This window comes from Phycicoccus endophyticus, assembly GCF_011326735.1.
GTDB lineage: Bacteria > Actinomycetota > Actinomycetes > Actinomycetales > Dermatophilaceae > Phycicoccus > Phycicoccus endophyticus.
In genome coordinates, this window is sequence record NZ_JAANCN010000008.1 from 56,860 (window position 1) to 114,530 (window position 57,671).

The 57,671-nt window shown below is 71.4% G+C and carries 46 protein-coding genes and 1 tRNA gene (2 of these 47 only partly in view); 15 read left to right on the forward strand and 32 right to left on the reverse strand.

Features of this window, described 5'->3' with window-relative positions:
• Nucleotides 1-181, forward strand: the 3' end of a protein-coding gene (locus G8D98_RS10335; protein ID WP_205859759.1) for a PucR family transcriptional regulator. It extends 1,304 nt beyond the left edge of the window; the window shows 181 of its 1,485 coding nt (coding positions 1,305-1,485); its start codon lies beyond the left edge, outside the window; its stop codon occupies nt 179-181.
• 3 nt (nt 182-184) lie between these two features.
• Here the strand turns inward: G8D98_RS10335 and G8D98_RS10340 are convergent, their stop codons facing one another.
• From G8D98_RS10340 to G8D98_RS10365, 6 genes are read right to left on the reverse strand one after another with little or no spacing between them, the layout of a single operon-like run.
• Complete coding sequence (locus G8D98_RS10340) at nt 185-814, reverse strand: FMN-binding negative transcriptional regulator (protein ID WP_166102620.1); 630 nt, start codon at nt 812-814, stop codon at nt 185-187.
• Nucleotides 807-1,673 (reverse strand): alpha/beta fold hydrolase, encoded by an 867-nt coding sequence (locus G8D98_RS10345; protein WP_166102623.1) that lies wholly within the window; start codon nt 1,671-1,673, stop codon nt 807-809. The genes G8D98_RS10340 and G8D98_RS10345 overlap by 8 nt, the downstream gene beginning before the upstream one ends.
• Before the next feature lie 46 nt (nt 1,674-1,719).
• Nucleotides 1,720-2,508 carry an ABC transporter ATP-binding protein gene (locus G8D98_RS10350; RefSeq protein ID WP_166102625.1) on the reverse strand — a complete coding sequence of 263 codons (789 nt, stop codon included), beginning with the start codon at nt 2,506-2,508 and terminating at the stop codon, nt 1,720-1,722.
• Complete coding sequence (locus G8D98_RS10355; protein WP_166102628.1) at nt 2,505-4,220, reverse strand: dipeptide/oligopeptide/nickel ABC transporter permease/ATP-binding protein; 1,716 nt, start codon at nt 4,218-4,220, stop codon at nt 2,505-2,507. Before G8D98_RS10355 ends, G8D98_RS10350 begins: the two co-directional genes overlap by 4 nt.
• Nucleotides 4,221-4,222: 2 nt before the next feature.
• On the reverse strand, nt 4,223-5,263 hold the full coding sequence (locus G8D98_RS10360) for an ABC transporter permease (protein WP_166102631.1): 1,041 nt from the start codon (nt 5,261-5,263) through the stop codon (nt 4,223-4,225).
• Nucleotides 5,264-5,268: 5 nt separating this feature from the next.
• Nucleotides 5,269-6,876: an ABC transporter substrate-binding protein gene (locus tag G8D98_RS10365; protein ID WP_166102633.1), complete on the reverse strand. Its 1,608-nt coding sequence runs from the start codon at nt 6,874-6,876 to the stop codon at nt 5,269-5,271.
• 435 nt (nt 6,877-7,311) lie between these two features.
• Here G8D98_RS10365 and G8D98_RS10370 point away from each other — a divergent pair, with 435 nt between their 5' ends.
• Genes G8D98_RS10370 through solA form a run of 4 tightly spaced genes read left to right on the forward strand, consistent with a single transcriptional unit; the run spans nt 7,312 to nt 11,178 of the window.
• On the forward strand, nt 7,312-8,247 hold the full coding sequence (locus tag G8D98_RS10370) for an ABC transporter substrate-binding protein (protein WP_166102636.1): 936 nt from the start codon (nt 7,312-7,314) through the stop codon (nt 8,245-8,247).
• The gene (locus G8D98_RS10375; RefSeq protein WP_166102638.1) at nt 8,244-9,221 is read left to right on the forward strand and encodes an amino acid ABC transporter permease; all 978 of its coding nucleotides are present in this window, start codon (nt 8,244-8,246) and stop codon (nt 9,219-9,221) included. Before G8D98_RS10370 ends, G8D98_RS10375 begins: the two co-directional genes overlap by 4 nt.
• Complete coding sequence (locus G8D98_RS10380) at nt 9,218-9,997, forward strand: amino acid ABC transporter ATP-binding protein (RefSeq protein WP_275944341.1); 780 nt, start codon at nt 9,218-9,220, stop codon at nt 9,995-9,997. Before G8D98_RS10375 ends, G8D98_RS10380 begins: the two co-directional genes overlap by 4 nt.
• Before the next feature lie 35 nt (nt 9,998-10,032).
• Nucleotides 10,033-11,178 (forward strand): N-methyl-L-tryptophan oxidase, encoded by a 1,146-nt coding sequence (solA, locus tag G8D98_RS10385; RefSeq protein ID WP_166102641.1) that lies wholly within the window; start codon nt 10,033-10,035, stop codon nt 11,176-11,178.
• Nucleotides 11,179-11,230: 52 nt separating this feature from the next.
• Here the strand turns inward: solA and G8D98_RS10390 are convergent, their stop codons facing one another.
• Nucleotides 11,231-13,444 carry a hypothetical protein gene (locus G8D98_RS10390; protein ID WP_166102643.1) on the reverse strand — a complete coding sequence of 738 codons (2,214 nt, stop codon included), beginning with the start codon at nt 13,442-13,444 and terminating at the stop codon, nt 11,231-11,233.
• Between the two features lie 193 nt (nt 13,445-13,637).
• Between G8D98_RS10390 and G8D98_RS15610 the strand changes: the two genes are divergently transcribed.
• The 6 genes from G8D98_RS15610 to G8D98_RS10420 all read left to right on the forward strand — a co-directional run bounded on the left by G8D98_RS15610 (nt 13,638) and on the right by G8D98_RS10420 (nt 20,870).
• Complete coding sequence (locus G8D98_RS15610) at nt 13,638-14,525, forward strand: LysR family transcriptional regulator (protein WP_166102646.1); 888 nt, start codon at nt 13,638-13,640, stop codon at nt 14,523-14,525.
• Nucleotides 14,526-14,741: 216 nt separating this feature from the next.
• Nucleotides 14,742-16,307, forward strand: coding sequence for an ABC transporter substrate-binding protein (locus tag G8D98_RS10400; protein ID WP_166102649.1), 1,566 nt, complete (start codon nt 14,742-14,744; stop codon nt 16,305-16,307).
• 91 nt (nt 16,308-16,398) lie between these two features.
• Nucleotides 16,399-17,370, forward strand: coding sequence for an ABC transporter permease (locus G8D98_RS10405; protein WP_166102652.1), 972 nt, complete (start codon nt 16,399-16,401; stop codon nt 17,368-17,370).
• Nucleotides 17,367-19,070 carry a dipeptide/oligopeptide/nickel ABC transporter permease/ATP-binding protein gene (locus tag G8D98_RS10410; RefSeq protein WP_166102654.1) on the forward strand — a complete coding sequence of 568 codons (1,704 nt, stop codon included), beginning with the start codon at nt 17,367-17,369 and terminating at the stop codon, nt 19,068-19,070. The genes G8D98_RS10405 and G8D98_RS10410 overlap by 4 nt, the downstream gene beginning before the upstream one ends.
• Complete coding sequence (locus G8D98_RS10415; RefSeq protein ID WP_166102657.1) at nt 19,067-19,858, forward strand: ABC transporter ATP-binding protein; 792 nt, start codon at nt 19,067-19,069, stop codon at nt 19,856-19,858. The genes G8D98_RS10410 and G8D98_RS10415 overlap by 4 nt, the downstream gene beginning before the upstream one ends.
• Nucleotides 19,859-19,964: 106 nt before the next feature.
• Entirely contained in the window at nt 19,965-20,870 is a 906-nt protein-coding gene (locus tag G8D98_RS10420; RefSeq protein ID WP_166102658.1) for an MBL fold metallo-hydrolase, read from the forward strand.
• A 12-nt stretch (nt 20,871-20,882) separates the two neighbouring features.
• Here G8D98_RS10420 and G8D98_RS10425 read toward each other — a convergent pair whose 3' ends face one another.
• From G8D98_RS10425 to topA, 15 genes are all read right to left on the reverse strand, one after another.
• Nucleotides 20,883-21,551 carry an LmrA/YxaF family transcription factor gene (locus G8D98_RS10425; RefSeq protein WP_166102661.1) on the reverse strand — a complete coding sequence of 223 codons (669 nt, stop codon included), beginning with the start codon at nt 21,549-21,551 and terminating at the stop codon, nt 20,883-20,885.
• Entirely contained in the window at nt 21,548-22,102 is a 555-nt protein-coding gene (locus G8D98_RS10430) for an acyl-CoA thioesterase (protein WP_229661942.1), read from the reverse strand. The genes G8D98_RS10425 and G8D98_RS10430 overlap by 4 nt, the downstream gene beginning before the upstream one ends.
• Nucleotides 22,103-22,110: 8 nt before the next feature.
• A complete protein-coding gene (locus G8D98_RS10435; RefSeq protein ID WP_166102667.1) occupies nt 22,111-23,232 on the reverse strand; it encodes an alcohol dehydrogenase catalytic domain-containing protein in 1,122 nt (373 codons plus the stop codon).
• Between the two features lie 620 nt (nt 23,233-23,852).
• Nucleotides 23,853-24,677, reverse strand: coding sequence for a PIN domain-containing protein (locus G8D98_RS10440; RefSeq protein ID WP_166102670.1), 825 nt, complete (start codon nt 24,675-24,677; stop codon nt 23,853-23,855).
• A gap of 147 nt (nt 24,678-24,824) precedes the next feature.
• On the reverse strand, nt 24,825-26,477 hold the full coding sequence (locus G8D98_RS10445; RefSeq protein WP_166102672.1) for a UvrD-helicase domain-containing protein: 1,653 nt from the start codon (nt 26,475-26,477) through the stop codon (nt 24,825-24,827).
• Nucleotides 26,474-27,952 carry an OLD family protein gene (locus G8D98_RS10450; RefSeq protein ID WP_166102675.1) on the reverse strand — a complete coding sequence of 493 codons (1,479 nt, stop codon included), beginning with the start codon at nt 27,950-27,952 and terminating at the stop codon, nt 26,474-26,476. The genes G8D98_RS10445 and G8D98_RS10450 overlap by 4 nt, the downstream gene beginning before the upstream one ends.
• A 1,113-nt stretch (nt 27,953-29,065) precedes the next feature.
• Nucleotides 29,066-30,517, reverse strand: a complete 1,452-nt coding sequence (locus G8D98_RS10455; RefSeq protein WP_166102677.1) for an argonaute/piwi family protein — start codon at nt 30,515-30,517, stop codon at nt 29,066-29,068.
• Nucleotides 30,514-31,896, reverse strand: a complete 1,383-nt coding sequence (locus G8D98_RS10460) for a DUF4365 domain-containing protein (protein ID WP_166102679.1) — start codon at nt 31,894-31,896, stop codon at nt 30,514-30,516. Before G8D98_RS10460 ends, G8D98_RS10455 begins: the two co-directional genes overlap by 4 nt.
• A gap of 261 nt (nt 31,897-32,157) precedes the next feature.
• Complete coding sequence (locus G8D98_RS15665; protein WP_308788831.1) at nt 32,158-32,685, reverse strand: type II toxin-antitoxin system Phd/YefM family antitoxin; 528 nt, start codon at nt 32,683-32,685, stop codon at nt 32,158-32,160.
• A gap of 107 nt (nt 32,686-32,792) precedes the next feature.
• A tRNA-Thr gene (locus G8D98_RS10475) sits at nt 32,793-32,869 on the reverse strand.
• Between the two features lie 83 nt (nt 32,870-32,952).
• On the reverse strand, nt 32,953-34,497 hold the full coding sequence (locus tag G8D98_RS10480; protein ID WP_166102682.1) for an alpha/beta hydrolase: 1,545 nt from the start codon (nt 34,495-34,497) through the stop codon (nt 32,953-32,955).
• Between the two features lie 91 nt (nt 34,498-34,588).
• Nucleotides 34,589-35,728: a DNA polymerase III subunit delta' gene (locus G8D98_RS10485; protein WP_166102685.1), complete on the reverse strand. Its 1,140-nt coding sequence runs from the start codon at nt 35,726-35,728 to the stop codon at nt 34,589-34,591.
• Nucleotides 35,725-36,363 (reverse strand): dTMP kinase, encoded by a 639-nt coding sequence (gene tmk, locus G8D98_RS10490; protein ID WP_166102688.1) that lies wholly within the window; start codon nt 36,361-36,363, stop codon nt 35,725-35,727. Before tmk ends, G8D98_RS10485 begins: the two co-directional genes overlap by 4 nt.
• 178 nt (nt 36,364-36,541) lie before the next feature.
• Nucleotides 36,542-36,991: an SCP2 sterol-binding domain-containing protein gene (locus G8D98_RS10495; protein ID WP_166102691.1), complete on the reverse strand. Its 450-nt coding sequence runs from the start codon at nt 36,989-36,991 to the stop codon at nt 36,542-36,544.
• An 89-nt stretch (nt 36,992-37,080) separates the two neighbouring features.
• A complete protein-coding gene (gene topA / locus G8D98_RS10500; protein ID WP_166102693.1) occupies nt 37,081-39,807 on the reverse strand; it encodes a type I DNA topoisomerase in 2,727 nt (908 codons plus the stop codon).
• A 158-nt stretch (nt 39,808-39,965) separates the two neighbouring features.
• Between topA and G8D98_RS10505 the strand changes: the two genes are divergently transcribed.
• Nucleotides 39,966-40,763, forward strand: a complete 798-nt coding sequence (locus G8D98_RS10505) for a dioxygenase family protein (protein WP_166102696.1) — start codon at nt 39,966-39,968, stop codon at nt 40,761-40,763.
• A 9-nt stretch (nt 40,764-40,772) separates the two neighbouring features.
• Here the strand turns inward: G8D98_RS10505 and G8D98_RS10510 are convergent, their stop codons facing one another.
• Genes G8D98_RS10510 through G8D98_RS10520 form a run of 3 tightly spaced genes read right to left on the reverse strand, consistent with a single transcriptional unit; the run spans nt 40,773 to nt 43,971 of the window.
• A complete protein-coding gene (locus G8D98_RS10510; protein ID WP_166102698.1) occupies nt 40,773-41,681 on the reverse strand; it encodes a carbohydrate ABC transporter permease in 909 nt (302 codons plus the stop codon).
• Between the two features lie 5 nt (nt 41,682-41,686).
• Nucleotides 41,687-42,613 (reverse strand): carbohydrate ABC transporter permease, encoded by a 927-nt coding sequence (locus G8D98_RS10515; RefSeq protein WP_205859760.1) that lies wholly within the window; start codon nt 42,611-42,613, stop codon nt 41,687-41,689.
• Nucleotides 42,610-43,971: an ABC transporter substrate-binding protein gene (locus G8D98_RS10520; protein ID WP_262500210.1), complete on the reverse strand. Its 1,362-nt coding sequence runs from the start codon at nt 43,969-43,971 to the stop codon at nt 42,610-42,612. Before G8D98_RS10520 ends, G8D98_RS10515 begins: the two co-directional genes overlap by 4 nt.
• 336 nt (nt 43,972-44,307) lie before the next feature.
• Between G8D98_RS10520 and G8D98_RS10525 the strand changes: the two genes are divergently transcribed.
• The 3 genes from G8D98_RS10525 to G8D98_RS10535 are packed head-to-tail and all read left to right on the forward strand — an operon-like array spanning nt 44,308 to nt 48,607.
• Complete coding sequence (locus G8D98_RS10525; RefSeq protein ID WP_166102703.1) at nt 44,308-46,770, forward strand: glycoside hydrolase family 3 N-terminal domain-containing protein; 2,463 nt, start codon at nt 44,308-44,310, stop codon at nt 46,768-46,770.
• A gap of 9 nt (nt 46,771-46,779) precedes the next feature.
• Nucleotides 46,780-47,805 carry a LacI family DNA-binding transcriptional regulator gene (locus tag G8D98_RS10530; RefSeq protein ID WP_166102706.1) on the forward strand — a complete coding sequence of 342 codons (1,026 nt, stop codon included), beginning with the start codon at nt 46,780-46,782 and terminating at the stop codon, nt 47,803-47,805.
• Nucleotides 47,806-47,833: 28 nt separating this feature from the next.
• Complete coding sequence (locus G8D98_RS10535) at nt 47,834-48,607, forward strand: maleylpyruvate isomerase N-terminal domain-containing protein (RefSeq protein WP_166102709.1); 774 nt, start codon at nt 47,834-47,836, stop codon at nt 48,605-48,607.
• A gap of 24 nt (nt 48,608-48,631) precedes the next feature.
• Here G8D98_RS10535 and G8D98_RS10540 read toward each other — a convergent pair whose 3' ends face one another.
• The 7 genes from G8D98_RS10540 to G8D98_RS10570 form a co-directional block, all read right to left on the reverse strand.
• Entirely contained in the window at nt 48,632-48,922 is a 291-nt protein-coding gene (locus G8D98_RS10540) for a hypothetical protein (RefSeq protein ID WP_166102711.1), read from the reverse strand.
• A 14-nt stretch (nt 48,923-48,936) separates the two neighbouring features.
• Nucleotides 48,937-50,700, reverse strand: a complete 1,764-nt coding sequence (locus G8D98_RS10545; RefSeq protein ID WP_187566837.1) for a sodium:solute symporter family protein — start codon at nt 50,698-50,700, stop codon at nt 48,937-48,939.
• A gap of 142 nt (nt 50,701-50,842) precedes the next feature.
• Nucleotides 50,843-52,882 (reverse strand): ABC transporter ATP-binding protein, encoded by a 2,040-nt coding sequence (locus tag G8D98_RS10550; protein WP_166102714.1) that lies wholly within the window; start codon nt 52,880-52,882, stop codon nt 50,843-50,845.
• Nucleotides 52,879-54,612: an ABC transporter ATP-binding protein gene (locus G8D98_RS10555; RefSeq protein ID WP_166102717.1), complete on the reverse strand. Its 1,734-nt coding sequence runs from the start codon at nt 54,610-54,612 to the stop codon at nt 52,879-52,881. The genes G8D98_RS10550 and G8D98_RS10555 overlap by 4 nt, the downstream gene beginning before the upstream one ends.
• Nucleotides 54,606-55,202: a TetR/AcrR family transcriptional regulator gene (locus G8D98_RS10560; protein WP_166102720.1), complete on the reverse strand. Its 597-nt coding sequence runs from the start codon at nt 55,200-55,202 to the stop codon at nt 54,606-54,608. The genes G8D98_RS10555 and G8D98_RS10560 overlap by 7 nt, the downstream gene beginning before the upstream one ends.
• 53 nt (nt 55,203-55,255) lie before the next feature.
• A complete protein-coding gene (locus tag G8D98_RS10565; protein WP_166102724.1) occupies nt 55,256-56,767 on the reverse strand; it encodes a DUF7059 domain-containing protein in 1,512 nt (503 codons plus the stop codon).
• Nucleotides 56,768-56,848: 81 nt separating this feature from the next.
• Nucleotides 56,849-57,671: the 3' end of a sodium-translocating pyrophosphatase gene (locus G8D98_RS10570; RefSeq protein WP_166102726.1), read on the reverse strand. It continues 1,544 nt past the right edge of the window; the window shows 823 of its 2,367 coding nt (coding positions 1,545-2,367); its start codon lies off the right edge, out of view — the gene reads right to left on this strand; it ends in the stop codon at nt 56,849-56,851.

The following is a 57,671-nucleotide window of genomic DNA, read 5'->3' on the forward strand; positions in this document are numbered from 1 at the left end:
CCTCGCACACCGCAACTCGCTCGCGCAGGCGGGGCGGGAGCTGAACCTGCACCCGAACGCCGTCGGCTACCGGCTCAAGCGGGTCCGCGAGACCCTCCAGCTCGACCTCGACGACCCGGACACCCGGTTCGCCGTGGAGCTGGCCTGCCGGGTGCGGCTGCTCGGCGCCAGCCGGCGCTGAGGGTCAGCGCACCGCCCGCATCCGGGCCGCCAGCGCGCGGTTGGCGTACGGGCCGGACCCCTCGAGGGCCGCGAGGATGCGCCCGCGGACCTCCTCGGGCTTGTCCTGGCTCATCTTCTCCTTGGTGACTACCCGGGTGACCCGCAGCCGGAAGCCGACGGTGCCGTGGACGAGCCGGTCGGCGTAGGCGGCGTTCTCGGCGCTCGCGCGCAGCAGGAACGGGTTGGGCAGGGGCGCCTCGAAGTGCGCGACGAGCCGGTCGAGGACGACCAGGTTCTCCTCGTCGGTGAGGATCTCGGGAACGCCGTAGAGGTGGGCCGTGGCGAAGTTCCACGTCGGCACGCCGGTGGGCAGGTCGTACCAGCTCGGGGAGATGTAGCCGCTGGGTCCGTAGACGACGACGCACAGCTCCTGGGTGCCGAGCCGGTGGGCCACCTCGTCCGGGCGCCCCACGTGGCTGACGAGGACGAGCTGGTCCGGGTCCTCGTCCGGCTCGACGAGGAACGGGTAGTGCGAGACCACGGGCCCGGCGCCGTCGGCCCCGTTGGACACCATGGTCGCCCAGGGGTGCTCACGCACGAGATCGGCCGCCCAGCGCGGGCCTCCGCCGACGTAGTCGGGGTTGTCACGCATCCTCGCTCCGTTCCGCGCGGGTCGCCGTGCGCACGAAGGCGCGCACGAAGTCGGGCCACAGCGGCCGCGGGATGTCGTGGCCCATCTCCTCGTAGATGTGCACCTCGGCCTGGGGCAGGATCTCGGCGAGGGCCACGGCGGCCCGCCAGTGCAGGCTCTGGTCGCCGCGCCCGTGGATGACCAGGGCCGGCACCCGCACCGCGCGCAGCTGCTCGCGGCGCTCCAGCGGGCCGCGCAGGAGCGCGTTCCACTGCCGCACGAGTCCGTCGGGCCGGTAGCGACGCTCGTAGTAGCGCCCGGCGAGGGCCGCCGACTCCTCGGCGTCGAAGGGGAAGCCGGGTGAGGCGTAGCGCCGCTGGCCCCCGACGAACATCTCGACGTAGGCGTCCTTGTCCAGCAGCTCCGGCGCCGTGGTCACCGGCCGGCCGTCGCCGCGCCGGCTGGCGAGGAACTCCGGCTCGCTCGAGGGAGAGGTCGACATCAGCCCCAGGCTGGCGACGCGCTCGGGGTGCTCGATCGCCACGAGCTGGACGATGTAGCCGCCCATCGACATGCCGGCGAGGTGGGCGCGCTGGATCCCCAGGTGGTCCAGCAGGGCCACGACGTCCCCGGCCATGTCGGAGAGGTCGTAGGTCGCCGCCAGGTCGCTCGGGCCGCCGGTCTGCTGGGACAGGCCGACGTCCCGGTTGTCGGGCCGCACGACGAAGAACCCGGCCGCGGTCAGCTGCCCGACGAGGTCGTCGTGCCAGCCGATGAGCTGGGCTCCACCGCCGTGGACGAGCACGAGCGGCCGCCCGCTCGGGTCGCCGTCGGTCTCGTAGTACACCTCGACGCCGTCGGGCGTCCTCAGGCTGGGCATCGGCAGTCCTCCAGGGGGTCGCGGGCCGGTCGGCCGGGCGGGTGGCTCACAGGTCCTCCAGGTCGAGCGGGCGGCCCATGACGGGGATCGAGCGCAGCAGCTCGCGGGTGTAGGGGTCGGCCGGGTCCTCGAGCACCGCGTCCGTCGGGCCGTGCTCGACGATGCGGCCCTGGCGCATGACGCTCACCTCGTCGCTGACGTACCGCACGACGGCCAGGTTGTGGGAGATGAACAGCATCGTCAGCCGCAGCTCGGCCTGCAGCTCGCGCAGGAGGTTGAGCACGACGCCCTGGACGCTCACGTCGAGCGCGGAGGTGATCTCGTCCGCGACGAGGACCGCCGGCTCGGCCGCCAGGGCGCGGGCGATGGTGAGCCGCTGGCGCTGCCCGCCGGAGAACCGGGCGGGCCGGTCCCCGGCCCGGGCGGGGTCGACGTGGACCAGCTCGAGCAGCTCACGGACCCGCGCCTCCCGGTCGGCCCGGTTCGGGGAGCGTCCGCTCGCGAGGAGACCCTCGGCCACCGAGGCCCCGACCGGCATCCGGGGGTCGAGGGCGGCCAGCGGGTCCTGGAAGACCATCTGCACCAGTCGGCGGGCGAGCCGTGCCTCGCGCGAGCGGGCGGTGAGGTCGACGCCGTCGAGGCGCACGGAGCCGGCGTCGGCCCGTTCGAGCCCGACGGCGACGCGGGCGATCGTCGACTTGCCCGACCCGGACTCGCCGACGAGCCCGAGCGTCGTGCCCGAGCGGACCACGAGGGAGGCGTCGTCGACGGCGGTCTGGAGGCTGCGCCCGTGGCCGAAGCGCACCGTGACGTGGTCGAACTCGAGCTCGCTCACGGCAGGACCTCCTCCTGCGCCGCGACGCCGATGACCGGCAGGGCGCGGGAGCGGTCGGTCCTCATGTCGGGCACACACGCGATGAGCCCGCGGGTGTAGGGGTGCTCGGCCTCGCCGAGCCGGTCGGCGGCGAGGCGCTCGACGACGACTCCGTCACGCATGACGACGATCCGGTCGCAGAAGCCGCTGACGAGCGCGATGTCGTGCGAGATGAGCAGGATGGCCGCCCCGGTCTGCTCCCGGGCGTCCCGCAGGGCCCGCATGACCTGCCGCTGGACGGTCACGTCGAGCGCCGTCGTCGGCTCGTCGGCGATGATCAGCCGCGGCGTCCCCATGAGGCCCGTCGCGATCATGGCGCGCTGACGCATGCCACCGGAGAGCTCGTGCGGCAGCTGCCGCAGCCGGCGCGGCGGGTCGGGGATGCGGACGAGCGAGAGCGCCTCGGCGGCCCGTGCGCTCGCGGCCGCGTGGGAGGTGCCGGCGTGGGTCTCGCTGGCCTCGGTCAGCTGCCGCCCGACGGTGAGCGCCGGGTTGAGGGAGGAGAGCGGGTCCTGGAAGATCATCGCCTCCTCGAGGCCGAGGCGGCGGCGCTCGGCCGCGCTCGGACGGCGCGTCATGTCGATCCCCCGGAACACGAGCCGCTCGCTCTCGACGAGCGCCTCCGGCCCGAGGAGCCCGGCGACCGCCATCGCCGTCACGGACTTGCCCGACCCGGACTCGCCGACGATGCCGACGACCTCACCCGGGGCGATGGTCAGGTCGACCCCGCGCACCCGCTGGACGAGGGTCCCGTCGTCACCGCGGAAGGAGACCCGCAGGTCGGTCACCTCGACGACGGCGTCGCCCTCGGCCGGGACCGGCCGCGAGGAGCCGTCCTGCGCGGTCACCGCGTGCACCGTGCGCGGCCGCGACTGGCTGAGCAGCTCGCCGAGGAGGGAGAAGAGCACGCCGGTGAGCACGATCGCGATCCCCGGGCCGATGGCGGCCATCGGGGCCGTGTAGATGCGCTTGGAGCCCTCGTTGAGCAGCCGGCCCCAGTCGTACTCGGGCGGCTGGACACCCAGGCCGAGGAAGGACAGCGCGGCGAAGGACAGCAGGGTGACCGACGCGTGGGCGGCGGTGTTGACGACGAGCGGGGGCAGGATGTTGGGCAGCACGTGCCGCACCGCGGTGCGCCCCGAGGAGCTGCCGAGCAGCCGCGCCGCGTGGACGTAGTCGGTGGTCGCGACGGCGGCGGTGAGCGTCGAGACGAGACGGGCGAAGACGGGGATGCCCGCGAACCCGATCGCGAGCATCGCGCCCCGCGCGGTGGCGCCCCAGATCACCGAGAAGAACAGGGCGAGCAGCAGCCACGGGAAGGACAGCATGATGTCGATGAAGGCGGTGACGAGCCGGCGCGCCGCCCGCGGCAGCACCGCGGCGACCACCCCGAGCACGACGCCCCCGGCGACCGAGATGCCCGCCGCGCCCAGGGTGAGCAGCACCGAGAGCCGGGTGGCGACGACGGTGCGGGCGAGCAGGTCGCGGCCCAGCTCGTCAGTGCCGAACGGGTGCGCCCAGCTCGCCGGCAGCTGCCGGTCGGCGATGTTGCGCGTCGTGGCCGCGTGCTCGAGCAGCACCGGGCCGAGGGCCGCCGCGAGCGCGACGAGCACGAGGCCGGCGAGCACGGCGACGCCCTGGGGAGTGAGCAGTGTGCGGCGCAGTCCGGTCATCGTCAGGCCTCCGCGATCGCCGAGCGCGGGTCCAGGATCGCCAGGGCGAGGTCGATGAGGAGGTTCGCGCCGAGGACGAGCAGGGCGTACACCAGCACGACCCCCTGGATGAGCGGGTAGTCCTTGGCGGTGATCGAGGAGACGATCGTCGAGCCGATGCCGGGCACGGTGAAGACGGTCTCCACGAGCACCGTCCCGGCCACGAGGCCGACGAGGACGACGCCCCCGGCGGTCAGCGTGGCCGCGACGATGTTCGGGAGGGCGTGGCGCAGGTAGAGCAGCCGGCCGGGCAGCCGCTTGCTGCGGGCCGTCGTGAGGTAGGGCGTGTCGAGGACCCGCAGCATCTCGATGTGGACGATCCGGGCCAGGTAGGCCAGCGGGCCGAGGGCGAGCGCCAGCACCGGCAGCACGGCCTGGCTCGGCGTACCCCAGCCGGCCGGTGGGAAGGCACCCAGCCCGATGCTCAGGGTCGCGATGAGCAGTACGGCCAGGAGGAAGTTCGGGACCGCGATGAGGATACCGAGCAGCCCCGAGACCCCCAGGTCGAGGACCCGGTGGCGCCCGCTGCGGGCCGAGACCGCGGTGGCCACCCCGATCGGGAAGGCGCCGATCGCCGCGACGAGGAAGGAGACGACGGCCAGCACGAGGGTGGTCGGCAGCCGCTCTCCGAGGATCTGCGAGACCTGGCGCTGGGAGGTGATCGACATCCCCAGGTCACCGTGCAGCAGCCCGGAGACGTAGTGCCCGAACTGGGACCACACCGACTGGTCGAGGCCGAGCTGTGCTCGCAGCGCGTCGACCGTCGCGACCGGTGCGGTCGGCCCCAGCGCCGCCCGGACCGGGTCCCCCGGGACGAGCTGGACCATGAAGAAGGCGGCGACGAGGACGATGGCGAAGGAGACCGCCGCCCGGCCGAGCCGCTGGAGGACGAAGGCGGCCCGCGGGGAACCGACGAGCACCCGCAGACGCTCCCCCCGAGACGCGGCCGGCTCGGCCGCCTCGGGCGACGGGGCGGTGGTGACCGCGCTCGGGGGGATCGTCATACGCCTCAGCCCAGCATCCGGATGGTCGTCGGCGCGATGCCCCACGGGACGTCGGCGGTGGCGCCGGTGAAGAAGGTCGGCGACGTCGTCTGGGCCAGCGGGTAGACGTCGACCCGGTCGACCAGCTCCTTCTCCGCGCTCTGCCACAGGTCGCACGCCGCGTCGGCGTCCGGCGCGCTCATCGCCTGGGTGGCCAGGTCGTTGTACGCGGTGTTCTGCACATCCATGAAGTTGTACCCGCCCTGCTCACTGGTGTCGCCCAGGAAGAAGAGACTGAGCACCACGGGGGTCCCGGGGGCCAGCTGGATGAAGCCCGTGTCCCAGTCGTAGGACTGGTAGAGGTCGGTCGACCAGCCGGTCGGGTCCTCCGCGACGAGCTCGGTGTCCACGCCGATCTCCTTCCACTCCGCCTGGACCTCCTCGGCGGCGGCCGCGTGGCTGGGCGTGCCGGCGTCGTAGAGGAAGCGGATGGTGAGCGGCGTGCCGTCCTTGGCGCGCATGCCGTCGGAGCCGACGGTGTACCCCGCCTCGTCGAGCAGCTCTCCGGCGCGCTCGGCGTCGGGGTCGGGCAGGGTCCACTTCGGGCCCCCCGCGACGCACAGGAAGGGCGACTGCACGACGAGCGAGGTCATCTCCTCGACGTGGCCGTTGGTCACGAGGTCACCCACCGAGGCGCGGTCGAGCGCCACGGTGAGCGCCTGGCGCACCCGTTCGTCGGCCGTCGGGCGGTCCGAGCGCTCGTTGAAGAGCATCTCGCCGATCGGGTTCGGCACGCCCTGCGACTCCAGCCCGGCGGACTCGAGCCGGTCGCGGTCGGTCCCGGCGACGCCGGCTGCGTTGAGCCCGCCCGACAGCAGGAGGTTGGCTGCGGTGGACTCGTCGGTGACCACCTTGCCGACGATGGTGTCCGGCAGGCCCTCGGTCTCGCTCGTGACGTCCTGGGGGCCCCAGGTGTAGTCGGTGCGCTTGGTGTAGGTGTACTCGTTGCCCGCCTTGAGCGAGGTCAGGTGGAACAGTGCCGTGCCGTCGGTGGAGTCCTTGAGGGAGCCGGGGTCGTCCAGGCCCTTCTGGCAGACCATCTCGACCTCGCCGGTCATCGTGAGCAGGAACGGGTTCTTCGTCGTGCTCGTGATGGTGAGCGTGTTGCCGTCGGCGCTCGCCGTCATGTCCTCGGTGATGTTCGAGTTGTGCCAGAAGGTGCCGTTGTCCCCGTCGGCCTGGTAGGCGATGTTGTGGGCGGCGGTCTCGGCCGTGAACTCGCTGCCGTCCGAGCACGTCACGCCGTCCTTGAGCGTGTACGTCACCGAGGTGGGCGTCTGGGTCCAGCTCTCGGCGAGCCAGGGCAGGGCCTCGCCGTCGCTCGTCGTGTAGACGAGGGACTCGTAGGCGTAGGGCACGAGCGCGCGCTGCACGAGCGAGACGCCGGTGAGCGGCGAGAGGTTGCCGGGGTCGTCGTTGAGCGCGACGGTGAACGTGCCGCCGGAGACGTAGCTCGGGTCCGCGCTGCTGCCGTCGCCGCCGCCGTCGGCGCCGGTCCCGCACGCCGCGAGGGTCACCGCCGTGACGGCGCAGGCGGCGGCCGCCGTGGACGCCTTGAGGAGCTTCCTGGTCATTGCTGTAGTCCTTTGGGTCGATGCGCTGCCGCGGAGGGGTGGGTGTCGGGGTGAGATGGGGCGGAGCCTGCGCAGGCCGGGGTCGTAGGTCCGAGGCTAGGAAGCGCCGAACCGTCCCACAATGTGCCGACAGCGCAGAGAATCACGCCGCACTGTGCCCTCGGCACAGTGGCCGTCCCGGCCCTCCGCGGGCCCTGGCGGAGGCGTCGGCGTGCCGGCACCGCACCGGGGCTCGCGCGGGGCGGATGCCGCAGAACCGGCAATCCCGGGACCCCGCATTTGCGCCCACTGCGGTCCGCGACGCCGTCGAAACGGCCCGTTCCTATAGTGAGCGCACTCTTCGGGGTGCCCCGCAGGCCCCCGCTCCCGCTGTGGCCGTCCTCCCGGTATCCGGTGTGCCGCAACGGTTCTCCCGTCAGTGCTCGAAGGAGTCCCATGAACCTGTCCCGCATGCGCCCGACCCCTGGGGCCGCGCTCGCCGTCCTGGCGCTCGCCGGAGCCACCGCCCTCACCGCCGGCTGCGGCTCCGAGGCCTCCTCGAGCGAGCCGAGCGGTTCGAGCAGCGCCGGCTCCCTCTTCGACCAGAGCGCCGCCGACCTGCTGCCGGCCGAGGTCAAGGAGGCGGGGGAGATCCACATCGCGAGCGGGCCCGGCTACCCGCCGTTCCTCGACGTCGCCGACGACGGCACGACCCTCACCGGTGCCGAGATCGAGGAGATGCGGCTCGTCGGCGAGACCCTCGGCGTCGACATCGTCTTCGACGACATCAAGTTCGACGCGGTCTTCCCCGCGCTGCAGGCGCACAAGACCGACGCCGCCGCGATGGCCCTGGGCGTGACGGCCGAGCGGCTCGCCTCGGTCGACTTCGTGAGCAACTACGAGGGCGGCACCTCCCTGCTCGTGGCCGCCGGGAACCCGCAGGACATCACCCTGGACACGATGTGCGGCCACACCGTGGCGGTCCTGCAGGGCTCGGTCTACACCACCGTGTACCTGCCGAAGTTCACCGCGGCCTGCACCGACTCCGGCGAGCCCGCGATCGAGGTGTCGACGTTCAAGACCTCGGCCGACGCGATGCTGGCGCTCGGCTCGGGCCGGGTCGAGGCGACGATGACCGACCTCGGCCCCGCGGTCTACCAGGCCGAGCAGTCCGACGGGAAGCTCGAGGCCCTCGACGTCAACTACGACCCGAGTACCTGGGGGATCGCGGTGCCCAAGGGCTCCGAGCTCGAGAAGGCGCTGCAGGCCGCGCTCAACAGCCTCATCGACAACGGCGCCTACCTGGACAACCTCGAGGAGTTCGGCATGGAGGCGGGGGCGATCGACCACTCGGAGATCTACACCAGCCCCGACCAGCTCGACGCCCAGTGACGACGGCGACGCCCCCGGCCGCGCCCGCCGCCGGGACCGTCACCGGCGAGTCCCCGCAGGTGGTTCCGGTCCGTCGCTACGGGCACTGGGTCGCCACGGCGGTCATCGTCGTCGCCGGGGTCCTCCTGCTGTGGTCGGTCCTCACCAACCCGAACTTCGAGTGGGACGTCGCGCTCGGCTACCTCGGCAACGGCCAGGTCCTGCACGGCCTGCTCGTCACCTTGATGCTCACCCTCGTCGCGATGGTCGTCGGCTGCGCCATCGGCGTCGTCATGGCCCTCGGACGCGAGTCGCGCAACCCCGTCGTGGCCGGCGCCGCCTTCGGGTACGTCGCCTTCTTCCGCGGCACACCGCTGCTCGTCCAGCTGATCTTCTGGTTCAACCTCGCGGCGCTTTACCCCGTCCTGACCCTGGGGATCCCCTCCGGGCCGCACCTGTTCGAGCTCGACGCCAACACGGTGATCACGCCGATGGTCGCGGCGATCCTCGGCCTGGGCCTCAACGAGGGCGCCTACATGTCCGAGATCGTGCGCGCGGGCCTGCAGTCGGTCGACCCCGGGCAGATCGACGCCGCCGAGGCGCTCGGGATGCGCAAGAGCCAGGTCTTCCGCCGCATCGTGCTGCCCCAGGCCATGCGGGTCATCATCCCGCCGACCGGCAACCAGACGATCTCGATGCTCAAGACGACCTCGCTCGTCAGCGTCATCGCCATCCCCGACGTCCTCTTCGCCGTGCAGACGATCTACTCACGCAACTTCCAGGTCGTCCCGCTGCTGATCACGGTGAGCATCTGGTACCTCGCCGTCACCACGGTCCTCAGCATCGGGCAGCACTTCGTCGAGCGCCGCTTCCGCCGGGGTGACAACCGGCTCCAGGAGCCCTCGCTGCTGGCGACGGTGCGGTCCGGGCTGGTGCCGTGGCGCCGGTCACGGCCGCCGGGCCCCGGCGAGCCCACCGAGGGGAGCCGGCGATGAGCGACGCCGCGCCCACCCCCATGGTCGAGGCCCGCGGGGTGCACAAGTACTACGGCAGCAACCTCGTGGTCAAGGGCATCGACCTCACCGTGGCCCCCGGAGAGGTGACCTGCCTGCTCGGTCCCTCCGGCTCCGGCAAGAGCACCTTCCTGCGGTGCATCAACCACCTGGAGAAGATCAACGCCGGCACCATCCGCGTCGCCGGCGAGCTCGTCGGCTACCGGGAGCACAACGGACGCCTCCACGAGCTGCGCGACGCGGAGATCGCCCAGCGCCGCAGCGAGATCGGCATGGTCTTCCAGCAGTTCAACCTCTTCCCCCACATGACCGTGCTCGAGAACCTCGTCGAGGCCCCGGTCCAGGTCCGGCGGGAGGACACCGCCACGGCCCGGGAGCGTGGGCTGCGGCTGCTCGAGCGGGTCGGCCTGGCCGACAAGGCCGACGCCTACCCGCGCTCGCTCTCCGGAGGCCAGCAGCAGCGCGTGGCCGTCGCGCGGGCCCTCAACATGCGCCCGAAGCTCATGCTCTTCGACGAGCCGACCTCGGCGCTGGACCCCGAGCTCGTCGGCGAGGTCCTCGACGTGATGCGCGACCTCGCCGCCGACGGCATGAGCATGATCGTCGTCACCCACGAGATCGCCTTCGCCCGGGAGGTCGCCGACACCGTGACCTTCATGGACGACGGCGTCGTCGTCGAGAGCGGGTCACCCGCGCAGGTGCTGGGCGACCCACAGCACCAGCGCACCCGCTCGTTCCTCGCGAAAGTCCTCTCCTGACCCACCGCATCACCGACCCCGGAAGGAACCCCAGAGTGAACCACCCCATGGAGACCGTCGATGTCGCCGTCGTCGGTCTCGGCGCCCTCGGAAGTGCTGCCGCCTACCACCTGGCCCGTCGGGGCGCACGGGTCGTGGCGTTCGAGCAGTTCGACCTCGGCCACGTCCGCGGCGCCTCGCACGACACCTCCCGGATCATCCGGACCTCCTACGGGGTCGAGCGCTACGTGCGCCTTGCCACCGCCGCGTACCGGGACTGGGCGGACTTCGAGCAGGCCGCCGGGGAGCACCTCGTCGACGTCACCGGCGGCGTGGTCTTCATCCCGGTCGACGGCCCCTACTCGGCGGGCAACTTCGCCAGGAGCCTCGAGGCCGTCGGCCTGCCCCACGAGCTGCTGAGCCCTGCCCAGGTGCACGACCGCTGGCCGCAGTTCCGCATCCCGGAGAACGTCGAGACCGTGTACACCCCGGACTCCGGCATCGTCAACGCCTCCCGCACCGTGGCCGCCCTGCAGATGCAGGCCCGCGCCCACGGCGCCACCCTGCGGCCGAGGACGCCGGTCGAGGCGCTCGAGCCCGACGGGTCGGGCGTCGTGCTGCGCACACCGGCGGGCCCGGTGCGCGCCGGGAAGGTCGTGCTCGCCTGCGACGCCTGGACCAACACGCTGCTGGCCCCGCTCGGCTCCGAGATCCCGCTCGAGACGATGCAGGAGCAGGTGACCTACTTCAAGCCGGCCGACCCCGAGACCTTCGACCGCAGCCGCTTCCCGGTGTGGATCTGGGAGGACACCCACTGCTACTACGGGTTCCCGACCTACGGCGAGCCGACGGTCAAGGCGGCGCGCGACGTGTCGAACAACCTGATGACTCCGCAGGAGCGGACCTTCGAGCCGTCCGCCGCCCTCGTCGAGGAGCTGTCGGACTTCATGCGGGCGACCATCCCCGACAGCGGGCAGGTCCTGCGCACCGTGACCTGCCAGTACGCCCTGACCCCGAACCGGGAGTTCGTCCTCGGCCCGCTGGCCGAGCACCCGGACATCCTCGTGTCACTCGGCGCGGGGCACGCCTTCAAGTTCGCCCCGACCATCGGGCGCGTCCTCGCCGAGCTCTCGCTCGACGGCGAGACCGCCGAGGACATCTCCTCGTTCGTCGTGCCGCCAGCCACCCCCGTCCCCCACTGACCCCCTCGTGCCCCCGCTCCCGCCGGGCGCTCGAGCGCCCGGCGGGACGGGCTCACCCGTCGACGAACAGCGGGCTGGCCCAGGCCAGGTGCCCGTCGCTCTGGTGGACCTTGACCAGGTAGGCGTTGCGACCCGGGCCGAACGGAAGGTCCTCGAAGACGACGTCCACCTCGCGCGACGGCTCCTCCTCGGGAAGCCAGCGCAGCGTCACCGCACGGTCCACGCCGCCCTCGACCGGGATCTCCAGCCCGTCCTCCCCGACCCGGGCGAGGTCCACCGACAGGTCGACCCCGCCGGCGGCGAGGTGCAGCGTCGAGGGCGTCGTGCCGAGCTCGAGCACCACCCCGTCGCTGTCACCGTTGGTGCTGCTCGTCCACGACACCGACCTCGGCCCCTCGAGCACCACCGCGTGGTCGGGATGGTCGAAGGCCCAGGAACGGGCCGCGCGGATCTCGCCGTCGTCGACGTGCAGCCCGCCGCTCCAGTCCTGGACGCGGCGTCGGTCGCGGGCGCGCGCGCCACGCCAGCCGACCCGCAGCCGGCCCCGCCCGGCCGGCGGGGGCGGGGTCCAGCGGCGCACGACACCCGTGGCGTCCAGCACCTCGACCGCCTCGACGCCGGCCGTCCCGGCGGCGCGCACCCGCACCGTCGGCGCCTGCACCGCGGACCAGTGGTCACCCATGCGGTGCCCGTCCGCGCGCACGTCGAGCAGGATGCGCTCGCCGGTCGTGGCGTAGGTGTGCCGGGCCCGCATGGCCCGCTGGATGCCCCGCCGGCTGAGGTCGTCGGTGCAGACGGCGGCCAGACCGTTGCGGACGCCGAAGACCGGCAGGGTGGGGTAGCTGCTGCCCGGCCGGCCCGAGTGGTCGTCGGAGGCACCGACGACACCGACGACGTGCCCGAGCCGGAGGGCGTCGAGCACGAGCCACTCGAACCACCCGTGGACCGAGACGATCTCGAGGACCGGCGCGTGCGCGGGCTCGAGCAGCCCGAGGTTGACCCGCCGGCCGCCGACGTGGGGCACGCAGACCGCCTCGAGCCCCCGCTCCTCGATCGCCCGGTAGAGGTCGGTGGCGGTCCGGGCGTCGGTGTCCAGGTCGCCGAGGTCCTCGACGAGGGCATGGCTCGACCGCAGCAGGGGCGCCTGGGCGCTGTCGGCGTAGAGCACGTTGTGGTCGCCCCCGACGGCGGTGTTGCCCGACCACTCGAAACCCCCGAACGCCACGAACCGCCCGTCCTCGGTGAACGCGTCGCACATGGCCAGCGAGCGCTCGTACGCGGCGTTGTCCACCTGGAAGTCGTTGGCGGAGTGGGTGACGAAGTCGAGCAGGGCGACGTCGCGCCCGTACCGGAAGAAGCTCTCCAGCGTCCCGGCACCGACGGTCTCCCCCGTCTGCCCCTGGGTGTCGCCCCACAGCGGGTCGCCGACGTCCGGGTCGAGCGGGTTGGACACGGCGCTGCGGCCGCCGTCGTCGGCGACGTGCACCCGCAGTGGGCCCGCTCCGGCCGCGGGACCTCGGTGGTCCGGCACCTCCAGGGTGAGCAGGCCCTCGTCGGCCGCGGTCATCGGGCGCTCGGTGCTCGTGCCGTCGGTCCAGGTGAGCGTCACCGTTCCGCGGTAGCCGGTCGCGAGGTTGCCGTAGCGGTCCACCGCCCGCACCGAGACCACCGCGGGGCGGGGCCCGCGAGCCGGTCGCAGGGTGGCGACCAGGGCATGGGCCTCCCCCGCGGTCACGTCGAGGCCGGTGCTGCCGGGGACGTCGTAGAAGACCCCGGTCGCGAAGGGGTCGACCTGGACCCGGACGCGACAGTCGGGCTCGACATAGCTCTGCAGCCGGGCACCGGGCCCGCCGCCGTCGCGGTCCCCGAGGACGAGCTCGACGGTGTCCCCGGGCGCCAACGAGCCGTCGGTGACGTCGATGACGAGGCCCTTGGACCACGGCCGGACGGAGGCTCGCTGCTGCCAGCGGGCGACGAGCACCGCCTCGCCGTCCGTGCGGACCGACGCGTAGTTCGCGCCGGCCGGGTCGCTGAGCTGCGGGACGCCGTGGTCGGACACGACCGGCCAGAGCACCTTGAGGGCGCCGGCGTCGTCGACCCCGTACGGGCCCACGACGTACCGCAGGGTCCACGAGCCCCACGACCCGGCCGGCGCCGGGTCGCTCGGGCTGAGGCTCACCTGCCCGACGAGTCCGGCGGGCCACCGCTGCGGCCCCTCCGGCTCCGGGTCACCGGTGGCGGTCGTCTCCTCGCCCTCTCGCGCCATGAGCAGCAGGGTCCTTTCCAGGTGTCGCGGAGCGCGCACCACGGGGGACCCCTGATGCGCGGTCTGCATGTGTCGGCATCCCGGTCGCAACGAACGGGACCCTCATCCAACGCGTGTGCGAGAGTGGCTGTCGAGCACCATTTCTTCATTCCCGGCATGCGTCCGGCGCATGCCAGTCGCCCGAGGAGGCTCCGTGGAGAGGCGCCAGCTCGAGTACTTCGTCGCCGTGGTGGAGCACCGCGGGTTCAGCCGGGCCGCGACCTCGCTGCACGTCTCGCAGTCGACGCTCTCGCGGGCCATCCAGACCCTCGAGCGCGAGCTCGGCACCCTGCTGTTCCGGCGCACCCGCGACGGGGTCGCCGTCACCCCCGCCGCCGAGCGGCTGGTGCGTCAGGCCCGGGCCGTGCTGCGCGAGATCGACACCCTCGCCGCGGTCGCCCGCTCCTCGGAGGCCGACATCGCCGGTGCCGTCACCGTGGCCGTCACCCCCGGGCCCTCGGGCGAGCCGATGGCGCGCATCGTCGCCGCGCTGCAGGCCCGCCACCCGGCCATCACGACCGTGGCCCGGCTCGTGCACAACCCGCGGGAGGCCTTCGCCTCGCTGGACTCCGGGACCGCCGAGGTGGCCGTCATGGGTGCGCCCCAGCGGCCGTCGCACAGCGGGACCTCCGCGCGGCAGGTGGAGCGCGACGAGCTCGTGGTCGCCCTGCCGCCGGGCTCCTCGCTCGCCGGGCTCGACGCCATCCGGCCCGAGCACCTCGTCGGCATGCCGTTCGTCGTGGCGCCCTACGGCAGCACCCTCCAGCAGCTCATCGACGACCTCGACGCCCAGACCGGGGGCCTGCGCGTCGTCGCCCGGGCGAGCCACCGGCACGCCGTGCTGCCCCTCGTCGCACGGGGCGTCGGCGCCGCGATCCTCTCGCTCTCGGCCCGGACCTCGGCCTCGTCGGCCGGGGTCACCCTGCGCAGCCTCGACCCGCCGGTGCTCGTGCCGACGTGGGTCTGCCACCAGGGCGGGCTCTCGCCCGCGGCCCAGGCGTTCGTCGAGGTCGCCGTCAACCGCCGGAACGAGGCCGACTGACCGGTCCCGCCCGCATCTGCTCGGATCATGCATGTGTTGCATGAGAGGGATGAGGAAAAGGTGCTCGACAGCCCGGGCCGGCGACGCCTTGGATGGGCGCAGTGCGGCAGGCGACCCCTCTGCATATTACATGCATATTACGCATTGCCGTTCCGGACCGGTACCGGACGCCGGGCACGCCGGCCACGGGCCGGGACCGACAGAGAGGATCTCAACGTGAAGGACAGCACACGACGCCGGGGGCCGCTCGCCGCGGCCGTCGGTGTCTGCCTCCTCCTCGGAGCGCTCGCCGGCTGCGCCGGTGAGACGAGCACGGACAGCGAGTCCGGCGGGACCATCCGCGGGGCGCTGATCACCGACCCGACCACCTTCGACCCCGCGCTGGTCAAGGCGATGGACGACTACCGCGCCGCCCGGCTGGGCTTCGACACCGTCCTGCGCCGCGACGACGGGTCGACCCTCGTCGGCGACCTGGCCGAGTCCTACACCCAGAACGACTCCGGGGTGACTCTGCAGATCCGCGACGGTCTCACCTGCGGCGACGGCAGCGAGCTCACCCCGAGCGACATCGCCGCCTCACTGCAGCGGCTCGCCGACCCCGACACCGCCTCCAAGGCGGCGCAGCTGATCTTCGGCGGCTCCGCGGTGACGGTGACGGCCGACGACGACGCCCGCACGGTGACCGTCACGACGGCCAAGCCGTACTCCGAGCTCGCCGTCGGGCTGACCCACCCGGCCGCCGGCATCGTCTGCCCGGCCGGGCTCGAGGACCTCGACGGTCTCGCGGCCGGCACGGTCAAGGGCGCCTTCAGCGGGCCCTACGTGCTCAGCTCGTCGACGACGGGGGTCGGCTACGAGTTCGACCTGCGCAGCGACTACTCCTCGTGGCCCGAGTACGCGGAGCCCCTCGAGGGCACGCCTGCGCAGACCCTGAAGTTCACCGTCGGTGCCACGGACTCCGCGGCCAACCAGCTGCTCACCGGCTCCCTGGACGAGAGCGCCGTCGCCTACCAGGACCTCTCCCGCTTCCCGGAGGACTCCTTCACCAAGACCGAGGCGGTCATCGGGGACATGTTCGTCATCTTCAACGAGACCGCCGGCCGGCCCTTCGCCGACGCCGCGGCCCGCAAGGCCGCAGCGCAGGCGATCGACCGCTCGGCGCTCATCGACGCCATCAACCCCGGCGCCACCCCCGACCTCGGCCCGGGCGACCCCGGCCTGGAGTGCGTCAACACCGACGCCTCGCTGCTGACCGAACCGGACGCGGACGCCGCGGCGAAGGTCCTCTCGGGCCTGAAGATCCAGGTCGTCGGCTCGACGGCTCCGGCCTTCGGGACCAACGGGGCCGCGACGACGTACATCGCCGAGGAGCTGCGAGCCGCCGGCGCGACGGTCAAGCTGACCAACAGCGACAACGCGACGTGGATCGGCACGCTCATCACCGACGACGGCTGGGACATCTCGGTCCTCGCGACGATCAACACCGGCGGCACGCTCGTCACCGGTCTGAGCGACGTGGTCGGCGCCGGTCTCGAGGACGGCGGGCGCAACTTCACCCGCTCCGACAACCCCACGGCGACGGCCGCCTTCGAGCGCGGCATCGCGGCGACCACCACGAGCGAGAAGTGTGCGGGGTTCCAGGAGGCACAGGCGGCCGCTCTCGAGGCGGTCGACTTCATCCCGCTCGCGACCAACCCCCAGACGATCGTGACGACCAAGGGTGTCACCGTCCGGGCACCGGGTGGCCGCGAGGACCTCTCGACGCTGCGCACGGTGGGCTGACCCCCGTCCCGGTGCGGCCGCTCGAGCACCCCCTCGCGCGGCCGCACCGGGACGTGGTCGGCCCAGGCACGCCCTACCCGGAACGGTTGGTATGAAGCTGCAGATCTCCTCGCCCTGGCCGCGCTTCCTCCTCGTCAAGGCGCTCGAATGGACGAGCGCCGTCGTGGCGCTCGTCGTCCTGACCTTCGCGGTCGTCCAGCTCGTGCCCGGCGACCCCGCCCGGGTCATCGCCGGCCAGGACGCCTCCCCCGCGGTCGTCGAGGCGACCCGGGCCCAGCTCGGCCTCGACCGGCCGATGCTCGAGCAGTTCCGGGACTACGTCCTCGGCGTCCTGCGCGGCGACCTCGGTGAGTCCTTCCGGACCGGCGACGCCGTCTCGCACGTCATCGCCGTCCGGCTGCCCTACACCGCCACGATCGCCCTCGCCGCGATGGCCCTGACCCTCGTCATCTCCCTCACCCTGGGGTTCACCGTGGCCGGGCTGACCCGGGGCAACCGCAACCGCTGGCTGGACTCGGCGTTCAGCTGGGCGACGGCGGGCCTGCAGGCCCTGCCCCACTACGTCGTCGGCACGCTGCTCGTCGTGCTGTTCGCCGTGACGCTCGGCCTCCTGCCGGCCGCGGGAACCACCGGCCCGCGGTCCTACATCCTGCCGTCGGTGGCGCTCTCGCTCGGACCGATCTGCGCAGTCAGCCGCGTCGTGCGCCGCGAGGCCTCCGCGGTGCTCGAGCAGGACTACATGCGCACCGCGCGCGGCTGGCGGATCGGTGTGGTCAAGCAGTACGCGAAGTACGCGATGCCGAACCTGCTGGCCTCCACCCTCACCCTCTCGGGGCTCATCCTCGCGGGCATGCTCGGGGGCGCCATCATCGTCGAGCGGGTCTTCGCCTGGCCGGGGCTCGGCAACGCCGTCATCGAGGCGATCCTCAACCGCGACTACGCCGTCACCCGGGGGGTCATCCTCACCATCGGGGTCATGGCCGTGAGCGTCCACACCCTCATCGACATCGGGCTGGCGCTCATCGACTCGCGCACCCTCGACGCGGAGGGAGCCTCGGCATGAGCTCACTCGCCCTCCCGGTGGAGGCCTCCGACGGTCCGCGTCGTCGCCGGCTCCACCCCATCCTCGTCACCGGCATCCTCCTCATGGCGCTGCTCACCGCGCTGGCGGTGCTCGCGCCCCCGCTGTTCGGGCACGCGGCGACGACCCTGACCTCCGACAGCCGCCTCGCGCCCTCGGCGCAGCACCTCCTCGGCACCGACGAGTTCGGGCGCGACCTGTTCGCCCGCGCGCTCGTCGCGACCCGGCTGACCCTCGTGCTCACCGCCACGGCCACGGCGCTCTCGGTCGTCATCGGCGTCTCGGTCGGCACGACGATCTGGATGGCTCCCGAGCGGGTGCGCCGTGCGGTGCTCGGGGTGAACGCCGTCGCCGTCGCCTTCCCGTCCCTGGTGCTCGCCCTGGTCATCGCCGCGGTGCTGGGCGCCGGGGCGTGGCCGGCGACCCTCGCCATCGGCATCGCGGGCTGCCCGGCCTTCGTCCGGCTCAGCGCGAACATGGCGGCGCCCATCGTCACGCGCGACTACGTCAGCACGGCGCGGCGCCTCGGCGTCCCCGGCCCCCTCGTCATCCTCCGGCACGTGCTGCCGAACATGGCCGAGCCGATGCTCGTCCTCGTCGCGAGCTGCTTCGCCGTGACGATGATGGAGCTCTCCGGGCTGTCGTTCGTCGGCCTCGGTGTCCAGGAGCCGGACTTCGACTTCGGCAAGCTGCTCAGCGACGGCCTGGTCTCCATCTACACCCAGCCCAGCCAGGTCGTCGGCCCGAGCGTCATGCTCGTGCTCACCGGGCTCGCGGCGATGCTCATCGGCGACGGCCTCGCCGCCAGCAGCAACCCGCGCACCCGCAGCCGCACCCGCAGCAGCGGGCCCACCGGCCGGCTGCGCCCGAGCGGCCGCCCGGCGGTGCCGCCGGCGGACCCCGAGGCGACGGTGAGCGTGCGCGGGCTGCGGGTCCACAGCGCCGCCGGTGTGGAGCTGGTCAAGGGCGTCTCGTTCGACGTCGCCCCGGGCGAGGTGCTCGGCATCGTCGGCGAGTCCGGCTCGGGCAAGTCGCTCACCGCGATGTCCCTCGCCGGCCTCGTGCCCGAGAGCACCGACGCCACCGCCGACGCGCTGTGGGTGGCCGGGCACGACCTGCTCGCCCCCGTTCCCCCCGCAGCGCTCGCCCGCGACGTCGCGCTCGTCTACCAGGACCCGGTGTCCAGCTTCAACCCGGCCCTGCGCCTGGGCACCCAGCTCACCGAGGTCGCTCGCACCCACCTCGGGATGAGCCGGGGCGCCGCGCGGCGCGCGCTCGTGGACCGGCTGCGCCGGCTGAAGATCACCGAGCCGGAGCGGCGCACCCACCAGCATCCCCACGAGCTGTCCGGGGGCATGCTGCAGCGCGCCATGATCGCCTCCTCGCTGCTCACCGAGGCCCGGCTGCTCATCGCTGACGAGGCGACCTCGGCGCTCGACGTCACCGTCCAGGTCGAGGTGCTGCGCAGGGTCGTCGCCGTCAGCCGCTCGGTCGGGGCCTCGGTGCTCTTCATCTCGCACGACCTCGGCGTGGTGCGCGCGATGTGCGACCGGGTCCTCGTCCTCTACCGGGGGGAGGCGGTCGAGGAGCTGAGCGCCGACGCCCTCGAGCAGGGACGGGTCTCCCACCGCTACACCCGCAGGCTGCTCGAGGCGGCCGAGTACGTGGAGGCGATCCGATGAGCGCGCGAGCACTGGTCGAGGTGGAGGACCTCGAGGTGGTCCTCGGCACGGGCACGCACCGGACCCATGCCCTGCGCGGGGTCTCGCTCACCGTGCAGGAGGGCACCTCGGTCGGGCTGGTCGGCGAGTCCGGCTCGGGGAAGTCCACCCTGGCCAAGGCACTGTGCGGGGAGGTCCCGGTCGCCGGGGGCACGATCTGGGTCGGGGGCGGCGAGCCCGTCGCCGGGCCTCACCGGCACACCCGGCCCCAGCCGACGATGCTCCAGATGATCCCCCAGGACCCCTACTCCTCCCTCGACCCGCGGCACACCGCGGGGCAGGCGATCGCCGAGGCCCTCGACCCCCGGCGCCCCCGCGTCCGGCGCCACCGCGACACCATCGTCGAGTGGCTCGAGCGGGTGGGGCTGCCGGCGGGCTCCATCGAGAAGTACCCCCACGAGTTCTCGGGCGGTCAGCGTCAGCGCATCGCCATCGCCCGGGCCCTGTGCGTCCGGCCCCGGGTCATCGTCGCCGACGAGATCACCTCTGCGCTCGACGTGTCGGTCCAGGCGGAGATCCTCGAGCTGCTCGCCGAGCTGCGGGTGGACCTCGGACTGACGATGCTGTTCATCTCCCACAACCTCGCGGTCGTCAAGCACGTCTGCGACCGCGTGGCCGTGATCTACCACGGCAGCCTCGTCGAGACCGGTGACGTCGAGGACGTCTTCACCCGGCCCCGCGAGCAGTACACGCAGCGGCTGCTCGACTCGGTGCCCGGAGCCCCGGGCTTCACCCTCGAGGGCGACTAGCCGCAGGCCCGCCCGGCCGGCGTCGGCCGACCCGACGCCGGCCGGGCCGTGCTCGAGCGCGCCGCCCTCCGCGGGCGCCCGTCCCACCACCACGAGAGAAGGATCGATGACCACCACCGTGTACGTCCTCGGCAGCGGGACCCCCGAGCCCACCCCCGAACGGTTCGGCAGCGCCTTCGCCGTCGACGTGGACGGCGAGGTGCTCATGGTCGACTGCGGCCCGGCGGCGACCTGGAAGCTCGTCAAGGCGGGGCTGGCCCCCACCCAGGTCGGCACCCTGTTCTTCACGCATCACCACTTCGACCACGACGTCGACTACCCCTGCTTCCTGCTCACGAGGTGGGACCAGGGCGCCGGGCTGGTCGAGCCACTGCACGCCATCGGCCCGGCGCCGACGAGCCTCCTCACCGAGCGGCTCGTCGGCCCCGACGGCGCCTTCTTCGCCGACATCCACGCGCGGGTCAACTGGTCGGGCAGCCAGGGCATCTGGGCCCACCGCGGCGGGACGCTGCCGCGGACACCCCCGCGGGTGCGGACCACCGACATCGAGGCCGGGCACGAGCACCGGGGGGACTCGTGGTCGATGCGCTCGGCGCTGGCCATCCACGCCCAGCCCTGGCTGGACTCGCTGTCCTACCGGCTCGAGACCTCCGACGGAAGCATCGTGTTCACCGGGGACACCGAGCCGTGCGACAGCGTGCGCGAGCTGGCCAGGGGTGCGGACATCATGTTCTCGATGTGCTGGAACACCAATGCCGCGCACACCCGCTACCGCGAGGGTCTGTGCACGCTCGAGGGCGCGGTCTCGATGGCGTCCGACGCCGGCGTCGGCACGCTCGTGCTGGTGCACACCGGGGCCAACGTCTCGAACCCGCAGACCGTCGACGCGGCCCTGCTCGGCATGGGCGACACCTACGGCGGGCGCGTCGTGCTCGCCGACGAGCTGATGCACCTGACCCTCTCCCGGGGGCAGCTCTCCGTGGGACCCACCGCCGGCCTGCTGCGCCCCTGACCCGGCCCGCGGTCATGGGTGCGCCGGCTCTGGCTCCCCGTGGCCGTCGGGTGCGCCGGGCTCGTCGCCCTCGTGCTCTTTGTGGTGGTGCTCCTCCCGGGGCCGGGGCGAGCGCCGACCGAGCCGCAGCAGCTCGCCCAGCTGGCCGCCGACCTGCTCCAGGGGCTCGGTCGACCGGTGCAGACGGGCCAGGAGGAGCGCGCCCTCGACGGCGGCGATGCACAGCTGGGCCCGGGCCCGGGCCTCGCCGTGGTCGAGGCCGTCCTCCTCGAGCAGGTCGGTGAGGACGACCTGCCAGCCGTCCACGATCTCGCTCGCCGTCTGCCGCAGCCCGGGGTTGTCGTGGGCCTCCATCGCGACGGCCGCAGCCGGGCAGCCCGAGCGGTAGTCGGTGGCTCGCAGACCCGAGGCGAAGTACGAGCACATCGCGCGCACGAGGTCGGCTGCCGAGGCGCCCCCGTCGCGGATGCGGGCCAGGGCGCCTGAGACCTCGGCGCCGGCCGCAGCCAGAGCGTCGGCCATCAGCTCGGCCTTGCCGCCGGGGAAGTGGTGCCCGATGGAGCCACGGGGAGCCCCCGAGTGCTCGATGACGCGGGCGAAGGACGCCCCGCGCACGCCGTCCTGCCGCAGCAGGGCGGCAGCACTGTGCACCATCGCGGCGCGCGGCTCGCTCACCGTCATCGCTCGCTCCGCTCGACCGCCGCGGGTGCCGTGGGCGAGGTGGCGCCCTCCCGCCCCTGCCCGGCCCACGGACCGACCCAGCTGGGTAGCTCACGGTCCTCGGGGAACTCCCCGACCAGCTGCTCGAGCTCCGCTTGGGACACCGAGCCCCCACCTCGCTCGAGGAAGCGGGCGCGGATCATCGCCTCGGCACAGACGGTGTCACCGACCGGGAAGACCTGCTCGAGGTACGTCGAGTGCCCGTCCGTGCCGAGCACCCGGGTGTGCACCTCGAACCGCTGGCGCCACCGCAGCGACCTGCGGTAGCGGATGGACTGGGAGGCGACGACCGGGTACCAGCCACGCCGGCGCATCTGCTCCCAGAAGCCCGAGCGGACCATGAGGTCGACCCGGCCGAGGTCGGCGATCGTCAGGTAGGTGCCGTTGTTCATGTGGCGCTGCAGGTCCAGGTCGCTCAGCCGGACGCGGAACGGCGTGACCGCCGTGTCCCACAACGTCAGCCCGGCGCCTCGCCGGGCGGCGAGCAGCACCCGCAGCAGCCGCAGGTACATCTTCACGGTCAGGCCACCCCCAACGGCTCGCGCTGCAGCACGAGCTTGGTCGTGCAGTGGGCATAGGCGGTGGCCGCGTCGTCGAAGTCGGCCACCTCGGTCGTGACGCGTTCCGCGGCGAACCCGGACGTGCCGACCCACTCGAGCAGCTCCGGCAGAACTCCACGCGGGTGCGAGACACCGAGCCGCAGGGTGATGTCGGTGGCGTACATGTGGAACAGGGGGATGCCGGTGTTCCTGCCGACGTAGTAGCCCACCGCGGTGCACGTGCCCCCGGGCGCCGTCGACCTGATCGCCGCCCTGACCCCGGACGTGCTGCTGGAGGCCTCGACGACGACGTCGTACTCCCCGAGCCCCGCCGCGGACCGGCGGTCGCGTTCGAGAGGGGCTGCGCCGAGGGCCTGCGCGATCTGCAGGCGCCCTGCGCTCCAGTCGGCGTAGTCCACCTGTGCTGCGCCCAGCGCGGCCGCGATCCCGGCCGCGTACAGGCCGATCGACTTCCCGCCGCCACCGAGGACGAGCACACGCGAGTGCGGGCGCTCGGCCAGCAGCGGAGCCACTGCGCGCCATCCGTCGCTCAGGTTGTCCGACGCCGCCGCCACGCGGACCGGATCCACACCCGGCGGCACGGGCACGAGCATGGCCTCCGCGAAGGGGACTGCGAGCAGGTCGCTGACCATGCCCCCGAACGGCCCGCTCGAGGGGCCGAAGCCGTACGCCGCGAGCGTCCGGACACCCTCGGGTGTCGTCCGCGCCGTCACGCACTTGCTCGTCAGGCCCCGCACACAGCTCGCGCACTCACCGCACGAGACCGCCCACGGGACCACGACCCGGTCGCCCACCCTGACCTGTCTCACCTCGGTGCCCACCTCCACCACCTCGGCGATGCACTCGTGCCCGATGGCGAACGGGCCGGCGAAGGGAACCGGGCCACAGATGTGGCCCACCGCCGGGTCGAGCAGGCCCGCTTGCATCACGCGCGAGACCCGCCGGTGGATGGGCAGCGTGTCGCCGTCGCAGCGGCTCACGACGAACGGCCGCACCACCGCGCCTCGCGGCGAGCCCACCCCCGGCTCTGGCCGCTCCACCCACCGCAGGTCCCCGGCACCGAACAGGTTCAGCTCTCGCATCCGCTCTCCACCATCGCTCGACTATGATGCCCGTCATAGTAGCCGGTACGGGCGCGGTGCCGACTCGACGGTCGGGCTCGGTCGCCACGGCCCCGGGCCGGCCCACGGGGCGCGGGTGGCGCAGGACTGGTCCGGCCCGACCTGGCGACGGGGCAGGACGCTTCTGCTGGCCGGACCAGGAGGTCTCGCGGTGACGTACGGCGCCCTTCGACGCGGTAGGAGCCACGCCCACGACAGTGCTCGCGGGTGAGCGCGCCCCGCGACCCTCCACCGACGACGGCGAGCCAGCACCCTGCACTCGGAGACACTCTCGCGCCTGTTCAGCTGCTGCACTCCGCCCACCAAGCCATACGACCACGTGGCGCGGGGCCGGCGTCAGCAGCCACGGCAGGGAAGGCGGCCGAGCCGTGATCATGGACGCAAAGCCGGCCGAGGCCACAACGTTTTGCCCATCTTGTCCGACAGTTCGATGGGCCTCGTGAAGGCCGTGGCGGATCCTGGGTGGGCGAACTGTCCGTCCTTGCCCGGAACCGGGTGTTGTCCAACATGTTGGGCGTCCTGGCAAGGGCGCGTCCCGGCAGAGGGACCCGTCAACGCTTGCACTTGCACTCTGCTTGACCTCAGTCGGGGAACGCCACCACCTTGAGCCCAGCGACCTTGGCCATGAACTGCATGTGCCCGTCACCGGTAGCGATGTAGACCTCCTTGCGGGAGACCGTCTTGAGGGCCATCGCCCGCTCGATGATCTCGCTGTCGGCATCTTCGAGGTGCTTGTGGCCCACAGGGTCGAGGAGAAGTTCGACGGACGTGCGGTTGCTCAAGACCTTCACGACGTCCACATAGGGGAACATCTCGCGCAGCCGCTTGGAGGTCTGGCGAGCCCTTGACCGAACGGGCTGGTCGTTGGAGTCGCTCACCTTCTTGCCAGCCTGCGCCCTCTTGCCTTTGTCGATCTCACGCACGACAGCCATCGGCAGCATGACTCGCAGGTTCGCGCTGACTCCGGCCAGTTCATCCCAGTCGAGCTCATCGAAGTACGCCTCCTGATGCAAAAAGACGTTAGTGTCCGGAACGACGAGATAATCCGGTAACTGGTCGCAGCAAGCTTGCATGCTTTCCAAACCATCAAGGACTGATCTGAACACCTTGGAACGGTCGGCCTTCTCAGCCGACACGGCGGTGTTGATAAGAAGCTGCGCGTCCGCCTGAGATATATCCAGCAGAAAGTCGTGACGCTGAGTGTTGATGAGCGTCTCGACATCGACCAGGTCGAATGCGGAGCGGAGCACCTCCGACGCTTGTGAAGCCCACGCCTGGTAGCTGGCCAGCCGGTCTGCGGCGCTGGTCCCCGACAGGTTGTCGAGGGCTTGCGCTTGGCTGCGCAAGACCCTGATGGCGTTCCGCAGGTCGGAGTCGGAAGCCGGCGTGACGCTACTGAAGAGCATGGGCTCAGTCCTAGTTGTTTGTTGTCTGGAGAACCCGTGCGCGGCCCGCGCAGGGGGTGCGCTGGCGATCTACGCTGCCTTACCTGCGAGAGTTGGACGCGGGGTCGGCACGCCGCCTTGGCTAGTTGGTACCGCAAGGAACGCTACCTAGGTGATGGCCAGCCTCACGAATGGAGCGACTAGGCCGCTGTGGCCGCTTCCGAAGGTAAGGACGATGACTCGCTTGCGTGCTCGACTGAAGACAACGTACAGCAATCGACTCCCGTCCTGATATGGCTCGGTCTTCTCAAATCCAAAGAAGTCATTGCCGCGGAGCACAACGACTGTCGCATCCGCCTCACGCCCCTTGGTCTGGTGAAGGTTCATCAATTGGATGGCGCCTTCTGGCTCACTTGCATATTCGGTTAGTTGGCCGCTGCGATTGGCGTCCGCTATAAGATCAAGGGCGGCGAGGACCGTGTTGTCGTCACCGCCGTGCACTCGCCGTCGAGCTTCTTCCAGCATGGAGGAAGCCAGCGTGGCTGCTCTCGCCCAAGCTGTCACTTTGCTGGTAAGGCCTAGTTCGGCGTGCGCGTCCCGTGCGAAGGCGAGGGCCCTATCGAGGCCCTCTCCGGAGAGGCGATCGCGCAAGTTGATCAGTCGCCGGCTGAAGGCAGGACTTGCCGGCTGGGCCCCGAGCACTTGGTGGGCCAGGCCCGGGACCGCCTTCCCTCGGACGGCGCTCGTGATGAAGATGGCGAGGTACTGCAGGACGACCTTCCAGTCGCACACGCCACGGGCAAACTGAGCCATGGCTACCTGAGCGTCGATGGCTGCAGTCAAGCTTTCCGACAGACCAGTGATCTCATGCTCAAGACCGATCAGTCGCAGTTCGTCCGACAATGCGGCAAGGGCATCGTTGTGGTGGCTGAAGATGGCCACAGATAGGCCGTCGCTCTGAAGACTCTCCACGGCTTGGGCGACGGCGGCTGCCTCGTGCGAACCGTCTGCGTCGTAGTGAACTTCCAGTTGTCCACCGGTCATCGCGGTGCTGATGGCCGGGCCGTCGAACTCCCGGCGACGGATAGCGGCGGCTGCCGCGGGAATGATGCCGCTTGGGTCCCGGAACGAGGCCTCAGGCAATTCGATACATCTCGTCCCCGTCATCGTGCGTACGTCCTCGACGCGCTGGGGACTGACGCCGACGACGTCGGGCAAGTTGGCGTAGATGCATTGATGCGGATCACCAAGGAGCAACAGTTGAGCGGCCCCACGAATGGCCCGGATCAACTCCCACTGTCCGTCGTCGGTGTCTTGGAACTCGTCGCAGATGACGAGGGACCAACGCGTCTCTACGTGTGCGACGACGGCAGGATGCGCAAGGAGCTCGAGAGCCCTTGGTACTAGATCTGCGTATTTCAGGGCGTCGGTGCGCGGGAAAAGTTTCGCCTGGGCACTGCTCAGGAGATACGGGTCCGAAAGGCCGATCAACGAGCCGAATCGGTTGATCAAGCTCCAGGACAGAGCATGGAAGGTGGTTACCTCCACCTGTTCGGAAAATGGGCCAAGAATCTCGCGGCTGCGATCGACTATCCGTGCGACTGAGGCGCGTGAGAATGACAGGAAGAGAACACGGTCGATCGGAGGTGCTCCAGCTATTCGCTGAACAGGAACCGCCGCACGGGCATGATCTTCGAGATGTCGCCGGGCCTTCGCAGCTGCCGTCGTGGTCTTGCCGGTTCCCGCTCCTCCAAGCACGAGTACTACCTCATCGTCAGCGTCCAAGACTTGCTGCTGGCCCGGTGATGGGGTGTACGTCACGGCGAGTCCGCCACGTTGATCGTCTTCGATAACGGTGCAGGAGCGGTCAACGCATCCAAGACCCTTCGCGCGATCGGCGGGGAGGAATTGGCCGGCAGCGCATCTACCCACGGTTGGTGAAGGCCGCCCTTTGATTTGATTGCCGTTGCGGCGACCTTTGGAAGTTCGCTACTGCTGAGCCCTGCAACGGTGAGCCCTAGGCTGTACTGGGTACTAAGCCACGCCAGCGTGTCTCGCACGGTTTGCTCAGTCAAACCCGCTACCAGTGCTCTTTCGATTGCCGTTTTAGGAGGCAGAACGATCACCGCTTCGCAGATCCCAACCAAGGTCGCTATCAAGGGCGCATCCGCGACCGGGTCGTCATTGTCTATGACCACGCGAACATGAAAGCCGAGGGCTGCCGCAAGGCGCGCCATCTCAGGCAAGCGATCCTTCCCACCGTCGCTGCCCGGCGGTGCGACGAGACGTATCCCAAACGCAGCGGGAGGCGCGCTGCCGGACACTCGCAGCCGTCGATCGGCAATTGCTCCGTAGCCCTCGGCATCGTGTGGCCCCTCGAGCACCGCAACGGTCCTGGCGGACATAGCGTGAAGGAGTTGGTGTTGTAGCTGGCGACGAACGCCGCGCTCCTTGCGGTCCGTTGTTGGTGGTAGTTGATGCTGCATCCGATGGCCGTGGCTGCGGGTCAGTCGTACGACTTCCTCGGGGCGAAAGGCTCTGAGCGCTTCCGGACGGCGCGTGCTAAGCCAGACCTGACCGACATGACGTCGCAGGTTCGCTGCGAGGTACTCTGCTGACGCAGCGTCAAGGTCGTCAGCGAAGTCATCTACGACCACGACTGCTTCGGGGGCTGTCGCCGAGACGATTCCCTCGGCTGCCGTCAGTATGCCCACTGCTGTGGATCCGTGAGCCGTTAACGGCAGAGTTCCAGCGCCATCCAACTCCACAGCCGGTTGCACGGATCGAAGGAGTGCGGCCAGCGAGCCGTCCTCCGCAATGAAGCCGAACTTGTTCTCAGGGTTCGGGTCGGTGAGTTCGAGGAGTAGTGCAGCCCCTGCCGAAAGTACCTCCGCAACTTGGTCTCGAATGACCTTTTCGGCCGAGAGGGTATCTGTGGCGGCGCCTATGTCGGACGTCAGGGCGTCGAGAGCCCCTCCGAGAGCGGCCGGGTCTGACTCTTCAACAAGCGCCCGGAGGAGGCCCTCACTTCGAAGTTGAAGCGGTGGTGTGCGGCGAAGAGCTATGAAAGGCAATGCTTCCCGCTCCAGACGAGGGGCGCGAACGAAAGTTCCGGCGGAAGGGTCACTGAGGTGGGGGTAGTCGACCCAATGCTCCCCAACGTCGGCGGTCTCGTCGTATCGCAATCGGTAACAGAGCTGAAGACCCAGTACGGCGCTTGAAGAGTTTGCCTTGGTCGCAAGTTCTCCGGTGATCGGATCAACGGGAACCAAGCGCTTGTCGAGCAGTTGTTCCAATGCGGATCCAAGTTCAATAAGGGTGAGTTCGACCTCGGTTAACGGGGGCGTCGTGCCCGATCCCCCTGCAGAAGGCCGGTGGACATCGAGCGGATCAACCCGTGCTGCCGTACTCTTTGGATCTAGAACTCTGCGAATTGCGGTGATGAGGTCCGATCGTCCCGCTCTCGGCTCCCCCACCACCGCGACATGCCCATCCACAGTTATCTCCGCTGAGTCGAAGCCGCGAAAACCTTGAACTCTGACGCGAGCGATTCGCAATGAAGCCCTCCCTCTTGTAATGGCTGGGTTCCGCTCGGGACTCAGCCATATCGGGTCAGCGCTGAGAAATTCTCAGCGTCTGACCGTTCGTCCGCCTTCGGCGCCGCCCCACGAGTTCCGCAGCAGTCGCGGTCGTGACTGTTCGGCGACACCGGTTGTCGAGCCGACGTGACCAGCCCCTTTCCGCCGCGACAAATCCTGTGTCCTCTCATCCTGGATCATAGGTGTGAGCGTACGCACGCTGATGTGCGGATGTGGGCGGTTGTAGGCATTTGGCTGACTCCGAGATCAGTCAGCAGATTATGACAGAGGAGCTGGCCCATGATGAGCCGCCAAGACCACGTCCGCGGCGGTCCGGGGTTCGCCGACCTGGATCCTCATTCGCCGCATGTGAAGGCGGGAGTCAGTTGAGCCGCGCCACCGCACCTCTGGCGCTGGATCGGATCGCATGATTGGCCTCCGGCGGAACCGGTCTTAACGAACCGATGTGCGCGACTCAAGGCCGCGTCAGCCCGCTCACGTGGGTGGGAGCGGAGTCACCGACCCGTGCAGCGGTCCCACGTGGCTTCTACGTCGTGATCACGCGCAGCCGAGGCAGCGTCCTGCTTCAGATCTCCAATACGGGCGTCGACAATCAGGACTACGAGAACCGGCGGGGCTATTCGAGCCTGGCTCGGCAGTGGGCTGATCGATTCGGCGCGAACGTGTCGGAGTCGGTCGGACAGGCCGCCGCGTCGACGATGGGCCGACGAGTCGGAGCGTGCGCTATTGGCACTCGCGGACGCTGGCGGGCTGGCCCTGGAGAGGCCCACAGCTACACAAGCTCATGCAGTACGTCTCAAATCTCTTGAGCTACATGTAGTGCGCGTAGCGTCCCGACACCGGGTCGGTGGAGTCGTGGTGTCTGAGGATGTTGCCGACGGTGCGCGCCGTGCGAAGGGTGATGGGGATCCGACCGTCGAGCCGAGTCTGGTTCCAGTTCATCTTCGTGAGTGCCAGGGTTTCCGCCGCCAACGTCTCCGGGCTCGACTCAGCCTGCACGGTTCTCATGCCGAGTGGCTGAGGCACGTAGTGCCCGGGATAGGTCTTGTAGAACGGGACGGCGCCTGTCGTGTAGAGCAGGTGGCGGTTGTCGCCGATACTGACGAAGGTACCGCGCAGCGGTGGTTGTTGACCCTTTCGGTAGAGGCGCAATTGGTCGGAGCCCGTGAGCCACAACAGTTCCAGGAGGTCGAGGCGTTCGGTGTTGGCGGCCTGGTTGAAACCTGTCGTCTCGGCGGCTGTGTAGTTGCTGGCCTTATGTAGAACCACACGCGCGGGGGCGGTTCGGTGCTCGGTGCGGTAGCGCTGGAGCGCCGTTTCGAGAAGGTCGCGCGCGTCGTCCTCGGACAGGTGCGGTTGCCGGTCCTCCTTGGACACGGTGGCCGGACCGCCACGCACAATGACGCCATCGCCACGCTGGTTGTAGATCTGGGCGACAGACGTGTGCAGGTTCGTATCCGCGGTCTTATGGAAGGCGATGCCGATATAGCACGACGCTAGGTCAGATGCTTCGCGCGGTAGGCGCCAGGGGACGCCACCGTTCTTGTAGTACAGGGCCGTGTGGAGATTCCATGCTCTGGTTGCCTCGTCCTGATTCGCGCCTGCACGCCCGGTGCGCGGGTCCTTGAACGTCGTGTCCCAGGTGTTGCGGCGGACGATCTGGATCGGCTGCTTGTAACGTAGTGACCGAGCCTTGAGTAGCGCGTGGAAGTCAGCGATGAAGACGTCGCGGCCATCCTTAGACCACCCGTCAACCTCCAGCGCGTCTGGACTCTTCGGCGCCTTGGACATTGCGGCATCGTTCAGGTTGTCCGGCCGGCACACAATGACAACATCGCAGGATGGCTCGTCATGAAGGGCGGCGAGTTCAATGTCGTAGATGTCGACGGCGGCCGCGACCGCCTTCTTGGGGTGTAGGCCGTTCAGGGCATCGAGCTGGCGCTTGGGGATGGCTCTGGTGAGTCGCGGGGTGAAATTGATGATAGATCGGAAACCATGCGTGACGTCGAAGCCAGGGAACGGGACGTAAAGGCGAGTGAGGTGGGTGTCGGGCATGGCGCCGAGTCCAAGTCGGCAGCGATCGAGCCAGGCTTGCAGTCCATTGATTGACTCTTGAGGTCCGATTATGGCTGCCCTGACGATGCGTGGTGCGGGGTCTTTGATGTCTGCGGGTCCGTAGTCCCAGATGCCGTGTCGCGGGTCGATGTGCCGTCCACCTCCTGCGAACTCAAGCAATGGCTCCTCGATGAACGTCGCCCTCACCTGCCGGCCTCCTCTAGCTCATCGAGCGCGTCGAAAAGGTCGTTTTCAGCCACCGTGAATGGAGAGATCTCGTCCGTGGGCTCGACGGCTGCGTCGTCGTCAGGGGCGATCCAATTCTTGTCTGTGATACCCCGATCGAGGTCGAATCGCACTGGCGCCCCAAAGTCCAGGATCCTTGGAGGCGCTTCGTAGAAGAGGTCCGGTGCTGGCTCCCCCATGAGAAGCCTGACCCACATCAGGGTTTCGCTCAACCGCGCCTGGTTCTTCTCGATGCGCTTCATCTTGGCAAGGTTCTTGTCCGCGAACTTGGACTCTGCGTAACCGTCGTCGGTGAAGAAGTAGTCCGGGAGCAATTCGCAGAACCACTCGTCGTCGATCCGCAGGAAGTGGGCCCGAAGGGCCGCGTGTCGATAGAATTTTGGGCGCGTCGGGTCGTCGGCGCGTTGGTAGTAGCCCTTGAAGACAAGCCGCTGTTTGCCAGACATCGATGTGATCCGTCGCTCGGTCAGATCTTCGGTAGCTTTGAAGTGCAAAAACTTCCGTCGGTTGTTCCAGCGACAGTCTTCACTCAGGTCGTCCTTCAGCGCGGCATTGAGCAGCCAGACAGCGAGGCGCTGATCGTCGGCATCCCCGGCAGCGATCTCGCCAAACGGGGTTGCGGTTATCGGGCCGGCAACCACGTCTTGAAGAGATGTGCCTTCAGCCGGCGACCACATGTAAATGCGACCTCCGTCAAGGACGAAGTCTGACCGGTACACCAGCCCTGAGTCGCGCTGCGAGTCATAGATCGCCTTCAGTCCCCGGTGTTTTGTCTTCGCGACGTACACGACGTCGGGCACGTCGACGGGCAGGAGATTCGATACAAGTTGCTCGTGCTTCTTCTCCGCCGTTGGCGTGTGGGCCACGCCGTGGGGGTCAGCGATTGCGAACAGCTTCCCGGTGAAGTCGCCCTCGAAGGCTTGGGTTGCCTTGTTGAAGTCGATGCGACGGGACGCCCTGTTCGCTGGCACCTCGAACCAGGGCTGGACGTGGGCCCACCAAGCCTTCCGCTCCTTGGGGTGGGAGCAGATGAGGATGACTGGGATATCCCGTGACTTCATCCAGTACTCGATGTCCTCCTCATCGCACAGGTACCAGAATCCGTCGTCTGTTTCGCCCGAAAACTTGTCGTCAGAGGCCTTCGACTGCACCATCACGTGCTGGTTGGACATCAGCCCGGTAGAGGGGTCACGCAGTTCGATGCTGCCGTCGACGCCAACATCCACGACGCGGTCATGCCACTCGTGTCCCATCTCGGAAATGAGCATGTGGATCAGACCGATGCCAGCATGCCCCTTGTGCTGGCTCTCGGTGAACTTCTTCGGCCCGCTTCGTCCCATCGATCCTCATCTCGGACTGGTCTCTGCACGCAGGGTAGAGACCAGGGCCGACAGTTCGTGGTCTAGCGCGTCTTTCCACCGAGTCTTCGATGGGATTCGACCGGCGATCTCGGGGCACGCGGCGCTCGCAGCTAGTGGATGGTTCGTTGCATCGCCGAAAACCGGCGCCGAGTCAGCATTGACTCCGACCGATTCCGGCTCCCGACTTGAAGCCCTCTTCGCCGCGGGTCTAAGTACCCGCGTCATACCGCCGCCATAGGGCTACCCCTGTCGCGAGTCACTGCGGGCGATAGACATCCACGCGGTGCTCGATCGCGATGATCGCCACCTGCTCACCGATGCCGTAGCTGACCCGGACGTCTCCGCGCCGGGCGCTGTGCAGACCTTCGCGCTCGAAGCGGAGCGGGCTTGCCCACTCGGCGTGGGTTCTCGGCCAGCGTCCCGTAGACGAACTCGACCACCGCGGCCGCGACCTTCTCCGGAAGCCGGACCAACGCCCGCTCGGCGGTGGGCGTCCACGCGATGTCCACGCAGCGCCTCAGCCGCGCAGCAGCGCGAGGCCTCGTCCTTGCCCGGCGGCCCAGCCTGGCCGGTGCCCGCCTCGGCGAGGCGGTCGCGGATCTGCTCCAGAAGACGCGGCTTGCCCATGACGTCGGGCGTCTCCTCGCGGGACTCGAGGTCGTGGACGGACACGACGACAGCAGCGGGCCGGCCGTGCTCGGTGATGACGACCCGGCCGTGCTCACGCTCGACCTGGTCGACGATCTGCAGCACCCGGTGGTCGTTCATCCTCCGAGGCGGCACGGCCTACCCGATGGCCGACCGGAGACCGGACCACGCCCCGTGCACAGAGATGCCCCCTCACCTGTTCATGCAGGTGAGGGGGCATCTCTGGGTGGAGCCGCCTGTCGGAATCGAACCGACGACCTATTCATTACGAGTGAATCGCTCTGGCCGACTGAGCTAAGGCGGCGTGCGCCCGGTCCGGCCAGGCACGGACGCCGAGTATACGGAGTGCACCGGCCCAGCCGCGAATCCGCCCGGAGCCGCCGCGCCTCAGCAGCGCAGCCCGTCCTCGGGGAGGGTGCCGTCGAGGTACCACGCGTCGACCGCGTCGTCGACGCAGGCGTTCGAGCGCGTGTAGGCCGTGTGCCCGTCGCCGTCGTACGTGATGAGCGAGGCCTTGTCGAGCTGGTCGTGCAGGCGCACCGACCAGTCGTACGGCGTTGCGGGGTCGCGCGTCGTGCCGATGACGACGATGGGCTCGGCGCCCGTCGCCGCGACCGTGTGCGGCGTGCTCACGGCGGGAACCGGCCAGTACCCGCACACGAGCGAGCTCCACATGAGGTAGGCGCCCCAGGTCGGTGCCTCCTGCTGCGCCTCCTGCGCCTGCTGCTCGTGCGCGGAGACGCTGCTCGACTCCGGCTTGTCCAGGCAGTTGACCGCGTAGATCACCTCCATGATGTTGCCCGCGTAGCCGCCGCCCGGGTTGCGGTCGGCGTACTGGTCGGCGAGCTGCATCAAGGCGGTGCCGTCGCCGGCCAGTGCGTCCCGCATCGCGTCGACGAGGGTGCCCCAGGATCCCTCGTCGTACATCGCAGCCGCGATGCCCAGCGAGGCCCACCCCTCGGTGAGCTGTGACACCGCGGTGTCCCCGGTGCGCGTGAGCGGCGAGGCGTCGACGTCGGCGAGGAAGCCGCGCAGGTTCTCCATGACCGTCTCGACGCTGTCGCCGAGGGGACAGGCCCCCTCCTGGACGCAGTAGTCGGCCCAGGTGCGCGTCGCGAGCTCGAAGCCCTCGGCCTGCCCGAGGTTGATCTCCTCGGAGGTCAGGTCGGGTGCGACGACCCCGTCGAGGACGAACCGGCCGACCCGCGTGGGGAACAGGTCGGCGTAGGTCGCCCCGAGGTAGGTGCCGTAGGACTTGCCGAGGTAGGTCAGCTGGTCCTCCCCGAGGGCCGCGCGCAGCACGTCCATGTCGCGCGCGGCGTCCTCGGTGGAGACGTGGGCGAGCAGTGAGCCGGCGGTGCGTGCACACGAGGTGGCGAACGCCGCCGCCCCCCGGGCGAAGGCGCGCTCCTCGGACGGGTCGTCGGGGGTGGGGTCGGCCCCGAGGAAGTCGTCGAGCTGGTCGTCGGTGACGCAGTCGATCGGCGCCGAGCGCCCCACCCCACGGGGGTCGAAGCCGACGACGTCGTAGCGCTCACGCACCCCGGAGCCGACGATGAAGTCGGCCGCCCGGGCGTAGTCGACCCCCGAGCCCCCCGGGCCACCGGGGTTGACGACGAGGGCGCCGATGCGGCGCGACTGGCGCTTGGCCGGCACCTTGAGCACCGCGATCCGGATCGTGCCGGCCTCGGGGTCCTCGTAGTCCACCGGCACCGTGAGCTGTGCGCACTGCGCGCCCGAGCAGTCCGACCAGGACAGCTGCTGGGCATAGAAGCGCTCCAGGCCCGTGGTGCCCGCCGGCGGGGTCTGGGGGGTCGAGGCCGCCGAGGACCCGGACCCCTCCCCGCCTCGCAGGTCCTCCAGGGAGCAGCCGGCGAGCGCGGTGGCCGCGACGAGCAGCCCCGCGAGCAGGGGCAGGGGGCGCACGGTCATGGGCGCACGATAGGCGAGCCGCCTGCACGCTCGGGCCGGCGGGCGGTCACGATCCGGCCCCGTGCGGGTGTCGGAGGGGACACGGCGGCGCTCACTGTGGGAGACGCAGGTCGAGGGCCATCGACTCCAGGGCGAGCAGCGGAGCGACGTTGGCCCCGATGCGCTCGCGAGCGGTGCCGACGGCGTCCATCGCCCCCAGGGCCTGCTCGGCGCTCAGCGCCTGCGCGACCCGCTGCACGACCGGCCGGTTGTCCTCGTTGACCAGGTCCGTGGCAGCGCCGGTGCGCAGGACGAGCGCGTCGCGGTAGACCGAGAGCAGGTCCAGCAGGGCCCGGTCGACGACGTCCCGGGTGAACCGGGTCGCCCGCGCCTTCTGCTCCCTCTCCAGGGCGTTGACCTGCGAGCGGATGTGGGGTGGCTGCGTGCGCGCCGTGGGGTCGGCTCCGAGGATCTCCAGCAGCCGCTCGCGCTCGCGCGTGTCGCGCTCGCCCGAGGCGGCGGCCGACTCCTCCTGGGCGATCGTCATCAGGTCCCGAGCAGCCCCGACGGCGTCGCCCACCGAGGAGATCCGCGTGGCCAGCGACACGACGTCGTGCCGCCGGATGCGAGCGTGCTCGTCGCGGGCGAGGCGACGGGCCAGCCCGACGTGCGACTGGGCGGCCCGGGCGGCGTAGAGGGCCATCGCGGGCTCGACGCTGTCGCGGCGCACGAGCAGGTCGGCCACGGCCTCGACCGACGGCGTGCGCAGCCGCACGTGGCGCGCGCGGGAGCGGATCGTGATGATGACGTCCTCGGTCGAGGGCGCGCACAGCATCCACACGGTGCGCGGCACCGGCTCCTCGAGAGCCTTGAGCAGCGCGTCGGCGGCCCGCTCGGTGAGCCGGTCGGCGTCCTCGACGACGATGACCCGGTAGCGCCCCACGCTGGGCCGGTGGGCCGAGAGCGCGACGAGGTCACGCGCCTGCTCGACCTTGATCGACAGCCCCTCCGTGGCGATGACGTCGACGTCGGCGTGGGTCGCGTCGAGCGCCGTGCGGCACTCGCGGCACTCGCCGCAGCCCCCCTGCGGGCACTGCAGCGCGGCGGCGAAGGCCCGGGCGGCGACCGAGCGGCCGGAGCCGGGCGGCCCGGTGAACAGCCAGGCGTGGGTCATCGCCGCCGGGTCCGCGACGGCCCGCACGAGCGTCTCGACGGCCCGCTCCTGGCCGATGACGTCCCGCCAGACGCTCACCCGGCACCTCCGGGCGCGACCAGCCCCATGGCCTCGAGGCGCTCGAGGACCTGCGCGCACAGGGCCTCCGGCGGCTGCGTACCGTCCAGGACGAGGTAGCGCTGGGGGTTGCCCCGGGCCACGGCGAGGAAGTGCTCGCGGATCGCCGCGTGGAAGGCGTCGGCCTCGGACTCGAGCCGGTCGTGCACCTCGCCGCGACGGCGGCGCCCCTCGTCGGGGGCGACGTCGACGACGACGGTGAGGTCGGGCACGAGCCCGTCGACGGCCCACAGCTGCAGATCGTGGACCTCGTCGGCCCCGAGGTCGCGCCCCGCTCCCTGGTAGGCGACCGCGGAGTCGGTGTAGCGGTCGGTGAGGACGACCTGGCCGGCCGCGAGCGCCGGGCGCACGACGAGGTCGACGTGGTGGGCCTTGTCGGCGGCGAAGAGCAGTGCCTCGGCGCGCGGCGAGACGTGGCCGCCGTGCAAGACGAGGTCGCGGATGGCGGAGCCGAGCTCGGTGCCGCCCGGCTGCCGGGTCAGCAGCACCTCGCGCCCGCGCGCCCGGAGGGCGTCGGCGAGCAGGCGCGCCTGGGTCGACTTCCCCGCACCGTCGCCGCCTTCGAAGGCGATGAACACCCCGTCCGCTCCGCTCACGGCAGCGAGCCTAGGCCAGCGGGCCGACGTCCTGTCGGGCGGCGGCTGAAGCCGTCGCCGAGGGGCAGGTCGAGCCGGCGGTAGATGACGACCGTGGCGAGCCGGGTGAGGCCCGCGTCGGTGTAGGCGCCACCCCGCGGAGGTGCGTCCGGACGGGACGACGAGACCGGCGGCCGGGTCAGGCCTTGGGGGTCTCGAACCAGTTGGCGAGCGCCGACGCGAGGGCGAGGTCGCCGCGCGCCTTGACCTTGCCCATCATGAACATCATCGCCGGGTTGCCGGTGCCGGAGATCAGCTTGAGGAACTCGGCCGGCCCGGCCATGAGCGAGAGATCGGGATCGAGCGTCGGCGCCTTCTCCACGGTGCAGGTGCCGCCGTCGACGACCACCGCGTAGGTGTCGCTGGAGTCCCCCGGCCCGCCGGTGACCCGGAAGTCGATGCGCGCCCGGCGGTCGCCGGCCTTCTCGGGGCGGAACTGCTCGGGGAAGCGGCCGAAGACCGCGTCGAGCAGCGCCTCGCGGTGCTCACCGGCGAACGCCTCGCGCAGCTCGCGGTCGGACGCCGTCTTGACGGTGGCGACGAACTCGGCGGGCGTCGCGGTGGTCAGGGACTGCGGGTCGAGGGCCATGGCGCTCAACCTACTGGCGGGTAACCCGCCGGGGCAAGGGTCGACCACGACGCGTGGCCGGTCGGCCCCCGCGGGCACCGACCGGGCGGTCAGGCCTTCTCCGCGGTCTTCTTCGCCGTCTTCTTGGCCGTCTTCGTCGTCCGCTTGCGCGCCGTCTTCTTCGCCGGCCCCTTGGCCCGCTTCTCGGCGAGCAGCTCGAAGCCACGCTCCGGGCTCAGCGACTCGGGGTCGTCGTCCCGGCGCAGCGTCGCGTTCGTCTCGCCGTCGGTGACGTACGGCCCGAACCTGCCGTCCTTGACGACGACCGGCCGGCCGGAGACCGGGTCGGTGCCGAGCTCGGCGAGGGGCGGCTTGGCCGCGGCGCGCCCGCGCTGCTTGGGCTGGGCGTAGATCGCGAGCGCCTCCTCGAGCGTGATGTCGAACAGCTGCTGCTCGCTCGTCAGCGACCTCGAGTCGGTGCCCTTCTTCAGGTACGGCCCGTAGCGGCCGTTCTGTGCGGTGATCTCCTCCCCGGACTCCGGGTCGGTGCCGACGACGCGCGGCAGCGACAGCAGCCGCAGCGCGGTGTCGAGCTCGATGGTGCCGAGGTCCATGTCCTTGAACAGCGACGCGGTGCGGGGCTTGACCTTGTTCTTCCCCTTGCCCTGCTCCTCCTCGGGGACGACCTCGGTGACGTACGGCCCGTACCGGCCGGACTTCGCGACGATGTCCCGCCCCGTCGACGGGTCCTGGCCGAGCACCCGCCCGTCGTCGGCCGCCCGCTCGAGCAGCTCGCGCGCGAGCGCCGGGGTCATCTCGTCGGGGGCGATGTCGTCGGCGATCGTCGCCCGGCGCGGCTGGGTCCGAGCCGACTGCGCGGCGGCCCCGTCGGTCACCTCGCCGGTCGCGGCGTCGACCCCGGCCGGCACGACCTCCTCGACGTACGGCCCGTAGCGCCCGACGCGCACGACGACCCCGTCACCGATGTCGATCGTCGAGATCGCCCGGGCGTCGATCTCGCCGAGGTCCTCGACGAGCGCGCGCAGCCCCTCGGCGGAGCTCGCCTCGTCTCCGAAGTAGAACCGCCGCAGCCAGGCGGCCCGCTGCTCGTCCCCGCGGGCGATGGCGTCGAGGTCCTCCTCCATGGAGGCGGTGAAGTCGTAGTCGACGAGCCGGCCGAAGTGCTCCTCCATGAGCCGGGTCACGGCGAAGGCCAGCCAGCTCGGGACGAGCGCGGAGCCGCGGGTCGAGACGTAGCCGCGGTCCTGGATCGTCCCGATCGTCGAGGCGTAGGTCGAGGGACGGCCGATGCCGCGCTCCTCCATGGCCTTGACGAGCGTGGCCTCGGTGTAGCGCGCGGGCGGGGAGGTCTCGTGACCGGCCGCCTCGGCACGCCGGACCTGGAGGGAGCGGCCGGCGCCGAGCCTCGGCAGCCGGCGCTCCTCGTCGTCACCGGCCCGGGGGGCGTCGCGCCCCTCCTCGTAGGCGGCGAGGAACCCGCGGAAGGTGATGACCGTGCCGCTCGCGGACAGCTCGACCTCGCGGGCCGGCGCGCCGTCGGGCAGTGTCGCCGCCAGCCGCAGCGAGGCGGTCGAGCCGCGGGCGTCGGCCATCTGGGAGGCGACGGTGCGCATCCAGATCAGCTCGTAGAGGCGGTACTCGTCGCCCCGCAGCTCGCCCTCGACCTGCTTCGGGGTGCGGAAGCGGTCACCGGCCGGCCGGATCGCCTCGTGGGCCTCCTGGGCGTTCTTCACCTTGCGCTCGTAGCGGCGCGGCGACTCCGGCACCGAGTCGCCGCCGTAGAGCTCGCGGGCCTGCTGGCGAGCGGCGCTCAGCGCGGCGTCCGAGAGCGTCGTGCTGTCGGTGCGCATGTAGGTGATGTAGCCGTTCTCGTAGAGCCGCTGGGCCACCCGCATCGCGTTGCGCGAGTTCAGCCGCAGCTTGCGCGAGGCCTCCTGCTGCAGGGTGCTCGTCGTGAACGGAGCACTCGGGCGGCGGGTGTACGGCTTCTCGGACACCTCCGCGACGGTCACCTCGGCCCGTCGCAGGGCCTCGGCGATGCCGGTGGCCCGCTCCTGGTCGAGCTGGACGGTCCGCTCCCCCTTGAGGGTGCCGTCGTCGGCGAAGTCCCGTCCGGTGGCGACCCGCTTGCCGTCGACGCCGGTCAGCCGCGCGGTGAAGAGGTCCTCGTCGGCGCCGGGGGTGACGTCGGCGTCGACGTCCCAGTACGCGGCCCGCACGAAGGCCATCCGCTCGCGCTCGCGCTCGACGACCATCCGGGTCGCGACCGACTGCACCCGCCCCGCCGACAGCCCCGCCTTGACCTTGCGCCACAGGACCGGGCTGACCTCGTAGCCGTAGAGCCGGTCGAGGATGCGCCGGGTCTCCTGGGCGTCGACGAGCGAGACGTCGATGTCGCGGGTCTGGTTGGCCGCGCGCTGGATCGCCTCGCGGGTGATCTCGTGGAAGACCATCCGCTTGACCGGCACCTTCGGCTGCAGCGTCTCGAACAGGTGCCAGGCGATGGCCTCGCCCTCGCGGTCCTCATCCGTGGCGAGGTAGAGCTCGTCGGCGTTCTTCAGGAGGGCCTTGAGCTCGCGGACCTTCTTCTTCTTGTCGGCGTCGACGACGTAGTACGGGTCGAAGTCGTCCTCGATGTTGACGCCGAACCGGCCGAAGGGGCCCTTCTTGACCTCGGCGGGCATCTCGCTCGGGGTCGGGATGTCGCGGATGTGCCCGACGGACGCCTCGACGTCCCACTCCTGGCCGAGGTAGCCCGCGATGGTCTTCGCCTTCGCGGGCGACTCGACGATGACGAGCTTGCGTCCGGTTGCCATGCCTACCTGCCTGTCCGTCCCACGTGCAGCGGATTCGTCGCTGCTCCGACGTGGTGACAGGGCCGACGGTAGCGCCCGGCCGGGACGCCGCGCACACCCGGGTCGGCCCCGCGGCCGTCACATGTGGTTGAATGGTCAACTACTGTCGGGAGGACGCCATGGACGCGACCACGGGCCGGATGCCGGTCCTCTACCTCAGCCACGGCGCGCCCCCGCTCGCCGACGACGCGACGTGGACGGCCGAGCTTGCGGCCTGGTCGGCGGACCTGCCACGCCCGCGCTCGGTCCTCATGGTCTCGGCGCACTGGGAGGCGGCGCCGGTCACGGTGTCCTCGACGGCGAGCGGCACGCCGCTCGTCTACGACTTCTGGGGCTTCCCGCAGCGCTACTACGACGTGACCTACGACGCCCCCGGCGCCCCCGAGCTGGCCCGCTCGGTCGCCGGCCTGCTCTCCGGCTCGGGCGAGACGCTGCACCAGGACCCCGCCCGTGGCCTCGACCACGGCGCCTACGTGCCCCTGGTCGAGATGTTCCCCGCGGCCGACGTGCCCGTCCTGCAGCTCTCGATGCCGACGCTGGACCCCCACCGCCTCTTCGACCTCGGCCGCCGGCTCGCGCCGCTGCGCGACGAGGGCGTCCTCGTCGTCGGCTCCGGCTTCACGACCCACAACCTGCGCTGGTTCCGGCCGGCAGACGGCCCGGACGGGCCGCCCCCGACCCCGTCCTCGGAGTTCGACCACTGGGCCGCGGAGACGGTCGGCGCCGGCGACGTCGACAGCGTCCTCGACGTCCTCGCCACGGCCCCCGCCGCCCGCGAGGCCCACCCCCGCACCGAGCACTGGGCGCCGCTCTACGTGGCGCTCGGCGCCGCGAGCGCCGGCGCGGACGTCGCGGGCAGCAGCGTCATCGACGGCTTCTGGTACGGCCTGAGCAAGCGCTCCTGGCAGTTCGGCTGAGCCGGCCGCCTACTTGCCGAACCCGGCCGTGAGGCCGGCGAGCAGCTGGCGCCGCCCGAGGGCGTAGAAGACGAGGATCGGCAGCGTCGTGAGGACGACCGAGGCCAGGACCGCCGGGACGTTGACCCCGTACTGCCCCTGGAAGCTCCACAGCGCCAGCGGCAGCGTCCGCTTCTCCGGGTTCTGGGTGAGGATCAGCGGCAGCAGGAAGTTGTTCCACGTGAGCAGCGCGTTGTAGATCGTCACCGTCACCAGGGCCGGGCGGGTGAGCGGAAAGGCGAGACGCCACATCGTCGTCCACTCCGAGGCACCGTCGAGGCGCATCGACTCGAACAGCTCGCGGGGGACGTCGCGGATGAAGTTGGACAGCACGAGCACCGACAGCGGGATGGCGAAGGCGATGCTCGGCAGGATCATCCCGCCGAGGGTGTCGTACATGCGCAGCCGGATGATGATGAGGTAGACGGGGATGATGACCGCCTGGAGCGGGATCGCCAGGCCCATGAGGAAGACCGAGTTCGACAGCCGCAGGAAGATGCTGTCACCGCCGCGCACGATGGCGTACGCCGCCATGAACGCCATGAGCACCGCCGGCACGATCGCCCCGACCGTGACGACGACGCTGTTGGCGAAGTACCGCACGAAGTCGCTCTCGATGACCAGCCGGTAGGAGTCCAGCGAGGGCTCGGCGGGCGGGAGCATCGGGTTGGACGCGAAGAAGTTGCTCTGGGTCTTGAAGCTGCTGACGACGATCCAGTAGATCGGCACCATGACGACGACGACCCAGACCCAGCCGGCGAGCCCCCCGAGCCAGTTGTAGCGCAGCAGCCGCTGGACCCGTCCGCTGCGGGAGGGTGCCGCCTCCGGCGGCGGGGCCGGTGACGTCTGCGGCGTGGGCGTGCGGGTTGCGGTGGCCATCGCGCTCACATCCCCTCGAGCTGGCTCGCGGACGGGTCACGCCCCCCGAGCCGGCGGATGACCTGGGCGATGATCAGCCCGCTGAAGACGATGATGACGGCGATGGCGCTCGCCGGGCCCATCTGGTTGCCGAGGAAGCCGGTCTGGTACATCTCGACCGCGAGCACCCGGGTCGCGTCACCGGGGCCGCCCGCGGTGAGGACGAAGATGAGGTCGAAGAAGGTCAGCGACCCGACGACCATGAGGGTCGAGGACGTGATGATCGTGTACTTCAGCTGCGGCACGGTGACCGAGAAGAACTGCCGCACCCGGCCCGCCCCGTCGATCTCCGCCGCCTCGTAGAGCGAGCGCGGGATCTGGCGCACCCCGCCCTGGTAGATGAGGGCGTGGAACGGGACGAACTGCCAGGAGACGATGAAGATGATCACCCCGACCGCGAGGCCGCCCTCCCCGAGCCAGTTCTGGCTGAGCAGGCTCCACCCGAGCCCGGCGCCGAGGCCGAAGTTCGGGTCGAGCAGCGCCTTCCACGTCACGGCGATCGCCGCCGAGGACAGCAGCAGCGGCACGACGTAGAGCACCGCGAGGAACCCGCGGTAGCGCTGGGGGCCGGCCAGGAAGGTGCCGAGCAGGATCGAGGCCGGGGTCTGGACGAGCCAGGAGACGGCCATGATCTCGAAGGTCACCCACAGCGAGTGCAGCAGGCCCGGGTCGCCGAGCACCGCGCGCCACGCCTCGAGGCCGCCCGGCGTGATCGCCCCGATGCCGTTCCAGCGGGCGAAGGACAGCGCAACGACGCCGAGGAGCGGCACGACCCCGAAGACGGTGAAGAAGAAGAGCGCGGGCAGGACGAGCCACCACAGGGGGCCGCGCCGGCCGCCGCCCCGGGGGGCGGCGGCCGGCAGGACCGGTGGTGCTGCGGGGCCGACGGTCACTTGCCGATGACGGCGTTGAGGTTGGACGCGAACTGCTGGGGGGTGATCGACATCTGGAAGAGCTTGGCGATGTTGTCGAGCAGCACCTCGGCCTGGGTCGGCGGCAGGGCCTGGTCCCAGGACTGCGCGAAGCTCTTGGCGCCCGAGGCGATCCCGTACTGGAAGTTCAGCCAGTCGGCGTCCTCACCGCTGCCGATGAGGGAGTCCGAGCCCTGGGCGACCGGGATGTTGCCGGAGTCGATCCAGGCCTGCTGGATCGAGTCGGTGAACTGGCTCTCGGCGAGGAACGCCTTGGCCGCCGCCTTCTCGTCGTCGGAGGCCTTGGCGGAGATCGACAGGTACTGCGCCGGGTTGCCGACGGAGTCGCTCGGGTCACCCTTGCCGCCGTCGACCGGCGGGAAGTTCATGTAGCCGAGGTGGCCGCCGGTGACGAAGTCGCCACCGTCGTTCTTCATCCCGCCGTAGGTCCACGCACCGTGGAGCATCATCGCGGCGCGGCCGGAGTACAGCAGGGCCTGGTCGGCGTTGGAGTCGGCGGTGATCGAGGCGAAGCCCTTGATGAAGCCGTTCATCTCGATGAGCTTCTGCATCTCGGTGAGCGCGGTGATGGCGTCCGGGTTGCTCCAGGCGTCCTTCTCCCCGTCGAAGACCGCCTGGAAGACCTCCGGGCCACCGATCCGGTCGAAGAGGAACTCCAGCCACATCATGTTCGTCCAGCGCGACTGGCCGCCGAGGGAAAAGGGGGCGATGCCGGCGTTGTTGAACTTCGGGACCAGGTCGAGGATGTCCCCCCAGCTCTGCGGCGGCTCGACCCCCACCTTCTCGAAGGCCGACTTGTTCCAGAACATGACGATCGGCGTGACCGTCTCGCACGGCAGCGCGTAGACCTTGTCGTCGATCGTCGCTGCGCCGAAGGCGGCCGGGAAGATCGTGTCCTTCAGGTCGGCGTTCTCGGTGAAGAAGTCGGTGAGGTCCTCGACCTGCCCGGCGTCCACCCAGCTCTTGAGGCCACCGCCACCCCAGCCCCAGAGGATCGTCGGCGCCTGGCCGGCACCGAGGGCGGTCTTGACCTTCTGCTTGTAGGCGTCGTTCTGGAACAGGGTGATCTCGATCGGGGTGTCGGAGTGGCTCGCGTTGAACTCGTCGACGGCCTGCTTGCGGATGTCCTCCTGGGGCTTGCCGCTCAGGGTCCAGAAGCTGGCCCCCGTGCCGCTCCCACCCCCGGAGCTGTCGGACTCGGAGGTCCCGGGGCCGGAGGAGCCGCAGGCCGCGAGGGTCCCGGCCAGCGGGAGCCCCGCGGCGAAGGCCAGGATGCTGCGGCGGGTCGGGGACGGACGGTACTGAGTCTGAGGATCCACGCTGATCTCCCGTTGGCTGTGCGGCATCGCCGCGTGTCAGGTCGGCGGAACCTCCGCCGCAGGTGGCCACCGCCCCTCCCTGGCGCGATGACCAAGCCGTTGCGATACTTTTCGGTGGCTTCGGGCCCAACGTAAGGCGACAGCGGACCGCTGTCAATGGGAGCGCGAAGAGATCTGGATAACGTTATCCTTCCGCATCCTCGGGGCTCTTCGGGTCCCACAGGCCGGGCCTTGCGCGCCGCCCTCCAGAGGGACAGACTCTCGACCAGGCGCGGACCGGGCCGGCTTGCGGGTCGGCCGCCGCACCGCATTCCGAAAATTTCGAACGGAGCACCCATGACCTCGGCGCAGCCCGCCGGCCCCACGGCCACCTCCGCGGTGACCGACTCCCCGCTCTGGCGGGACCCGACCCGCACCGTCGAGGAGCGGGTCGAGGCCCTGCTCGCGGCGATGACCCTGCGTGAGAAGGTCGCCCAGCTCGGCAGCCGGTGGGCGGGCAACGACATGCGGCACGACGAGACGCCGGACGCCCCGCCCGCAGACGGCCCGCAGGCCGAGCCCGCCGAGGAGGGCGAGACCTTCATCGTCGCCCCGATGCAGGACGTCTTCGCCGCCTCCGGCAGTGTCCCCCTCGAGGAGGCCAGCCGTGACGGGCTCGGCCAGCTGACCCGGGTGTACGGCAGCCGGCCCCTCACCGTGGCCGAGGGCGCCGCCGAGGTGGCCCGCCAGCAGCGGGTCGTGCTCGCCGGCAACCGGTTGGGCATCCCCGCGCTCGTCCACGAGGAGTGCCTCACCGGCTTCACCACGTACGGGGCAACCGTCTACCCGGCGGCCATCGCCTGGGCCGCCACCTTCGACCCCGACCTCGTCGAGCAGATGGCCGCGGCCATCGGTCGCGACATGGCGGCGGCCGGGGTGCACCAGGGCCTCTCGCCCGTGCTCGACGTCGTCCGCGACCCGCGCTGGGGTCGGGTCGAGGAGACGATGGGCGAGGACCCGCACCTCGTGGCCACGGTGGGCTCCGCGTACGTGCGGGGCCTGCAGTCCGCCGGCGTCGTCGCGACGCTCAAGCACTTCGCGGGGTACTCCGCCTCACGGGGCGCGCGCAACCACGGCCCGGTCTCCATGGGGCGGCGCGAGCTGCTCGAGGTCATCCTGCCGCCGTTCGAGACCGCCGTGCGCGAGGGCGGCGCCCGCTCGGTCATGAACTCCTACAGCGACGTCGACGGCGTGCCGGCCGGCGCCGACCCGTGGCTGCTCACCGACGTGCTGCGCGAGGCGTGGGGGTTCGAGGGCACCGTGGTCTCCGACTACTGGGCCGTCCCGTTCCTCGCCTCGATGCACCGGGTCGCCCCCGACGTCGAGGGCGCGGGGGTCGCCGCGCTGCGGGCGGGCATCGACGTCGAGCTGCCCGACACCTCCGGCTTCGGCGGCCACCTCGTCGGGCTCGTCGAGACCGGCGCGCTCGACGAGGCGCTCGTCGACCGGGCCGCCCGCCGGCATCTGCGCCACAAGGTCGAGCTCGGCCTGCTCGACCCCGACTGGACCCCCGAGGGCTCGGTCGCCGGCGCCGAGGGGCTCGACCTCGACGCGCCGGGCAACCGCGCGATCGCCACCGCCCTGGCCGAGCGCTCCGTCGTCCTGCTCGACCCGGGCACCGCGCTACCCCTCACCGGGGAGAGCCGCACGACGCCCTCCCGGGTCGCCGTCGTCGGCCCGTGCGCGGACGACCCACGCACCCACATGGGCTGCTACGCCTTCCCCAACCACGTCCTGCCCCGCTACCCGGGCCGCGGCCCCGGCCTCGAGGTGAGCACGATGCTCGACTCCCTACGGGCCGAGCTGCCCGACAGCGAGGTCGGCTACGCACTCGGGTGCGCGGTCGAGGGGGAGGACACCTCGGGCATCGCCGCCGCCGCCGCCCTGGCGGCGCAGGCCGACCTGACGGTCGCCTTCGTCGGCGACCGCGCCGGGCTCTTCGGCATCGGCACCTCGGGCGAGGGCTGCGACGCCGAGGACCTCCGGCTGCCCGGCGCCCAGCCCCGGCTGGTCGAGGCCCTCCTGGAGACCGGCACGCCGCTCGTGCTCGTCGTCGTCTCGGGCCGGCCCTACGCGCTCGGGCAGTGGGCGGAGCGGGTGGCCGGGCTCGTGCAGGCCTTCATGCCCGGCGAGGAGGGTGGCCCCGCCGTCGCGGGGGTGCTCTCGGGCCGGGTGCAGCCGAGCGGTCACCTGCCCGTCCAGGTCCCCTGGGGGCCGGGCGGCCAGCCGCGCACCTACCTGCAGCCCCCGCTCGGCTCCGCCGAGAGCAGCGGCATCAGCAGCCTGGAGACCCGGGCGGCCTTCCCCTTCGGCCACGGGCGCAGCTACACGACCTTCGCCGTGGAGGACCTGAGGCTCTCGGCGGCCCAGGTCCCGAGCGACGGCGAGGTCGAGGTGACCTGCCGGGTGACGAACACCGGCGGGCGCGCGGGCGAGGAGGTCCTCCAGCTCTACGTGCGCGACGTCGTCGCGTCCGTCGTCCGGCCCGTCCGCCAGCTCCTCGGGTTCACCCGGGTGCCGCTGGAGGCCGGCGAGAGCAGCGAGGTGACCTTCGGCCTGCACACCGACCGGCTGGCCGTCGTCGGACGCGACCTGTCGCGGGTCGTCGAGCCGGGCCTGTTCGAGGTCTTCGTCGGCAGCTCGGCCGAGGACCTCCCCTGCCGGGCTGCCCTCGAGGTGACCGGGACGCCTCGGGTCGTCGGGCACGAACGGCGTCTCACGACCCCGGCCGCGTGCACGCCCGGGCGGAGCGCCCCCTAGGGTCCACTCGTGACGACGACCGCCCGCCCCACCCTGGCGACCATCGCCGACTCCGCCGGCGTGTCCGTCGCGACGGTGAGCAAGGTGCTCAACGGGCGCAGCGACGTCGCGGAGGAGACCAGGGCCCGGGTCCAGCGCGTCCTGGCCGCTCATCGCTACACCGCGACGCCGCGCCGCCGCCCGGGGATGCCTCGCGCGGTCGAGCTGCTCGTGGACCACCTGCGCTCCCCCTTCACCAGCGAGGTGGTGCAGGGCGTCGCGGACGCGGCCGCCGAGGCGGGCGTCGACGTCACGCTGAGCACCCGGGCCTCCGGGGGAGACCACGAGCCGACCGACGCCGAGTGGGCCCGCCGGCTGGCCCGCACCGGCCGCTGCGGGCTGATCTCGGTGGCGGGCGAGCTGACCCGCGAGCAGCTGCGGGCGCTCTCGGACGCGCCGGTGCCGGTGGTCCTCGTCGACCCCATCGACCCGCAGGCGAGCACGACGCCGAGTATCGGCTCGACGAACTTCACCGGCGGGCTCAGCGCCGGCCAGCACCTGATCGCCCTCGGGCACACCAGCATCGGTTACGTCGGAGGCGCCCTGCGCGCGGCCTGCAACGCCGCCCGGGTCGGCGGGCTGCGGGCCGCCATGGAGCAGCACGGCCTCGCCCTCGACCCCGCCCTGGTCACCGCCGGGCAGGTCTTCGACTACGAGACCGGCCTCCAGGGCGGGCTGCAGCTGCTCGACCGGGCCGAGCCGCCGACGGCCGTCTTCTGCGGCGCCGACGAGGTGGCCCTCGGGGTGCTCGAGGCCGCGCGCCGGGTCGGGCTACGGGTCCCCCAGGACCTCTCGGTCGTCGGCTTCGACGACACCCCCTCCGCGGCGACGAGCTCACCGCCGCTCTCCACGGTGCGCCAGCCCCTCGAGGAGATGGGGAAGGTCGCGCTGCGCACCGTGCTGCGGCTCGCCGACGGGGGCACCGTCGACGCGCCCCACGTGGCCCTGGCGACGCGGCTCGTCGTGCGCGCCTCCACGGCCCGCCGCGAGGGCTGAGCCACCGCCCGCTCGGCACACTGGGGGCATGACCGCACCGGTGCTCCCGCTCGCCCGCCACCTCGAGGGTCTCCAGGAGGCCACGGCACGGCTCGCCACCTGGTCGCTCGAGGCCGGGCTGGAGTCCCCCGTGCCGCCGTGCCCGGGGTGGCGGGTCCGCGACCTCCTCGAGCACCAGGGCATGGTCCATCGCTGGGCGCTCGCGATGCTGCGCGGAGGCGACCCGCGCGTCGTGGGCATCGAGGCCACCGCGCAGGAGGCGCACGCCGCCCCCGACCCGGTGTCCTGGCTGCGCGCCGGGGCCGCCGAGATGCTGGCCACGCTCCGGTCGCTGCCCGATGACGCGCCCGGCTCCACCTTCCTCGTGGACGCCCCTGCGGCCCGCCTGTTCTGGGCCCGGCGACAGCACCACGAGACGACCATCCACGCCCTCGACGCACTCGCCGCCCGGACCGGGTCCGCCGCGACGGCGAGGGACGCCTGGTTCGGTGCCGACGTCGCCGTGGACGGCGTCGACGAGCTGCTCGTCGGCTTCTGGCAGCGCCCGGGCCGGGGGCCGCGGGCGGCCGGCGCCCCCTACCGCGCCCTCGTCGAGACCCGCGAGGGCGCTCGCTGGCTGCTCGACGTGGGCACCGACTCGCTCACGACCCGGCGGCTCGCCGCCGACGAGACCGCCCCGGCGGTGCCCACCCTCTCCGGAGCGGCGACCGACGTCCACCTCGCGCTGTGGAACCGCGGCGGAGCGCCCGACGACGAGGCCGGGCTGCTGCCCGCCTGGCGCGAGCGGGGAGCCGTGCGCTGACCGGCCGCGGCGAGGCCGGGCGGCTCAGCTCTCGGCGCGGCGACGCTTGCGGGGCGCCGGGCGGGTCGGGTCGTCGCCGACGTGCTCGACGTCCTCGGGGACGACGATCGGCTTCAGCCGGGCCCAGGCGACGAAGGCGACCCCGACGACGAGGAGCGCCAGGCCCGCCCAGAGGTTGGCGTTGACGCCCTCGGTCTTGTCGGTCTCGGGGTCGGCCAGGAGCCCCATGAGGGTCAGGATCACCCCGTAGATCGCGAGCAGCGCGCCGATGACGTTGCGGATGTCGAAGGCGCCGGCCTTGTGGTTGTCTGCCATGACTGGGCTCCCGGTCAGAAGAGGACGTTGAGGACGGTGACCATGGCGAGCGCGATGAGCGCGAGCGGGATGGTCCGCCGGAACCACGGGTGCGACGCCTCGTCGGGGTCGACGAGGTCCTCCCGGGGGGTCTCGGAGTAGACCAGGCCCTTCAGCTCGGACGCCGGTTTCGGCTCCGTCACCGTCGTGACCAGGACGGACACGACGATGTCGACGACGAAGGCCGTCGAGGCCGCGACGAACGCCGCCCCCTGCCCGCTCAGCGGGATGACCCCGACGCTCGCCCCGCCGAGGGAGTCCTCGCTGAGCACCGCGACGACGACCGCCGAGACGGTACCGAGGACGAGGCCGGTCCAGCCCGCCGTCGGGGTCATCCGCTTCCAGAACATGCCGAGGATGAAGGTGGCGAACAGCGGCGCGTTGAAGAACCCGAACAACGTCTGGAGGTAGTCCATGATGTTGCCGAACGACGACGCGACGAGGGCCGTGAAGATCGCCACGACGGTCGCGGCGACGGTCGCCAGCCGCCCGATCCGCAGGTAGTAGTCGTCGCTGCGGTCCTTGCGGATGTACCGCTCCCACAGGTCGTAGCTGAAGACCGTGTTGAACGCGGAGATGTTGGCCGCCATGCCCGCCATGAACGCCGCGAGCAGGCCCGTGATGGCCAGGCCGAGCAGGCCGTTGGGCAGGAGGTCGCGCATGAGGTAGAGCAGCGCGTCGTTGTACTTCACCCCCGTGCCGGAGGCGCCCCCTGGGGGTGCCTCACCGTTCTTCAGGCGCATGATCGGCTCGGCGAGGACTGCCGCGATCATCCCCGGGAAGATCGTGAGGAACGGGATGAACATCTTGGGGAAGGCGCCGATGATCGGGGTCTTGCGGGCCGCCGAGATCGACTCCGAGGCCATCGCCCGCTGGACCTCGACGAAGTTCGTCGTCCAGTAGCCGAAGGAGAGGACGAACCCGAGGCCGAAGACGATGCCGATGACGGACAGGACAGGGTTGTCGAAGCCCGAGAGCGCCTGGCCGGGCCAGGAGTGCAGCTGCTGCTCCGCCGGGGCGACCTCCGCCTTCGCGGGCGCGTTCGCGGCGAACTCGGTGATCTTCTCCTTCAGGCCGCCGTACCCGCCGACCCGGTGCAGCCCGATGAGGGTGAGCGGCAGCAGGCTCGCGACGATGACGAAGAACTGCAGCACCTCGTTGTAGATCGCCGCGGAGAGCCCGCCGAGGGTGATGTAGGACAGCACGATCGCCGCGGCGACGATGAGGGCGACCCACAGCGGCCAGCCGAGGAGGGCGTGGACGATCGAGCCGAGCAGGTAGAGGTTGACGCCGGCGATGAGCAGCTGGGCCACCGCGAAGGACAGCGCGTTGACCAGGTGGGCGCCGGTGCCGAACCGGCGGAACATGAACTCCGGCACCGAGCGGACCTTGGAGCCGTAGTAGAAGGGCATCATCACGACGCCGAGGAAGAGCATCGCCGGGATCGCGCCGACCCAGAAGTAGTGGACGGCCGGGAGGCCGAACTCCGCCCCGTTCGCGCTCATCCCCATGATCTCGACCGCGCCGAGGTTCGCCGAGATGAACGCGAGCCCGGTCACCCACGCCGGCAGCGCACGGCCGGAGAGGAAGAAGTCGACCGAGTCCGACACCGACCGCCGGGCCAGGAGCCCGATGCCGAGGACGAAGCCGAAGTAGACGACGAGGATGAGGTAGTCGACGGGACCGGCGTCGATGAGCGTCTCGGCGGCCGGTACCGCCGCCCTCGCCCCCTCGACCAGTGCCTGTGCACCTGCTGCGACCACGGCCACCACCAGCTCCTCGTCGAGGGTCGACGCCGGGGCCGGCGCCGACCGCCACGCTAACGCCTCCCGGGCGCTCGCGGCCCACGAGGGGCCGACCCGGTTGCCGCGAAGCCCGAGGTCAGCCCGCTGAGGGGGCTCCCGCCGGACCGGCGGGGGCCGCGGCCAGGTCCTCGTCCTCGTCGGCGACGGCACCGGCGAACTGTGCCGCGTGCAGCCGGGCGAACGCGCCGCCGGCGGCGAGCAGCTCGGCGTGCGTGCCGCGCTCGACGATGCGCCCCTCCTCCATGACGAGGATGAGGTCGGCGTCGCGGATGGTCGAGAGCCGGTGGGCGATGACGAAGCTCGTCCGGTCGGTGCGCAGCGCGGCCATCGCCTGCTGGACGAGCAGCTCGGTGCGGGTGTCGACCGAGCTCGTCGCCTCGTCGAGGATGAGCAGCGAGGGGTCGGCGAGGAAGGCGCGGGCGATGGTGACGAGCTGCCGCTCCCCCGCGCTGAGGTTGTCGGCCTCGGCGTTGAGCACGGTGTCGTAGCCGTCCGGCAGCGAGTGGACGAAGCGGTCGACGTAGGTCGCGCGAGCCGCCTCGAGGATCTCCTCCTCGCTCGCCGAGGGCCGACCGTAGGCGATGTTGTCCCGGATCGTCCCCGCGAACAGCCAGGTGTCCTGGAGGACCATCCCGGTGCGGGAGCGCAGGTCGTGCCGCGTGAGGTCACGGATGTCGACGCCGTCGAGGGTGATCCGCCCGCCGTCGAGCTCGTAGAAGCGCATGACGAGGTTGACGAGCGTCGTCTTGCCGGCGCCGGTCGGCCCGACGATCGCCACCGTCTGCCCGGGCTCGACCTCGAGGTCGAGGTGCTCGATGAGCGGCGTGCCGGAGGTGTAGGAGAACGAGACGTCCTCGAAGGCCACCCGGCCGCGCGGGTCCTCGATCCGGGCGGGTGTGCCGGAGTCGGGCTCCTGGAGCGGGGCGTCGAGCACCTCGAAGACGCGCTCGGCCGAGGCCACCCCGCTCTGGACGAGGTTGGCCATCGAGGCCACCTGGGTCAGCGGCTGGGTGAACTGGCGCGAGTACTGGATGAACGCCTGGACGTCGCCGAGGCTCATCGACCCCGAGGCCACGCGCAGCCCGCCGACGACGGCGACGGCGACGTAGTTGAGGTTCCCGATGAACATCAGCGTCGGCATGATGACCCCGCTGATGAACTGGGCGCGGAAGCTCGCGTGGTGGAGGGCGTCGTTGCGCTGGGCGAACTCGTGCCCGACCTCCTCGCGACGGCCGAAGACCGTGACGAGCTCGTGCCCGGTGAAGGTCTCCTCGACGACCGAGTTGACCTCCCCCGTGCTCCTCCACTGCTGCACGAAGTGCTTCTGCGAGCGCTTGCCGATGGCGCCGGTGACGACGACGGTCAGCGGGATCGTCACGAGGGCGATGACCGCGAGCAGGGGGGAGATGTAGACCATCATCGCGATCATCGCGACGACGGTGAGCAACGAGGTCACGAGCTGGCTCAGGGTCTGCTGGAGGCTCTGGGCCACGTTGTCGATGTCGTTGGTGACCCGGCTGAGCAGCTCGCCTCGCGGCTGGCCGTCGAAGTAGGGCAGCGGCAGCCGGTTGAGGGTGTCCTCGACGTCCCGGCGCAGGCGGAAGACGGTCCGGTTCACCGCTCCGACGAGCAGCCGGCCCTGGACGAGCTGGAGCGCTGCGGCGACGAGGTAGATGCCGAGGACGACGAGCAGCACCCGCCCGACGGCGCCGAAGTCGATCCCCTGCCCGGGGACGACGTGCTCCATCGCGGCGAGGACGTCCGCGACCCGGCCCTCGCCTCGCGCCCGCAGCGCGGCCACGGCCTGCTCCTGGGTGACGCCGGCGGGGATCTGGCGCCCGAAGACGCCCGCGAAGATCAGGTCGGTGGCCCGGCCGAGGACCTTGGGGCCGACGGCGTTGAGCACCACGGAGCACAGGGCGAGCACGAGGGCGCCGACGACCACCGGGCGCTCCGGACGCAGCAGGCGCAGCACCCGCCGGGCCGAGGGGCCGAAGTTCTGGGACTTCTCCGTCGGGGTGCCGATCTGGGCGTGCGGTGGCCCGCCGCGCCGGACGCCGGCCGGACCGCGCCGGTCCTCGGCCGCCTTCTCCTCGGCCGACTTCAGCTCGCTCATGCGACCTCCTCCACGCTCTCCTGGCTCTGGACGATCTCCCGGTAGGTCGGGCAGGTCTCGAGCAGCTCCTCGTGGGTCCCGACCCCCACGACCGCGCCGTCGTCGAGGACGACGACCTGGTCGACGTGGCGGATGCTCGAGACCCGCTGCGCGACGACGAGCACCGTGGCCTCGCGCGTCATCGGCCGCAGGGCGGCCTGCAGCCGGGCGTCGGTCGCGACGTCGAGCGCGGAGAAGGCGTCGTCGAAGAGGTAGACGGCGGGGCGCCGCACGAGCGCCCGGGCGATGGCCAGCCGCTGACGCTGGCCACCGCTGACGTTCGTCCCACCCTGCGCGATCGGCGCCTCCAGCCCCCCGGGCATGGCCCGCACGAAGTCCTCGGCCTGGGCGACCCGCAGGGCCTCCCACAGCTGCTCGTCGGTGGCCTCGGCGTCGCCGTGGCGCAGGTTGCTCGCCACGGTGCCGCTGAACAGGTAGGGCCGCTGGGGGACCAGCCCGATCCGCGACCACAGGTCCTCCGGGTCGGCGTCCCGGACGTCCACGCCCCCGAGGAGGACCGCTCCGGCGGTGACGTCGTGCAGCCGGGGCACGAGGCCGACGAGGGTGGTCTTCCCGGCACCGGTCGAGCCGACGACCGCGGTCGTCGTCCCGGGACGGGCGAGGAAGGAGACCTCGCGCAGCACCGGCTCCTCGGCACCGGGGTAGGCGAAGGTCGCCCCCCGCAGCTCGACCCCGAGCGGGCCCGCGAGCAGGGGGACGGGGTCGGCCGGCGGGTGGACCGAGCTGGTGGTCTCGAGGACCTCCTGGATGCGGCCGGCCGAGACCGAGGCGCGCGGCACCATCATCGACATGAAGGTCGCCATCATCACCGACATGAGGATCTGGATCAGGTAGGACATGAACGCGGTGAGCGCGCCGACCTCCATCTCCCCCGCGTCGATGCGCATCGCGCCGAACCACAGGACGGCGACGGTCGAGGCGTTGAAGATCACCATGACGATGGGGAACGCGAGCGCCATGAGCCGGCCGACCGCGACCGCGGTCCCGGTGTAGACCCGGTTGGCCTCGGCGAAGCGCTCCCGCTCGACGTCCTCGCGGACGAAGGCGCGCACGACGCGGATGCCGGTGATCTGCTCGCGCAGGATGCGGTTGACGGTGTCGACGGCCTGCTGCATCGCGCGGAAGTGCGGGATCATCCGGCTGATGACGATGCCGACCGACACCCCGAGCAGGGGCACGGCGACGGCGACGAGCCAGGACAGGCCGACGTCCTCGCGCAGCGCCATGACGATGCCGCCGACCATCATGATCGGCGCCGAGACCATGACGGCCAGGGCCATGTAGACGACCTGCTGCACCTGGGTGACGTCGTTGGTCGAGCGGCTGATCAGCGTCGGGGCGCCGAACGCGGAGACCTCCCGGGCCGAGAAGGACCCGACGCGCGCGAAGACCGCGGCCCGCACGTCGCGGCCGAGGGAGGCGGCGGTGAGCGCCGCGATCCGGGTCGCCCCGATGGTCGCGAGCACCTGGAGCAGCGAGACCCCGAGCATCCACAGCCCGGCGGTGAGGATGAACCCGGTGTCGCCGACGGCCACACCCTCGTCGATGATCCGCCCGTTGAGGCTCGGCAGGTACAGCGAGGCGAGGGTCCCGAGGAGCTGGAGGACCAGGAGGAGGACGAGCACGGCCGCGTACGGCCGCAGGTGGGTGCGCACGAGGCGGATCAGCATGGGCGGGCCTTCCGGACGCCGTCGAGGACGACGGAGACGATCTCCTCCGCGGGCATGGCGCGGCCGGAGAGCATGGGGTGGGAGCTGGCGAGGGTGAGGTGGGAGAGGATGGTGACGACCTCCTGGGCCGGGTAGCGCAGGTGCTCGGCGTCGGGCCCGACGAGGTCGACCAAGGCGGCGTCGACGGCCGGGTCCCGCATGGCACGCGGGCCCGGGGGACCCGTCCGGGGCGGCGGGTGCGGAAGGGCCCCGCTCGCGGCGAGGGTCGACATCAGGCCGATGGCCCGCTCGAGGTAGCGCTGCAGGGCGGCCACCGCCGCCGTGAGGCGAGCGTCGAGGGAGTGCTCGGCGGCGACCCCGCGCAGCTCGGCGACGAGCGTCGTCGTGTCGAACACCGCTGTCGCGCAGGACTTGATGAGCTCGTCCTTGGTGCCGAAAGCGCGAAAGACGGTGCCCTCGGCGATGCCTGCCGCGTCGGCGACCTGCTTGGTGGTCAGCCCGGCACCGTGCTCGCGCAGCAGCGGCACGGTGGCCTCGATGATGGCCGCGCGACGGTCATGGGGGCTCATGGCGGGGGCGCGGGGGGTCACGGTCCCCCACTGTAGATGAGTGAGCACTCACTCACAAACGGGTTCCGCCCGGGTCAGCGGTCCTCGCGCACGAGCATGCCGTCGGCGACGACCCGACGCAGGAACCCGGTCGCCTCCTCGCGGGCGGCGTCCTCCTCGAGACCGAGCAGGCCGGCGATGGCCGCCGTCGCGGCGCGGGCGGTCAGCTCACCGTCGCACACCGAGACGAGCCCGGCGGTGAGCGTGCTGAGGACGACGTGCCGACGCAGCCCACCCCCCTGGCGCAGCAGGATGACCCGCGGGTCGTCCTCGCCGGGGACGCTGTGCCGCTCCTCGGTGACGTCCTCGGCGCGGCGCCACGCCACGTCGAGGAGGGCGTCGTCGTCGTGCTCGGCCAGCCACGTGCGCGCCTCGAGCCCGCGCAGCACCGCCGGCCCCATCGGCTGCTCGACCGGGCCGGGGACGTCGAGGAGGTCGCGGAACGGTGGCCGGTCGGTCCGCGGGCGCTGGAGGGTGAGCACGCCGAAGCCGATGACCTCGACGTCACGGGCGGCGAAGTCGTCGAGCCACGCGCCGTACATCGCGTTGAAGTCGGCGGTGCCCGGGTGGTGGCCGCCGTCGCGCGCCCAGGTCTCGGCGTACTCGGCCGGGTCCTGGACCTCCCGCTGGACGACCCAGGCGTCCAGCCCGGTCGGCTCGAGCCACTCCTGCACCCGGTCGGTCCAGGTGCCGCCCGGGGGGACCTCCCAGTTGCCGAGGATCTGGGCGACCCCGCCCGGCTCGAGGTGGGCGCCCACGCTGCGCACGAGGTCGCGGACGACGTCGTCGCCGCTGGCTCCGGCGTCGCGGTACTCGAAGAGCGGGACCGCGCCGGAGCGCGGGGTGATGACGAAGGGCGGGTTGGACACGACGAGGTCGAAGCGGTCGCCCGCGACGGGGTCGAGCATCGAGCCGGAGCGCACCTGCCAGCTCAGGCCGTTGAGCGCGGCGTTGAAGCGGGCGTAGCCGAGGGCCCGCTCGGACAGGTCGGTGACGACGACCGTCTCGGCGTGGGCCCCGAGGTGCAGCGCCTGGACCCCGCAGCCGGTCCCGAGGTCGAGCGCGCGGGCGACCTGCGGGCGCGGGGTCCACGAGGCCAGCGTCGTCGAGGCGCCGCCGATGCCGAGGACGTGGTCGGGGCGCAGCGGCTCGCCCGTCGCGAGCTCGCCGAGGTCGGAGGCCACCCACCAGTCCTCGTCACCGGCGGCGTAGGGGCGCAGGTCGCACAGCGCGACGACGGCGTCGCCCTCGGGCGCCACGAGGCCGAGGGCGCTGGCCCCGGCGACCCCGAGCGTGGGCAGTGCGGCGGCGACCTCGGTGGCGTCGACGGGGTCGCCGAGGGTGAACAGCCGCACGAGGGCGGCCACCGGCTCCTGGGAGGCGACGGTGACCCGCTGGGCCGGGAGCGCCTGGTCGCGCTCGAGGGCGCCGGCGGCCATCGGCCCGAGGAGGGCGGTGACGCCGGAGACGGTGAAGCCGCAGGAGGTCAGGTCCGCGCGCAGGCGGGCGAGCAGCGCCTCCTCGGCGCGGGGCGGGCTGGGGGTCATCGGGACGAGCCTACGGGCGCCGGCGCCGACCCGTCCCGCGGGACCGCCGGAGGCGCCGGCGTCCGCCGTGGCGCGGTGGGCTCAGACCCCCGCCGGCTGCGGGTCGCCCTCGGCCGCCACGTCCGGGTCGATGTCGTCGCCCCCGATGGCCAGGTCACGGCTGCGCGAGACGGCGACCGCGCCGACGACGACGGCGAAGGCGACCCCGGCGATCCCGTAGCGGATCGGCGCCGAGGCGCTCGCGCCGATGGACAGGGTGACGATGGCCGGCGCGATGAGCACCGAGACGAGGTTCATCACCTTGATCAGCGGGTTGATCGCCGGCCCGGCGGTGTCCTTGAAGGGGTCGCCGACGGTGTCGCCGATGACGGTCGCCGAGTGCGCCTCGGTGCCCTTGCCTCCGTGGTGGCCGTCCTCGACGATCTTCTTCGCGTTGTCCCACGCCCCACCGGAGTTGGCGAGGAAGACCGCCATGAGAGCACCGGCGGAGATCGCGCCGGCGAGGAAGCCCGCGAGCGCCCCGACACCGAGGCCGAAGCCCACGGCCACCGGCATCAGCGCGGCGAGCAGGCCCGGGGTGGCGAGCTCGCGCAGCGAGTCCTTGGTGCAGATGTCGACGACCTTCCCGTACTCGGGCTTGGCCGTGCCCTCCATGATCCCGGGGATGTCGCGGAACTGGCGACGCACCTCGAAGACGATGGCGCCGGCCGCGCGGGTCACGGCGTTGATCGCCAGCCCCGAGAAGAGGAAGACCACGGCGGCGCCGATGAGGACGCCGACGAGCGTCGAGGGCATCGTGATGAAGCCGAGGGCCTCGGTCTGCCACTGGGTGTACTGCGCCTGGGTCGTGCTGCCCGGGTCGGTGATCCCGTCGACCGCGCTCTGCCAGGCGTCGGTGTAGGAG

Bases quoted from the DNA above. Each gene is read 5' to 3' on its own strand.
- G8D98_RS10365 (WP_166102633.1), bottom strand. From the start codon at position 6,876: ATGACCAGGAAGCTCCTCAAGGCGTCCACGGCGGCCGCCGCCTGCGCC.
- G8D98_RS10510 (WP_166102698.1), bottom strand. From the start codon at position 41,681: ATGGCCACCGCAACCCGCACGCCCACGCCGCAGACGTCACCGGCCCCG.
- G8D98_RS10555 (WP_166102717.1), bottom strand. From the start codon at position 54,612: ATGCTGATCCGCCTCGTGCGCACCCACCTGCGGCCGTACGCGGCCGTG.
- G8D98_RS10340 (WP_166102620.1), bottom strand. From the start codon at position 814: ATGCGTGACAACCCCGACTACGTCGGCGGAGGCCCGCGCTGGGCGGCC.
- G8D98_RS10425 (WP_166102661.1), bottom strand. From the start codon at position 21,551: ATGACGGTGAGCGAGCCGCGCGCCGCGATGGTGCACAGTGCTGCCGCC.
- G8D98_RS10420 (WP_166102658.1), top strand. From the start codon at position 19,965: ATGACCACCACCGTGTACGTCCTCGGCAGCGGGACCCCCGAGCCCACC.
- topA (WP_166102693.1), bottom strand. From the start codon at position 39,807: ATGGCAACCGGACGCAAGCTCGTCATCGTCGAGTCGCCCGCGAAGGCG.
- G8D98_RS10405 (WP_166102652.1), top strand. From the start codon at position 16,399: ATGAAGCTGCAGATCTCCTCGCCCTGGCCGCGCTTCCTCCTCGTCAAG.
- G8D98_RS10525 (WP_166102703.1), top strand. From the start codon at position 44,308: ATGACCTCGGCGCAGCCCGCCGGCCCCACGGCCACCTCCGCGGTGACC.
- G8D98_RS10480 (WP_166102682.1), bottom strand. From the start codon at position 34,497: ATGACCGTGCGCCCCCTGCCCCTGCTCGCGGGGCTGCTCGTCGCGGCC.
- G8D98_RS10435 (WP_166102667.1), bottom strand. From the start codon at position 23,232: ATGCGAGAGCTGAACCTGTTCGGTGCCGGGGACCTGCGGTGGGTGGAG.
- G8D98_RS10355 (WP_166102628.1), bottom strand. From the start codon at position 4,220: ATGACCGGACTGCGCCGCACACTGCTCACTCCCCAGGGCGTCGCCGTG.
- G8D98_RS10380 (WP_275944341.1), top strand. From the start codon at position 9,218: ATGAGCGACGCCGCGCCCACCCCCATGGTCGAGGCCCGCGGGGTGCAC.
- G8D98_RS10430 (WP_229661942.1), bottom strand. From the start codon at position 22,102: ATGTACCTGCGGCTGCTGCGGGTGCTGCTCGCCGCCCGGCGAGGCGCC.
- G8D98_RS10410 (WP_166102654.1), top strand. From the start codon at position 17,367: ATGAGCTCACTCGCCCTCCCGGTGGAGGCCTCCGACGGTCCGCGTCGT.
- G8D98_RS15665 (WP_308788831.1), bottom strand. From the start codon at position 32,685: ATGAACGACCACCGGGTGCTGCAGATCGTCGACCAGGTCGAGCGTGAG.
- G8D98_RS10370 (WP_166102636.1), top strand. From the start codon at position 7,312: ATGAACCTGTCCCGCATGCGCCCGACCCCTGGGGCCGCGCTCGCCGTC.
- G8D98_RS10440 (WP_166102670.1), bottom strand. From the start codon at position 24,677: ATGCTCTTCAGTAGCGTCACGCCGGCTTCCGACTCCGACCTGCGGAAC.
- G8D98_RS10460 (WP_166102679.1), bottom strand. From the start codon at position 31,896: ATGGGACGAAGCGGGCCGAAGAAGTTCACCGAGAGCCAGCACAAGGGG.
- G8D98_RS10505 (WP_166102696.1), top strand. From the start codon at position 39,966: ATGGACGCGACCACGGGCCGGATGCCGGTCCTCTACCTCAGCCACGGC.
- G8D98_RS10415 (WP_166102657.1), top strand. From the start codon at position 19,067: ATGAGCGCGCGAGCACTGGTCGAGGTGGAGGACCTCGAGGTGGTCCTC.
- G8D98_RS10390 (WP_166102643.1), bottom strand. From the start codon at position 13,444: ATGGCGCGAGAGGGCGAGGAGACGACCGCCACCGGTGACCCGGAGCCG.
- G8D98_RS10535 (WP_166102709.1), top strand. From the start codon at position 47,834: ATGACCGCACCGGTGCTCCCGCTCGCCCGCCACCTCGAGGGTCTCCAG.
- G8D98_RS10540 (WP_166102711.1), bottom strand. From the start codon at position 48,922: ATGGCAGACAACCACAAGGCCGGCGCCTTCGACATCCGCAACGTCATC.
- G8D98_RS10565 (WP_166102724.1), bottom strand. From the start codon at position 56,767: ATGACCCCCAGCCCGCCCCGCGCCGAGGAGGCGCTGCTCGCCCGCCTG.
- G8D98_RS10345 (WP_166102623.1), bottom strand. From the start codon at position 1,673: ATGCCCAGCCTGAGGACGCCCGACGGCGTCGAGGTGTACTACGAGACC.
- G8D98_RS10360 (WP_166102631.1), bottom strand. From the start codon at position 5,263: ATGACGATCCCCCCGAGCGCGGTCACCACCGCCCCGTCGCCCGAGGCG.
- G8D98_RS10495 (WP_166102691.1), bottom strand. From the start codon at position 36,991: ATGGCCCTCGACCCGCAGTCCCTGACCACCGCGACGCCCGCCGAGTTC.
- G8D98_RS10550 (WP_166102714.1), bottom strand. From the start codon at position 52,882: ATGAGCGAGCTGAAGTCGGCCGAGGAGAAGGCGGCCGAGGACCGGCGC.